Origin of the sequence: Cytobacillus eiseniae, assembly GCF_017874625.1 — a bacterium.
GTDB classification, from domain to species: Bacteria; Bacillota; Bacilli; order Bacillales; family Cytobacillaceae; genus Cytobacillus; species Cytobacillus eiseniae.
Map to the genome: position 1 here is coordinate 115,344 of NZ_JAGIKZ010000005.1, position 57,671 is coordinate 173,014.

The window sequence follows — 57,671 nt, forward strand, 5'->3', positions numbered from 1 at the left end:
ATTGAGCGCCTTCCTCATGTAAATGTTTACATAAGTGGTATGCAACGTTACCTACACCTTGTACTGCAACTACTTTACCTTCTAAAGAATCTGTTCCAAATGCTTCTTTAGCTGCAGCTTTCATCCCTACATACACACCGTAAGCTGTTACTGGAGATGGGTTACCTGATGAACCGAATGCAGGAGAGATACCTGTTACAAATTTAGTTTCTTCGTAAATAAGGTCCATATCAGCAACAGTTGTACCAACATCTTCAGCTGTGATGTAACGACCATTTAAGCCTTGAACAAATCGGCCAAATGCGCGGAACATTTCTTCGTTCTTATCTTTACGAGGGTCGCCGATAATAACTGTTTTACCGCCACCAAGATTAAGTCCAGCAGCAGCATTTTTGTAAGTCATACCTTTAGCAAGACGCAATGCATCTTCAATTGCAGCTTCTTCAGAAGCATATGTCCACATACGAGTACCACCAAGTGCTGGTCCTAATGTTGTATCATGAATTGCAATAATTGCTTTTAAACCTGAAGTTTTATCTTGGCATAATACCACTTGTTCGTAATCATACTTTTCTAGATATTTGAAAATTTCCATTATAAAATTCCTCCCAAAATATGCGTGTAATTTATTTAGATGCAGAGCAAATGGCTAAAGCAAGTGAGTATACTTTACTTTCAGCGGAATCGGCTCTGGATGTTAAAACAATTGGTGCTTTGGCGCCAGCAATTACTGCCCCTACCTTCGCTTTTGCGAAATATACTAATGATTTATATAGGGCATTGCCAACTTCTATCGTAGGAACTAGCAAGATGTCTGCTTGTCCAGCGACTTCACTCTTTATTCCCTTATGCTCAGCTGCAGCTAAGGAAATTGCATTATCTAATGCGAGTGGCCCATCTACAATACAGTCTTTGATTTGACCACGCTTATTCATTGCAGTTAATGCGGCAGCATCTAATGTTGCCTGCATCGCAGGGTTCACAACTTCCACTGCTGCAATTGGCGCAACTAGTGGTGTTTCAACACCAATGCTTTTTGCAATTCCAACAGCATTGTTGATTATTTGAGCCTTTTGAGTTAAATCAGGCGCAATATTCATCGCTGCATCTGTAAGAATTGTAAAACGATCAAATCCTTCTACTTCAAAAACAGCAACATGGGACAATACACTTCCTGTACGTAATCCATATTCTTTATTCAACACAGCTTTCAAAATAGTTGCAGTAGGGACATTCCCTTTCATCAACACATTTGCTTCATTCAGCTTCACTGCTTTTACAGCATGTTCTGCCGCAGCAGCACTTGAAGGTGTGTGAATAATTTGAAGTTTTTCATTTTTAGCTAAATCACCATGATGCTCATCCATAATTTGAAGAATTTTTTCTTTATCCCCAAACAATATGAATTTGGCTAAATTGTGATTGAGTGCTTCAGCAACAGCTTCGATCACTTCATGATCTTCTGCGGCAGCAACTGCTACAGTTTTTTCTTCATATTGGGTGGCTCTCTTTATAAGCGAATCCAATTTCATTGTCTCAACCCCTTTACTCGAGAAGCGCAAGGATCTTATTCAAGGACGTCAAGCATAAGTCGAGCCCTTTCGAAGATTTCATTTCATCCTCTTGAAAGTTCGGCTTTACCTTCATTCCATAGATGCTGGAGTTAGACAACTCCTAGACTCCTAAAGCACTTAACTTTTGCTTCAATTATCATGTTGCTACACTCACTTAGTATTTATGCAAGAACTGTGCCAAATCTAAAAGCTGATGAAAACGCTTTTTCACAAAAATAATTCATGCAATAATTTTCATAGTGTGAAATTTATTGCATGTCACTATTTGCAATCTCGTATTTATCAAGCTTATAGTACAAATTTCTTACAGATAATCCAAGAGTCTTAGCAGTAGCCGTTTTATTCCCTTCCATTTGCTGAAGAGTTTTTCTAATCAAGTTTTCCTCATATTCATCAATTAATACCGCTAACGTCTTCTTCTCACTAATTACTTGGTTATCCATTGGTAAATAGTCTTTAGTTTCCTTTTTGATCAATTCTGGTACATGGTGCTCTTCAAGTTTGATTTCATTGTAATTCATAAAAATAATTGCTCTGCCAAGAATATTTTCTAGTTCCCTTACATTACCCGGCCAATCATATTCCAATAGCTTTCTCAGCGCAGCAGGACTTAGGCTTTCAACATTACGTCCATATTCTTGATTAATTTTTTGGATTAGTCTTTCACTTAAAACTTGGATATCTTCTTTCCTTTTTCGTAATGAAGGGATATGAATAGGCATTCGGTTCAGCCTATAATACAAGTCTTCCCTAAAAGTACCGCTCGCAATTCCTTTTTCTAAATTTACATTTGTCGCCGCAATCACACGTACATTAATTGGAATTGACTTCGTTCCACCAACACGGGTAATTTCTTTTTCTTGTAGTACTCTTAGCAGCTTTGCCTGTGTACTTGCTGATAACTCGCCAATTTCATCAAGAAAAATACTTCCGTTATTCGCTTCTTCAAACAGCCCTCTTTTCCCGCCTCTTTTCGCTCCTGAAAATGCTCCTTCTTCATACCCAAAAAGTTCACTTTCTAATAAAGACTCCGATAACGCTGCACAGTTCACTCGAATAAACTTATTGTATTTACGATCACTTCCATTATGAATGGCATGGGCAAATAGTTCTTTTCCAGTACCTGATTCCCCTCTTAGTAATACCGTTGCTGGTGTTTTTGCTCCTAAGCGCGCCTGTTCAATTGCGATCGTCATTTCTTCAGAACGTCCAATAATATCATCAAACGAATATTTCGCTTCAAGTGTTCGAATTATTTGCCGGGCTCGATGTAATTCTCTATTTAATGATTCAATTTCAGAAACATCATGAATGACACCAACACTTCCCTTAATAATTCCATCCACAATGACAGGTGCCACATTCACAACTACTTCTTTTTTGTTCGGCCCTACTCTCATTGCCACTCCTCTAACAGCCCTTCTTGTTTGGAGCACTTTCATATGTACGCTCTCGCCCTCAGAAATATCAGTCGTTGCTGGTTTTCCAATCACTTCTTCTTCCGAAAGCCCTGTAATTCGGGAATATGCAGGATTTATCAATAGCCCTTTTCCATTTTCATCTACTACTGAGATTGCTTCATCACTTGACTGAATAATGGCCTGAAGCATCGTTTGAATTTCCTTTAAATTCGTTATCTCTTCAGCTAAATCCATCACTTCTGTAATGTCTTTAAAAACGGAAAAGGCGCCAATTAATTGATTGTTTTCATCAATCATCGGAATTCTCGTTGTAATAACCTTTAACCCATTATTCAGTTCCAACTCTTGATTAGCTTCAATTCGTCTTGTTTCCATGACAATTTTCAATCGGCTTTTTGAAATAATGTGTTCAATCGAACGCCCCATTGCATCATTCTTTTTAACGCCCGTCATCTTCTCCGCACTTCGGTTAAATAGAATGATTTCTGCGTTTTGATTAACACCGATCATCCCGTCACCAGTTGTATTAAAAATCAGATCACGTTTATATGTTTCGCTCTCGATACTTGAAATTAATCGATCTTTTTCCTCTATAAGTCCTGCTATTAAAAAAGCCACACTGCCAGGAATTAATACAGAATGCTTCTTTTTCGCCTCTCGAAGCTCAAGAAAAACATCATTCCTACCCGTTACTTCTACAATGATATCAATATCCTGATCAATAAAGGCATGCCAATTCGTATCTGTTGGAATTCCTTCTTGCATCGCCATTTTTAATCCATTCGCATCAGGGTTACTATCCACGACAGCAATCACTCTAAGCATTTCTGTTTCTTTCATTATTCTTAAGATTGCTGAACCACCTTTGCCAGCCCCTACAATCATGACAGTCTGCATGTAATCCCCACCTTTTTACCTTGAAAAATACTTCACGAATATTCTCTCTTTTCTGTAAAACACGCAAGTTTCTTCACATATTCTATTTTATCATGATTTAGTTGCTTGACAAATTTCTATATTCATTTAATATTTTTTTTAGAAGCGTAAAGAAATGAAGGGATCTTCCTATGATAAGAATTATTGCTTTAATCATTTTGGTCATACCAGGTGTATTAGCTGTTTATGGGATTAAATTGATGAGAGATATGGTTTTTGGTATTTTGCAAAGTCCTTTTCCTCTTTTATGGGTGCAATTTATTGCGGGACTTCTTTTTCTATTAATTGGACTAGGCTTTATTGCCGGCTTCGTCCTTTATCGAGATCGTAAAAGAAACAAAGTTCAAACCCGATTTAAAAATTAAAGCAATCTACCTTCACGGTGATTGCTTTTTTTCTTTTTCATATTGGTTTTTCAAGCGCAATGCCTTAACAGGATCATCCGTTATAATTGCTGTACATCCTACTGCAAATAATCTGAACATCTCCTTCTCCTTATTTACTGTATACGGCCTGACTTCAATTCCATAGTCTAAAGAAGCTTTTATTAATTCATTAGGTGCAGCTGTATATTTCGGATGTATACTTCTAGCTCCAATCGATTGAGCATATACCCAAGGCATATACAGGCCTTCTGAAAATAATGGAGCAGTCTCAATCTCTTGATCCAATCGATAGCAATAAACAATACTATAATGATTAAAGGATGAAAGAACAATCCGATTAGTTAATTGATAGGAGTGTATTAATTCGATTACCTTTGCCTCCATTCCCTTATAAGGAAACACACCATTCTTCAGTTCGATATTACAGATCATTTCATTCGTTGTTAACCATTCGAATACTTCAATTAATGATGGAATCGGCTCCTTATGGAGAAACGTCTTGTTCTTATAGCTTGCATCTAGTCTTCTTAATTCCTTATAAGTTAAATCCTTCACATAGCCCTTCCCATTTGTTGTTCGATCCACCTTTTCATCATGGATAACAACAATTTCTCCATCTTTCGTTAACTGAATATCAAGTTCAATCCCGTCAGCACCAGCAAGTTCTGCTTGCTTAAATGCTTTCATCGTATTTTCAGGATAAAGCTGCGAATATCCTCTATGAGCAAAAATAAGTGTCATAAATCATGCCCCCTTTCACTTCCTAAAAATTTTGATCTAAAATAAGCATACTGCTAACATCTATAAATTATATGTTAAAACAAGGCTGTTTTCGCAACCATTGTTGCTATTACACATAATTTTGGGAAAGGCTGATTTCCGCGTACATGTGCTCCATTTCCGCGGGGTAGTCCGCTTGAGCTTCCTCGCTTCTCACGCTCCTTCTTAGGTCTCAGCTGTCCTACGCATCCCGCAGGACATTTGAGTATGCTACTTAGAATTCACACCGCACGAAGGAAATGCGACAGCATTTTCGAGGATCTTGCACCTTCCGCTCCAATCAACCAACCAATTTGATAAACCAGTCATTCTAACAATTGTTTTAAAAATATCTTTTAAAAAGAGTATAAAACAAAAAGAAAAGCGCCTCCTGACAGAGAACGCTCACATTTTGAAAAGTTATTCATTGCTTGCTGCATTACGATGCTTTATGCTCAAGTCGTAATTTATCAGCAACCATTGCGATGAACTCGCTATTTGTTGGCTTAGCCTTTGACATCGAAACCGTATAACCGAATAATGACGAAATTGAATCAATATTCCCGCGGCTCCAAGCTACTTCAATTGCATGCCGAATTGCCCGTTCAACACGGCTTGCTGTTGTATTAAATTTCTTCGCAATATCTGGATATAAAACTTTTGTAATCGAGCCGAGCAATTCAATATCATTATAAACCATTGAGATTGCTTCACGAAGATACATATATCCTTTAATATGAGCTGGTACACCAATTTCATGAATAATACTTGTAATGCTTGCATCTAGATTTTTAGGCTTTGCTTCTGTTTGCTGGCGATAGCTTGAAGAGGACTTTCGCATGATGGGGTTTGATTTGCCGCTTACTTGTCTTATATGTCTAGCCAAATTGTCCATATCAAAAGGTTTCAAAATAAAATAAGATGCCCCTAAATCTACAGCCTTCTTTGTTACATCCTCTTGACCGAATGCTGTTAGCATAATTACATTTGGAAGATTCGTTTTCTTCATATCACGAAGCTTTTCGAGAACTGCAAGTCCATCTAAATGTGGCATAATAATATCCAAAATAAGAACATCGAGATCTTCATGCTCAAGTATCTCTAAACAATCCTGACCATTATGAGCAACACCTACAACTTCCATATCATCCTGAGTTGAAATGTATTCATCTAAAAGTCCAACAAGCTCTCGATTATCATCAACCACACAAACTTTAATTTTATTCACTAATTTTCCTCCTCGAACCATCGTTGGTCTCTTTCCATCTATTTTTATTCTAATTGAGAAATTCGACAATGCAACAGAAATTCCTCTAGTTTTTTTAAATTTTCTCAAAAATAGGAAAAAATCAGTAGTTTTCTTTCGTTTTCTCCCTAATTCGACTGTTTTCATTATCTTTGTCGAATAATCTTTATTATAACATAAGAAAGCCGTATAGCTTGTATTGTTTATTGAATTGACCTTGCTGCACACCTTTTAGTAGGAACAATCAGGCTTCTATTAAGTCTTTAATTAGAAAGACTGTTTTCGTAAATATTGTTGCTATTTAATTTTGGTAAAGGTTGATTTCCGCGCACGCGTGCTCCCTTTCCGCGGGGTAGTCCGCTTGAGCCTCCTCATCGCTCCTGCTTAGGTCACAGCTGTCCCACGCATCCCGTAGGACATTGAGTAGACTTCTTAGAATTCACACCGCACGAAGGAAATGCGAATGCATTTTCGAGGAGTCTCACACCTTCCGCTCCAATCAACCGACTTATTTGATAAACTTATCTTTCTAACATTTAATTCAAAAGCAAGAATCTTTCAGAAAAGAGCCATTAGAAAAGACAGAGGGGGATTTTCCCTCTGTCTCTACACGTATTCTTATCCCATTAGGAAGCTTTTTCTCTTGGGTGCTCGTAAATATTAATCTCAGCCTCACTTAGCATCCATTCAATATGAACTCCATAGCCAGATGTCGGATCATTCACAAAAACGTGAGTGACGGCTCCGATCACTTTATCATTTTGAATAATTGGACTGCCACTCATACCTTGTACAATTCCGCCTGTCTTATTAAGGAGCTTTGGATCTGTTACTTTAATAACCATTCCCTTAGTAGCTGGAAACTTTTGTGGAATGGTGCTCACAATCTCGATATCAAAAAGATTGACCTCATCATCATCAACAACTGTCAATATTTGTGCTGGTCCCTCTTTTACTTGATGAGATAATGCAATAGGCATTGGCTTATCAAGAACACCATTCTTAATATTTTGATTTAACTTTCCGAAAATACCGAATGGACTGTTTTTAACGATATTTCCGATGACTTCTTTATCAGGTGAAAAACGCGCCAATTTTTCTCCGGGATTTCCATTGCTTCCTTTTTCGATGGATGTAACGGTTGATCGAACGATTTGTCCATTATCAACAACAATTGCCTTTTTTGTATCCATATCTGAAATCACATGACCTAATGCACCGTATTTCCTGGATTCTGGATGATAAAATGTCATTGTCCCAATTCCAGCTGCCGAATCTCGAATATACAGTCCTAGCTTATAGGAGCCTTCAGCCTTATCCTTTAGAGGCATTAATTCTGTTTGAATTTTTTCATTTTCTCGGTTAAGCAACATCTTTAAAGGTTTTCCTGTTTTCCCTGCTTCTTGTACAAAAGGGGCAACATCTGTCATGTTTTCAATTTGTTCCCCATTAATTTCAGTGATAATGTCACCAATTTTCACATTAGCTAATTCCCCTGGGGATGCTTTTCCTTCTGATGTGTCAATTTGATGATGACCGACAACAAGTACGCCAATCGTATTTAGTTTAACTCCAATAGATTGTCCACCTGGAATGACTTTAAAGTCTTTTAAAACATTCACATCAACCTTTTTTATCGGAAAACCTGCTAATTCTAAAAACATTTCATTTTCTCCATGGTGATTCCCTTGAAGGGTAATTGCATGATCCTCTTGTTTTAGTGCAATATTTGAATCATCAGAAGACAATTCCGCGCTCACCATTTTTGCCTTCGCAAACGCGATATCCTGCCCTTCAAATAAGGTTAGCGATGTTGGAATATGCAAATATTCCTGAAAAGATTTTGAGAAACCAATTGTAACTAATGAAACAAGGAGAATTCCACCAATTATTTTTCGTAATATATCTACTGTCAAAATCTTCACTCTCCTCGCTTCTAATCCACTTCGTTAAATGGCTACATCTATAATTTTGCCTGCAAGTCGTGCATTTATAACCTAATTAGTGATAAAAAAAGCTATCCTCCTTTGGATAGCTTTTCAATGTATCTTTATTTTCTCTGCTAATTGTAGGAGTTCTCTTGCATGCTCCTTCGTCAATTCAGTAATTTCTACACCTGAAATCATCCGACCAATTTCTTTTATTTTCTCTTCTTCGCCCAATGATTGAACCGTAGTGATCGTTCGAGCATCTTTAATATTTTTCGCGATAAATAAATGAGTATCTGCCATTGCGGCAACCTGTGGCAAGTGAGAAATACATAATACTTGTGAGTTAATCGCTACATTATGAATTTTCTCAGCAATTGCTTGGGCAACTCTCCCACTCACACCTGTATCCACCTCATCAAAGATAATCGACGTGACTCCTTGATGCTTGGAAAAAATACTTTTTAACGCCAACATAATTCTTGATAATTCTCCACCTGAAGCAATCTTCGAAAGGGGTTTTAATGGTTCTCCAGGATTTGTTGATATGTAAAATTCAGCTTTATCTATTCCACTTTTTAAAAATCCGTCAACCACTTTTTCAAATTGGACCTCAAATACAGTTTTCTCCATATATAGCTCTTTTAATTCCTTAAGAATCAATTTAGTTAGCTTTTCGGCAAATTTTTTGCGCAATGCACTTAAATTCTCTGCTTCAATGTATAAATCCTTACGAAGTGAGGCTATTTCTTTTTCTAAATGTTCGATATGTGTTTCCTTATTTTGTAAGGTTTCAATTTCTTCTTCAATTTTGGATGCATATTCGAGGATTTCTTCTATATTTTTCCCGTATTTACGCTTTAGCTGGCTTATTTCATTTAAGCGGTCGTCAATCTCAGCCAATCTAGATGGATCATATTCAAGCACGTCCAGTTCATTGCGAATCGTACGTGATGCATCCTCAAGCTGGTAAAATGCATTTGAAATAGATTCAGCCAGTCCTTTGTAGGCAGAGTCAAGTTCAGCTACATCTTCAATATGCCCCATAACAAGAGCGATCCAATCGATCCCTTTCTGTTCACCTTGTAGTCCCGAGTAACCTGACTGTAATGAATCATAGACACGTTCGAAATTACTTAATTTCTGTCTCTCAACTAATAATGCTTCATCCTCATTAAGCTTTAAATTTGCCTTTTGGATTTCATCAAGCTGAAATTTTATTAAATCAAGACGATGCACCATTTGCTGATCATTTTCACTAAGGCTTTTTAACTGTTTCATTTTTTGTTCGTAGGAATGATATAATTGCAAATATTCCCAATGGCTTGCAGCTATCTGTTCACCGCCAAATTGATCCAGAAGAGTAATATGCATCGTCTCATCCATTAGCTCCTGATGCTCATGCTGACCATGGATATCAATTAGTGTACTGCCAAGTTCTCTTAACGTTGCAATTGTAACAAGCTTTCCGTTTATTCGGCATACACTTTTTCCAGATTTAGAAATATCTCTTCGTAAAATAATCATTCCATCTTCAAGTTCAATACCAAATTCATTTGCTTTTGAATAGCATGGATGATTTGGATCTTCTAAATGAAAAAGCCCTTCTATTTCTGCTTTTTCTGAACCATGGCGGACAAATTCAGCAGATCCTCTTCCGCCTACAAGCAAGTGAATAGCATCAATAATAATAGATTTACCCGCTCCAGTTTCCCCACTTAAAACAGTTAGGCCCTTATCAAATGAAATTGATAGGGCTTCAATAATCGCAAAGTTTCTAATTGATAATTCATTAATCACAAATGCTCACCTCGTATCTAATCCGACTTATCGTCTTATGCCGTAATTTCATAAAATATTGAATAAACCTCTTTTCCATCAAGCGAAATTACGGTATGTACCAGCGTCCCCATTAGTCCTCCAACGGCCTAATCCTCTCTCTTATGTAATTGCAAAATGTTATAGCATTTCTAGAAAACGTTTTGAAATAGCTTCTGTGTCCATTGGTGTTTTACATATAATCAAACAAGTATCATCACCACAAATGGTTCCTAAGATTTCATCCCAGTCTAAATTATCAATCAATGCCCCAATAGCCATCGCATTTCCTGGAAGTGTCTTCATTACAAGCAGATGCCCTGCTGTGTCGACACGAACAAATGCATCCATCAGATTTCTTCTTAGCTTTTGAAGTGGATTGAAGCGTTGATCTGCTGGAAGACTATATTTGTATCTGCCATCAATTAGCGGGACCTTTACAAGATGAAGCTCTTTAATATCTCTTGAAACTGTTGCCTGTGTCACATTATAACCAGCATTTTTTAATTCATCAACAAGATCATCCTGCGTTTCAATGTCATTATTCGCAATAATATCACGTATTTTTATGTGTCTCTGACCTTTATTCATACCTACACCCCAATATTTCGCAATGAATACGAATAGTAAATTAGAATTAAATGTATACGATTAAATCTCACCTATATGTTAGCTGATTTTTCCCATAAAGTACAATATTTCATTCATTTCCGAGGGAATATTCACCTATATTTCGACATGAAGAAAAACTTCGGGAGCACCTCGATTATCACCGAATAAATTGGATGCTTCCCTCTCATTTAGGAAACACGATCAGTATAAGTACAGGCTGCGCTTAACACGAGATTGCATCATTTTCTTGACCGCAAAAGAGGAATAAGCATTCGCTTATTCCTCTTGATTTTTTTGTTTGATTTTCAATTCTGAATGGGCTAGCTTGACCACTTCACTTGGATCCAATTGCACGAAGATATTTCCAGCTTCCTTCTCTCCTAACCAAAATAGATGGAGCAAAAATTCAATATTTCCGTCCCCACCTGTAATTGGCGAATAAGAAATATCTTTCACATCATAACCTAGGCTTAAAGCAAAATCTATAATCACTTTAAGCACTTGCTCATGTACTTTTGGATCCCGCACAATCCCTTTTTTGCCTACTTGCTCTCTTCCTGCTTCAAACTGAGGTTTCACTAGAGCAACAACATCACTATTGGAAACAAGCAATGTTTTTAATACAGGCAATATTAATTTTAAGGAAATAAACGAAACATCAATTGACGCAAAGTTTGGCATGCCTTCAGATAAATCTGCAGGTGTTACATAGCGGAAATTTGTCCGTTCCATAACATTAACTCGCTCATCCTGCCTTAATTTCCATGCAAGCTGATTATAGCCAACATCTAAAGCATAAGACATTTTCGCCCCATTTTGAAGAGCACAATCGGTAAAGCCTCCCGTCGATGCACCAATATCCAATAGGATTTTATCCTTTACATTCAAATCAAACTCTTTTAATGCCTTCTCAAGCTTAAGGCCGCCTCTACTAACATAAGGGAGGACCTTCCCCTTTATTCGAAGCGGAATATCCACGTTTACTTTTTCTCCGGGTTTGTCAAGGCGATTTTCATTACTGAATACAAGTCCGGCCATAATTGTTCGTTTGGCTTTTTCTCTTGTTTCAGCTAGCCCTCTTTCAACTAATAATATATCTAGGCGTTCTTTCTTTATTTTCATATTTAAGCCCTTTTTTGTTTTTTTCTTGCTAGTTTATTGATCCTTATTACAACATCATTCGTTGTCATCCCAATTTCTTCAAGAAGCTCATCAACACTTCCATGCTCAATAAATTGATCAGGAATGCCCATGCGATCAATTTCAAGATGATGAAAGCCTTTTTCTTGAGCAAATTCAAGAACAGAGCTCCCGAAGCCCCCTTGTAAAACAGCTTCTTCAATCGTGAAAATAGGGATATTTTCTTTGAATAGCTCTAAAAGCATTTTCTCGTCTAACGGCTTAATAAATCTTGCATTAATTACTTTGATTGAATAACCTTGCTTCTCTAATACATTTGCAGCTTCCATTGCCATTGGGATCGTCGTGCCAAATGTTAAAATAGCTGCATCATGACCTTTTTTCAACACTTCCCACGTTCCAATCGGGATTGTCTTCAGGTTCTCATCCATAGTAACACCTAATCCATTTCCACGTGGGAATCTCATCGCAATTGGCCCCGCATCATATTGTGTAGCAGTATAGACCATATGCTGTCCTTCATTTTCATCCTTCGGCATCATTAATACTAAATTTGGCATATGCCTTAAAAACGCAATATCAAATACACCTTGATGTGTTTCGCCATCTGAACCAACCAGACCTGCACGATCAATTCCGATAAATACATTTAAATTTTGACGGCAAATATCATGCAACACTTGGTCATACGCTCGTTGTAAGAATGTGGAATAAATCGCTAAAAACGGCTTCATTTTTTGCGTAGCAAGCCCAGCAGCAACTGTCGCTGCATGCTGTTCTGCAATCCCAACATCATACATTCGTTCGGGGAATTCACTTGCAAAACCTTCTAGCTTCGATCCAACTGGCATCGCTGGAGTGATTGCCACAATTCGCTCATCTTTTCTTGCTAATTTTCTTACCGTCTCACTCACAAGCTTGCTCCAAGCAGGTGGAGGGTTAACAGGTTTCACAAAATCTCCTGTTTCCATTTTATATGGACCAGTGCCATGCCATGTACCAACTGTATCATTTTCAGCTGGCTGATAGCCCTTCCCTTTTTTCGTTATAACATGCAGAAGAACAGGTCCTTCTGTTTTCTTTGCATAGCTCAGATTTTCAAATAAATTCTCATAATCATGGCCATCAACTGGGCCTAAATACGTAAACCCTAATTCTTCAAAGAACACACCAGAAACAAAGAGATACTTAAGACTATCCTTTACCCGTTCGGCTGTTGCCGCAAGCTTCCCACCAACTGCAGGAATTTTCTTCAACAAATATTCTAATTCATCTTTTGCCCACTGATATTTCCCTGCTGTCCGGAGTCGTCCTAGCACATTATGCAGAGCACCAACGTTCGGTGCAATAGACATTTCATTATCATTCAGAATGACGATCATATTTTTCTTTTCATGACCAATATGATTCAACGCTTCTAATGCCATCCCACCTGTTAAGGCACCATCCCCAATAACTGGTATAACATAGGAGTTTTCTTTCTTCAGATCTCTTGCAATCGCCATTCCCATTGCTGCAGATAATGATGTAGAGCTATGACCAGTTTCCCACACATCATGCTCACTTTCAGCCATCTTCGGAAATCCGCAAAGCCCCTTATATTGTCTTAATGTATCGAATTGGCTTGCGCGTCCAGTTAAAATCTTGTGAACGTATGATTGATGGCCAACATCCCAAAGAATTTTATCCTTCGGGCTGTCAAAGCATTTATGTAATGCAATCGTTAACTCAACAACACCTAAGTTTGGACCAATATGGCCACCTGTACTTGATAATCTTTCAATCAAGAAGTTGCGTATATCCCCACTTAGCATTTCAAGCTCACTCGTTGAAAGACCTTTCAAAAAGGAAGGGTCCTTAATTGACATAAGATCCATTTAGCGGATCACTCACTTTCATATCTAATTCATCAGTTTTTTTGGATAATATAGTGTTAATTATAGCAGTAAGAAAAAAATCCTCAAGGTTCGGTTGTTTTTGAGCCTTAATGATCCCTTGTTTCAATAAGATTTGTAATCGCTTCAAGCATATGAGTAGATAACCCTGTTTCTTTTAATTGAGCCTTTGCCAGCTCTATATGCTCACTTAATGCAGCTTTTGCTCCATCTAATGTTAAGATAGAAGGATATGTGCCTTTTTTATTGACTGCATCACTGCCTACACGTTTCCCAATTCTTTCTTCTTCCCCTTCTAGATCGAGGATATCGTCTCTAATTTGAAAGGCAAGACCTAAATGATAAGCAAATTTAGACAGACGCTGGATTTTTTCCTCTGTTGCTTCTGCAAGAATGGCTCCAGCTACAACACTGCATTCTAGTAACTTTCCAGTTTTATGAACATGTATATATTCAAGATCACTTAATGTTAAATCTTTATCTTCTCCCGCAATATCCGCAACCTGTCCACCGACCATCCCTTCAGCTCCAGATGCTTGTGATAATGCCTGTATGAGAGCTAATTTAGTTGTAGCATGAGCATCTTCATCACGTATTTCTGCAATTAACTGGAAGCTATATGTCAATAGCGCATCTCCAGCTAATATAGCAAATGCATCACCAAATACTTTATGGTTCGTTGGCTTTCCTCTTCTTAAGTCATCATTATCCATACTTGGCAAATCGTCGTGAATAAGGGAATAGGTATGGATCATTTCAATCGCCGCGGCTGGCAATAACCCCTTTTTTGTATCTAAGCCAAAAGCATCTAACGTAGCAAAGAGCAGTAATGGTCTAATCCGTTTCCCACCAGCCTCTAATGAATAAAGCATTGCTTCCTTCACTACTGAGGGAGCCACTAATTTATTCACACGCTCTCTTAATTCCTCTTCAAGTAATTGTTTATGTGTACTAGCAAATGATGCAAAAATTTTTGGCTGCAAAATTACTCCTCCTCAGCAACGATAAAATTTTCTTTTCGTCCATCTTCAGTCAAAATTTGTGTTAATTGACTTTCAACATTTTTTAATTTATCATGGCAAAGCTTTGATAACTCCATGCCTTCTTTATAAATCGAAATTGCTTCTTCAAGAGGGACGTCCCCTTCTTCAAGTTTTTCTACAATCTCTTCCAATTGTTCCATCGCTGCTTCAAATGTTAGCTTTTGTTCCGAAGACATCTTAATCACTCCCCAATTTCTTTTACAACGCAATTGATCATTCCGTCTGATACTTTTACTTTTATATTGTCATTTTGTTTAATTTGGCTTACTGTTTTAATTAATTTTCCATCATCTGAATAGACAATGCTGTATCCCCTATCCATAATTTTCAAAGGACTTAATGCTTCTAAAGTTAGTAACAAGTGAGAAAAGTCCTTCTCCTTAGAAGAGAGGATTGAAGTAATTACTCGATTCAACCTTTGTTCCATTTTTATTTGCCCAGCTTTTGCAACCATAAGCTGTTCATCTGGATGATTTCTTTTCATCCTCTTTTGTATTGCTTCTAGTTGGTCAGTCTTTCTGTCAATAAGCTTACTTGCCCCACGATGAAGCTGCTCTGTCCATTTATCAGCCTGCTCTAATCTTTGTTCATACAATTTTTGTGGGTATCGAAAGGCATAAGAACGTTGGATACGTGAAAGTCGATTATTTTGTATATTTATTTGTTCTTTTACAGCTCGAACCAATCGGGATTGCCGATTATAGATTCTTTCTGATAAATCTTCAATATGTGGTACTGCCAGCTCAGCTGCTCCCGTAGGCGTTGGCGCTCTTAAGTCAGCAACAAAGTCAGCAATTGTAAAGTCTGTTTCATGTCCGACCGCAGAAATAATCGGGATGTGTGATTGAAAGATTGAATTCGCAACAATTTCCTCATTAAATGCCCAAAGTTCTTCGATTGAGCCACCGCCACGTCCAATAATGAGTACATCTGCTTCACTAGAATCATTGGCCATTTGAATTGCCTTCACAATCGATAATTTAGCTTGATCCCCTTGAACAACTGCAGGATAAATTAGAATATTAGCAACTGGAAAACGCCTTTTTATCGTTGATAAAATATCTCTAATTGCAGCACCGGTTGGTGACGTAATCACACCCACTGTTCGCGGAAATTTTGGAATGGGCTTCTTGTGTTCACTTGAAAACAAGCCATTCTTTTCTAGCTTTTCCTTCAGTTGTTCAAATGCTAAGTATAAATCACCGATCCCATCTGGCTGCATTTCTTTAATATAAATTTGATATTGACCACTTGGTTCATATACAGTAAGGTCACCTCTAATCAATATCTTCATTCCATTTTCAGGAATAAACTTCATTGACTGATTATAACGAGAGAACATAACTGCAAGGATACGCGCCTTTTCATCTTTTAAAGTGAAATACATATGCCCACTTGAATGCTGCTTAAAATTCGATATTTCACCCTTTACCATGACATCCTGTAAATGGGGATCTGCATCAAATTTTCTTTTTATGTATTTTGTAAGTGCATGAACTGTTAAATAGCGCTGTTCATTCATAAACAGTCTCCCCTTTAATAAAGTGAAACTACAATCAGTGGGTGTTCCTTTATTTCACTGAATGTTCGAACCAATCGTGATTTATATGCTGTTACATTTTATTTTGTGTTCAACCTATTTAAACTTCCTTTGGTATATTCTTACAACATAATCATTTGTCAAATAAAACTGCCCTTTCATTATAAAGATTGTCCTTCCTTTCGTCATGTGGAATGATTCAGGAGCAAACAATCTCTCGTAAAATAATGAAAAGGCAGTGGATTCATTTTATTATTTTTGCACTGTTGTTGCTAGATTCTGAATTTTTTTTGCCGCTTTCAATGTATTAAACATTAGCATTATAATTGTCATCGGACCAACCCCACCTGGAACCGGGGTAATATAGCCTGCTACTTCCTTGACATTCTTAAAATCTACATCCCCGCAAAGTTTGCCTTCACTATTTCGATTCATTCCAACATCAATGACAATTGCTCCATCCTTCACATGATCCTTTGTAATAATATTCACTTTACCAACAGCTGCTACAAGGATATCTGCTTGTCTAGTGAAAGCTTTTAAATCATTTGTTTTGGAATGGCAGTATGTAACCGTTGCATTCTTATTAAGGAATAATTGACCTGCTGGCTTACCGACAATATTGCTACGTCCAACAATTACAACATGCTTCCCTGTAATATCTGCACCAATATAGTCAAGCATCTCCATTACTCCATATGGTGTACACGGAAGGAATGAATCCTGTCCAGTCATCATCCGGCCAATATTTACAGGATGGAAGCCATCGACATCTTTTTCTGGTGAAATCGTCTCAATGACCTTAATCTCATTAATATGATCGGGCAATGGCATCTGAACAAGGATTCCATGAATGGCAGGATCAATATTTAACTTGTTTACTTGATTTAATAAATCTTGTTCACTAACCGTATCAGGAAGCTCAATTAAGACAGAGTGCATCCCTAGCTCTTTACAAGTTCTTTCTTTATTCGAAACATATGTTTTTGAAGCTGGGTTATTGCCGACTAAGATAACAGCAAGTCCAGGAATAATGCCTATTTCTTTTAGCTTAGCAACTTCTTCATAAATCAAGGCTTTCTTTTGTCTAGCTATTTCTTTCCCATCAATCAATTTTTCCCCCATATTAACTTCCTCCTAAATAATATTGAAAGGAACCGATTGTCTGAAATTTACAATTGTTGTTTAACCTTTGAAAGTACCCCGTTTATAAATTTACTTGATTGATCATCCCCATACAATTTGGCAATTTCAATTGCCTCATCAATTGCCGCATTCGCAGGGACATCGTCATGACAGAACTGCAGCTCATAAACGGCTAATCTAAGCAGATTTCGATCCACGGTTGCCAATCTATCAATAGTCCAATTTGAAAGATGTTGCTTGATAGAAACATCAATGCTTTCTATATTTTCTAGCACTCCATTTACTAGCATGCTTAAATATGAATCATTTGGAGCACCATCTAACACATGTTCAATCGCTGATTCTGGTTCTACCTGACTTACATCAATTTGAAACAAAGCTTGTAATGCCTTTTCTCTTGCTGTTCTTCTTTTCATCTATTCCATAACTCCTTTTACAGGGAAAATTTCTGGTCTATTCGTTAAAAAACATATATTAAATAATAGCATAAGTATACCGTATTCGTATCTTAAACCATAATAAATCCCCTTGTAAAGACAATTACAAGTCTCAAAGTTAACTTTAGCAGGAAGCAACAACGTGAATCAACAGCATAAATCACAGTTTTGTGACTTTTATAAGACTGTTTTCGCAAACATTGTTGGTTATTAGGATAAAGATGGTAAAGGTTGATTTCCGCGCACGTGTGCTTCCTTTCCGCGGGGTAGTCCGCTTGAGCCTCCTCGGAGCATTCGCTCCAGCGTAAGTCTCAGCTGTCCTACGCATCTAAGCAGGACATTGAATAAACATCCTGAATAGACACCACACAAAGGAAATGCGATAGCATTTTCGAGGAGTCTCGCACCTTCCGCTCCAATCAACCGACTTAGTTCGTTATAAACAAAAGCTCAGCACGCTATACTTACATACTTAAAAAAAGCCAAAGACTATTAACATGTCTTTGGCTTTTAGCTCATTACATCTCTTGCTCATGTTCAATTTCTTGCTTTTGGTTTTCAAATGTAATGCCGACAATATGAATATTGATTTCCTGTGCTTCAAGTGCAGTCATATTCAATAAAGCCTGGCGAATATTATCTTGAATTTTCTGTGCTACAGTTGGAATGGATACACCAAATGTCATTAAGCAGTACACATCCACTTTAATGCCTTCCTCAGTTAAGTCAACCTTTACACCTTTGCCGTGATTTTTCTTTCCTAGACGTTCAACAACACCTGAAGCAAAGTTCCCCCGCATTTGGGCAACTCCCTCAACTTCTGATGCAGCGATACCCGCAATCACTTCAATTACTTCAGGTGCGATTTCAACCTTCCCAAGGCCAGAATTTTCTTTATTCATTTCTAAAATATTATTTTCGCTCATTTTGCACCTCCAAATTTACTCAAGTAATAGCTACCTATTCCTTCATCTCTATTGTATTAAATAACCTCATACATTTCCAAAAATTTTGTATTAAACTGTCCATCTACAAACTTCTCATGACTTAATAGTTTTAAATGGAATGGAATGGTCGTATGGATCCCTTCAATCACAAATTCACTCAATGCCCGTTTCATTCTAGAAATTGCCTCTTCTCTCGTATGACCATGTGTGATTACTTTGGCAATCATGGAATCATAGTATGGAGGAATTGTATAACCTGGGTATGCAGCAGAATCTACACGAACACCATAACCACCTGGTGGGAGATACATTGTAATCTTTCCTGCAGATGGCATAAAGTTTTTCTCTGGATTTTCTGCATTGATCCGGCATTCAATCGACCAGCCGCTAAAGCTTATGTCATCTTGGGAAATATTCAGTTTCTCCCCAGACGCGACTTTAATTTGTTCTTTAATTAAATCGATCCCCGTAACCATTTCTGTAACGGGATGCTCCACTTGTATACGAGTATTCATTTCCATGAAATAGAATTTACGTTCATTGTAGTCATAAATAAATTCGATTGTGCCTGCTCCCGAATAATCAACTGCTTTCGCTGCTTTAACTGCCGCTTTTCCCATTTGTTCTCTAGTTTCACTATCTAATGCAGGAGATGGAGTTTCCTCAAGTAGTTTTTGCAATCGTCTCTGAATGGAACAATCTCTTTCACCGAGATGAACCACATTTCCAAATGTATCAGCAAGCACTTGAATTTCAACATGACGGAAATCCTCGATATATTTTTCAATGTATACACCAGGGTTTCCAAATGCAGTTAATGCTTCCTGTTGGGTAATATTAATTCCTTTAACAAGCTCCGCTTCATTGCGTGCGACACGAATTCCTTTACCGCCGCCTCCAGCAGTTGCTTTAATGATTACGGGGTAGCTGATCTTATTCGCTAGCTCAATTGCTTCTTCCGCATTTTTAATAATACCATTAGAACCAGGTACAATGGGAACATTCGCCTCTTTCATTGTTTCTCTAGCAATATCCTTTGTTCCCATCTTCGTAATTGCTTCTGGTGTCGGTCCAACAAAGATAATATTGCATTCACGACATAGCTCAGCAAAATCTGCATTTTCCGCTAAAAACCCATATCCAGGATGAATGGCGTCACAGCCAGTTAATTTAGCAACACTAATAATATTCGTGAAATTTAAATAACTATCTTTTGATGAGGTTGGGCCAATACAATAAGCTTCATCAGCAATCTGGACGTGAAGTGATTCTTTATCTGCTTCAGAATAAACAGCAACCGATTCAATGTCCATTTCTCGACAAGCACGAATAATGCGAACAGCGATTTCTCCTCTATTTGCAATTAACAGTTTTTTTATCATCCTGTTATCGCTCCCTTATTCAGGTCTCACTAAAAATAATGGCTGCCCGTATTCAACTAATTGTCCGTCACGAACTAATACTTCTACAATTTCCCCATTAATCTCAGCTTCAATTTCATTAAATAGCTTCATTGCTTCAACAATACATACAATTGAATCCTTTGACACTCTTGATCCTACATTCACATAGGCATCTACATCTGGTGAAGATGCTTGATAGAAGGTCCCCACCATCGGTGAAGTAATTTTATGTAGATTTTCTGCTTCTGTAACCGTTTCTTTAGCTACTGGCTCAGCAGCCACTTCTTGTTTAACTGGCGCAGGCTGTACAGATACTGGTGCTTGTACCTCTTGAAGTACATTTTTTGCAGGCTGTACCACTACTGCTTCCGCTGTTTTCTTTTTCATTTTAATCTTAGATCCGTCTTGCTCATATACAAACTCATCAATAGTTGATTGATCAACAAGCTTAATCAATTCACGAATTTCCTGTATTTTTAACATTTTGGCACCCCTTGTTTTCAAGTTACGCTAATTTCAACTGGTATTTCAGTCAAATTAACTTGATGACTAAATTATGACTAGCTACTAATATCATACGATAAAAGCTAATATGAATTCAATATAGGATTATCAACTGACTATAATATTTTCTTTTCCCTTTTAAAAGCCCATTTTCCTAATTTTATAATTTTTTCGATAAGTTATAGAGGAATATTAAATAAAAAGAGCGAATTACTCATTCAAAAGAACTAGTGCTGAGAGGAAGAATAGGAAATGAAAACGATTGAAGAAATTAAAAAAGAGGATTTAAATAGGAAGAATTCCTTAGTAGTGAAGGCGACCCTTTTATGTGTTATCCTTGCTGCACTTGTTGACATAGCAATGAAAAAGGATGTAGCCGTTATTTTATCCATCATCATCGCAGGCGGCATTGGGGTAGCCATTGTCGCAGCCATGCATTATTTTAAGAAAGCGACTACATTGATTCCATATGTAGCTATTATTCTAGTATCAAGCGTTATGTATATCATTATGGAAAATAGTGTTTCTCCAACAGCCTATTTTCTATTATTCTTCATTCTAGGATTGGCCGTCATCTATATGCAACGAAAACTCTTATGGCTCTCGTCTGCCCTTGGATTGATTATTATTACAGTATTTACTTTTATTCATCAAACCCAATTATCATTAGAACTGAAAAATTATGTAACGATCTATTTGCTCTTTATCCTCGTCACCATTTTACTAAACTTTCAGCTTGCTTTAGCAAATAAGCTTTCAGAAAATATCGTTTCTGCACAAAACGAATCTAAATTATTATTGGAACATAATTTGAATATGAAAAACACGGTGACTCAAAGCACGGCTAGCATTTCGTCCCTTATGGAGAATGTCAAACACAGAAGTGAGGAAAATCTTCAGTCCGCACTTGAAATGAAGGACTCTGTTGCCGAAATTTCAGCCGGCATTCAAACACAAACAGATGTAATAATTGACATTACTCATTCAATTGAAAAAACAAACCAGCTTGCAGAGAATACGAGCAAACTAGCAGATAAACTTCATGAAGATGCAAAAATGGCAGAAAAAGTCACAAATGAAGGGGATTTACTCATAACAAAACTGAAAGATGATATCTCACTTTCGTTCACCGAAATGGAGCAAGTGAATAATCATATCATTTCTTTATCAAGTCTAATCGAACAAACAGCCCAATCCGCCGCTGCCATACAAGATATTGCTAATCAGACAAATCTCCTTGCTTTAAATGCATCCATAGAAGCCGCAAGAGCTGGAGATAGTGGAAAAGGGTTTGCTGTTGTTGCTGAAGAAGTCCGGAAACTTGCAGATATTTCAAGAAAAACAGCTTCGCAAATAACAGAGAACTTGCATCTTGTCATCAATGATACCGATAGAACAAAAAACACCATTCATCTGACTGGTGAAAAACTGACAAATAATCTAATGCTTGCAGCTGAGACGAAGGAAGTCTTTCAAAAGATTTTTCAAACATTTACCCAGCTCAAGGAAGATATTACATTATCTGATTCTTGGACAAAACAAATCTATCATTCCTCGAAAAATATCGGAGAATCTATTGATGAATTCAGTTCTGTTATTGAAGAAGCAAGTGCATCATTACAAGAGATCGCATCCACCGTTAGTTTGCAAACAGAGCATCATGAACATTTATTCCAATCAGTTACTAATGCTTCTGATTCGATGGAGAATTTAATGGAATTACAACAGAAATAGCGAGGAAGCCTCCTCGCTATTTCTTATAAAAGTGAAATTCCCCTTCACTTTCCTTATTTCGGTTGGAATTCAACTGTGACTAATTGCAAATCACCAATTTCATTTTTCACTTGGCGAATGATATCATTTGCAGCTGTACGAGAAAGTTCTTCTGCTTTCACTGTAACAAGCACATTTGACTCATCTGCACGAACTAACACATCTTCATAGTTCATTGATCGAATAAGTGATTCTAAAACAGCCTCTTTATCAGCAAGTTCATTCAACTTATCAAATTCTTCCTTCGCTTCATTAATTTCCTCTGCTGGAAGATCTGTGCTGCCCATAACTGTTTGTAATTCTTCCTTCTTCATGCTGCGATCATCTTCTGATTGCATACGTAAAGCTGTAAACTTCTCATCACCTGCTGCATTTGTAATGATCGCCGTATCTTCATCCTCCACATCTGTTTGTGAGGCTTCTTCTTCATTTTGCATTTGTTCCTCCTGTTCTGGAGTAGCTAAGTCATTTCCTCTTTGTTCAGGTGAAGTGATATAATACACAGATAAGACGACAACTAAACTTAACATCGTTAACAACCATACTGTTTGCTTTTTTAATAACATTTATTAATCCCCCTTAGTTTTCGTTTTTTTAGGCATTACTGAAATTCGGTGAGTTGGGACATCAAGCCCTCTTGATACGGCTTCAATAATCCAGCTTTTCACCTGAATATTGTCAGCACCTTTTGCAACAATGGCGACACCTCTAATTTTCGGTTTCTTCGTTTCTAAAATGATCGGCACTTCTTGTTCATTTTTTCTAATAATCACTAATTGCTCTTCCTTGGATTGATCTTCTACCTTCCGCTTTCCACCTTCTCGGTCGGTTTCATCCGTTGTTTGGATTTTACTCGTTGTGTTCTTCTCTAACACTTTTTGCTCAGTCGCATCCACATTCACAAGTACGGTGGCATCCTCTACTCCAACAATATCATCAAGAATCTCTTTTATTTGTGTCTCATAAGCTCGTTCATAATCAGCAATTTCATTATTTCCTTTTGGCTGTTCCTTTCCAAAAGCAGCAACATCCTCTTCATTCTTTGACTCCTCCTGATTATTAAAAACTGGCAAACTAGTATCAGAAGAGCGATCTTGAAAGAGAAGATTGCTAATGAGCATGATCGCGGCACCAAATAATAGAACTAACAACAAATATTGATATTTCCCTGGCTTTTTATCCGACTGTTCATCCTTTGAAAGTAATTTTTTCAAAAATGATAGCGGTCCTTTTTCCTTATCCATTCTTATTCATCTTCCCCCCTTCTACTAGTACTTCAATCATGTTTACATCTACATTCAACTTTTGTGCGAATAGTGAAGCTACTTTCTCTGCTTCATTGCTTACTTGAATTGAAGGAAGAGTTTCTTCAGTATTAATTTCTACTTTTTTGATGACTTCTACAGCTTCAGCTTCTTCATCCTTATTCTTTACATAAATCATTACCTTTTGTAGGTTTTCAGGGAAATCACGCTGATCCTGTTCATCTACCTGAAATTTTATTTTCATAACTTCCAAATCGTACTGTTCCATCAACTCCTCTTCTACATCCTTTTTCAATTGGACAGCCATTTCTTCTAAAATATATGCATGTTGGAATGCTTGTATTTCTTTTTTCTGCATTTCGATGGAATTTTCTAAACTTTCTCCTCCTGATGCTTCAATAGAAGGGATTGTAGCAAGTACTTCTTCAAAATCATTTGTAACTAATTTCAAAATCGGCGTTAAAATAATGGCAATAAGTAGAAGCCCTGTCACCATTTTGATATATTTTTGTAAATTTGAATTGGGAAGGAGCATATCAATGACTGTTGCCAATAGAACAAATAAAATGATATTCGTAATCCATTCTTTAATAAATTCCAACTGGCTACACCTCCTACCTGACCATCAATGTTAAATTGCCAGCAGCGATGACGACAGTAATACTTAAGAAGAACATGAGCGAAACAATCGCTAGTGCCGCAAAAACATAAATCACACTTTTAGAAATAATGTCGAGACATTTAATGATCGGCCCTCCACCTAATGGCTGCAAGATTGCAGCCGCAAACTTATATATAAACGCAATCATTAGTATTTTGATTGCTGGAAAAGCAGCGATAACAATTAAAATGACTACACCAGCAATCCCTACAGTGTTTTTTAATAATACAGATGCATTGATAACTGTATCTGTTGCATCTGTAAACATTCGTCCAATTACAGGAATAAAATTTCCAGTTATGAACTTTGCTGTTCGTATAGCGATTCCATCTGTCACTGCTGCTGAAGCCCCTTGAACGGAAATGACTCCTAGGAATACGGTTAAAAAAGTGCCTAGAAGACCAATGCTCCAATTCTTTAATAAATTGGCGAGCTGAGTTACCTTATAGTTTTCAGACAATGTGCTCACAATGCTTAATAAAACGGATAAGAATAACAATGGGAGTACAACATATTGGATAAATAATCCACTCATATTCATCAAAAACAGGATCACTGGATGAAAGAAAGCAGCTGAAGCAATTCCACCAGATGATGCAATTAATGCTAATAACAGCGGAATGATCGCCATAATAAAGGAAATCATCGTATCGATCGTTTCCTGTGTATAGCTAATCGCGATATGAAAGCTATTTAACGCGATAATAATTAACACCATAAACACAATCGCATAGGCCGCTTTACTGACTGTACTTTTTTCAAAAGAATTTTGAAGTGATTGCAAAAACATACTAAACACGGTCAAGAGAATTAAAGAACCGAGCAGCTTTCCATTGGCAATAAATTCATGGAAAATAAATTTGATAAATCCTGATACCCATTCTTGAAAAGAAAATTTCTTCTCTCCCTTTAAAAATTCATAGAGGCTCCCCTTTTGACTTTCAGGCAAAAAGCCGCCATATTCACTGCTAATTTTCTCCCAAAATCCTTTTAACTCATCAATATTAAGAGAATCTAGCTGGGACTCAACGATCGATTGTGGATTAAACTCTTCTATTTCTTCATTCACGTTAGTTGTTTGTGGTGAGGCTTGTACATCTTGGATTAGTAAGAAAAATAGAAAAAGATGGAGTAAGAATATTTTCGGCAATAATTGCTTCAATTGAAACACCTCACTGGGTTCTACTAGCTTGGAATCATTTGAATAATCGTTTCAATCATAACGGTCAGTATCGGTATCGCCATCGCTAAGATTAAAATCTTTCCTGCTAATTCTATTTTGGATGCAATCGCTCCTTGCCCTGCATCCTTTGTGATTTGTGAAGCAAATTCAGCAATATATGCAATGCCAATTACCTTTAAGATCGTTTCGATATACATCATATTTATTTTTGCATTGACAGCAATTTGTTCAATCATGTGGATAATGGCATTGATTTGATCAACTAAATAAAGGAAAATTGCACAACCTACAAATACGATGAGCAAGAAAGCAAAATTGGGCTTTTGTTCTTTTACGATTAATGCAAGGAAAGTAGCAACGAGAGCAACACCAACTATTTGGAGAATCTCAATAGCAAAGCCCTCCTTTAGCCTTGGAATAAGAAGACTGATTTAATTTTTTGGAACAAATCATCAACGATCGAGGCGACCATAAATAAGATGTAAATAAAACCAAACAATGTCACCCACTGGGCATACTCCTTTTTTCCGACTTGATCAAGAATTGTATGCAAAAATGCAACAACAATCCCCACACCAGCTATTTTGAAAATAATATCAACCTCTAAGCCCATAAACTCTCTCCTCCTAATAAAGAAATGCGTAGGTGCCTTGGTTAGCCCCGACATGCATAAGACAAGACTCTTAAAAAGGTGTTCTTCCCTTTTTAGGAGGATTGGCTTATGACCTCGAGGGGCTAGGCACCGGAGCTGGACAATAAGAAATGCGTAGGTGCCTTGGTCAGCCCCGACATGCATAAGACAAGACTCTTAAAAAGGACTTTTCAGGAGGATTGACTTATGACCTCAAAGGGCTAGAGAACAACAACCGCTAAGTATTTACATTAATAAAATAATTAGTAAAAGCCCCGACAAAAAGCCTAAGCTTTTGACCATTTTTTCGTATTTGGCTTGTTTATCATATGCGTCCATTTCTTCTCTTTCTAGATGTGCAAGTGTCAGCATAATTTGCTTTTGCTGTGACAAGCGGTCATGTCTGCCCAATGTTTCACCAAATTGCTTCATAATTTCAAATTCCCCTTGTTTCAATGCAGTCTGCTTCCAAATTTCCTTTAAACTTTGTTCCCAGGCATCCTTTACCGTTGTTTCTGAAAATGTCAGTTTTTTCGCAAAGGTATCAAAGAAAGCGGATAATGGCTTTGATAGCTGTTCAGAAAGTCTTCTGGCTGCCTCATGCAAAGGGGTATGCCCATACATGATTTCTGCTTCTAATGATTGCAAGGCAGATTTCAATTGTCGAAGCTGCCGAGGGCGATCATTTAGATGTCTTGAAGCTTCATAGCCTGCCCAAGTAGTTGAAATGATAATAAAGGCAGCACCAATGATTTTCATCATTTATATCACTCTCGCTTTATTCATAATCTCTCTACCTGATCCATCCTTAATGCTTTTCACACTGCCTGGTCCCTGTTTCCTGCTTAATTCAATAAATCGCTGGAAGATTCCCATTTCTAGAATTGGTTTAATTGTCGGCCGCTTCCCGATTTCTTCAAACGAATTCCCATGTGTGGTCATGATTAATTTAATCCCCGCATTCACTGCCTCCATAATGGCATCTGCATCTTCTTTTCTACCGATTTCATCCACAATTAACACATCTGGGCTCATCGATCGAATCATCATCATCATGCCTTCTACCTTCGGACAGGCATCTAACACATCGAGTCGTGGTCCAAAAGTCATTTGCGGGATGCCATTCACACTTCCTGCTATTTCTGATCGTTCATCAACGATTCCTACTTTAGAAGCAGGAAATAATCCATAATGATCGCCACTTGAAATAATTCTTGCAATATCACGCAAGAGTGTTGTTTTCCCTGTTTGTGGTGGGCCGATAATCATCGTGTGCAGCCAGCTATTATTAAATAGCTGTGGGACAAGCTTATCCGCAATCCCAATTTTTTCTCTTGCAATCCGGATATTGAAGGAAGAGACATCCCTGATGGCTTTGACACTTCCACCTTCAAGAATGACTTTCCCAGCAAGACCAACACGATGTCCTCCTTCAATGGTGATATAGCCTCTACGCAATTCTTCTTCCATCGTATAAATAGAAAAATGACTAATTTTATTAAGCAAATGGAGAGAATCCTCAGGCTTAACAATATAAGATAAATACTTTGGCTTTCCTTTAATCGTTAATTCCACAGGTCTATTAATCCGTACACGAATTTCTTCTAATTCCAGCAATTGCGGAGGGGGAATATGCTGTAACTGTTCGGCTATATTTTTCGGCAAAAAGGCTAGAATTGTTTCCAATGCACACATCCTCCTATTTATTAAAATGTCTAAACAAGGTTTTCCTTCATCTTGTTTACGGCTAGCAATTAGGGAAATATAAACACCCTTTGCTATGTCTTTGTTTTTCACTTAAAAGAGTAGAGCTTGGACTAGCACTACTTAAAATGTATGCCTGCTTTATCACAATATGACTTGTAAATGTTCGATTATTGATTTTCTATTAAAACAATCGAATGCTTACAAGCGTTTGGACGTACATTGTAGTATAAGAGTTTTCCGAAAGTGAGGGAGTAAATTATGTATCAACAATTTTATGGTGATCAAAGTAGGAACAACAGAAAAAATAGCATTCAAGTCACTGGCAATGGGAAGGTTTCTGTAAGGCCGAATAAGGCTGAAGTGACACTAGGGGTATCTGATGAGGATCAGCAATTAAAAATAGCACAAAGCAATGTTTCAAGTAGTATGATTAAAATTAAAGCTGGATTAAATGAAATGGGCATTTCTGATGAATACATCCAAACTGCTGATTACTCTATTACCCCTACATATGACTATGTAGATGGAAAACAAATTTTTAGAGGGTATACTGTTCAGCATTTGCTTCAAGTAACCATTAATAATATTGAAGAAACTGGTGAGTCGATTGATAAGGCGGTAAGTAATGGAGCAAATCTAATTACAGGCATTCATTTTACATCAAGTAATAATGAGCAATATATGCACCAGGCACTTTCCATGGCAGTTATTAATGCCTACCATAAGGCAGAAACGATTGCACAGACGATAGGGGTCCAATTGCAGAAAGAACCAGTTTTGGTCATTGAAAATAATCAACAGGATAGTAGACCTCTCCCATTCCAAGCAACCACATTTGCCAAAAGCGAAGCAGCAACAACAATCCAACCCGGATCTATAGACATCGCTAGCAATATTACAGCTAAATTCATATTTCATTAAAATAATAGTATGTGAAAATATTTAAAAATTAAGTTCAGAGGTGGAAAATAAAAAGAACAAGCGTTTCAGCAAGCGAATTAGTATATTAAATATGCTTTCTTAGTATTGTTATCACAAAAATTACTGATTCCCTTATTTTAGATTAAGAAAGTCCGTACTGATCGGTTTGGGGATTAGGTTGAGCACTCGAGCTGATAAATAGACGGAAAAATTCCGCTTAATTCGTAATTATGAATAAAAAAAGCTTGAATAAGCGGAGAAACTCCGCCTATTGACTCGAAAAATTCAAAAACGGGGGATTTTGTATGAAATAAGCGGAAAAATTCCGCTTATTTTACTTTTGCTAGTTACTCGATTAAGGACAAGTGATCCTACTTAAAGGAAGTGAGTTTTCCAAGAAAACTTCGACAGTGAACCATTTCATTTGTTTTTTTCTTATGAAAACATGAAACTTATTTATAGGCGCACAGAACAAAAGCGTAAGCGCCTTGATCAGCCTCAGGCATAGCACAAGACGAGCCTATCGGAAAGATGTCCTTTACCGATCTTTAAAGGATTGGCTTGTGACCTCGAGGTCGACAAAAACGCGACGTCCTGTCGCATTGTCGACACTAGTACGTCCTGTACGTCTGGGGTAGGCGCTCCTCCTATAAGAAAAGCACTTATACTCGTGCGAAGCTTATGCTGCCGAAGGATTCCTTGTGGAGTTGGACGCAGACAAACTTGCCGCTAAGTGATTCACACCATTTAAATTTATGATTTCCTAGACAATAAAAAAGGTGATAACCAAATGGTTATCACCTAGACAAATCATATGTATAGCCGCCTTTGCCGCCGATTTATATGGAGTTTCATACCTGCTCCTCCAGGTGGGTATTCGCAATTACCTTCACATACGTCCTCAAGCAATGGAGGCATGATGTTCCAGTAATGGTATTGAATTCCCTTGTTCTAAATAAAGGTTGAAACTTCATATCCAAGCGAACAACGCAGCTTCTATATTTGTATCATACCGAATTACAGCTCATTTCACAAGTGGAAATAACTAGTAATGCTCATAATCGCTATACCGTATGTGAAATTTTCTTTTCAATTTAATTATGCACGTGATACATAGGATGATTCTGAAGTATTAATAATTAATACATCGCCTTGGTTAATGAAGAAAGGAACTTGAACAGTTAAACCAGTTTCAAGTGTTGCAGGCTTCGTACCGCCTGAAGCTGTGTCACCCTTAATTCCTGGCTCTGTTTCTGTTACTTCTAATTCAACCGTGTTTGGAAGCTCCACTCCTAGTGTTTCTCCTTGATACATCATAATATGAACTTCCATATTTTCTTTTAGGAACTTTAATTCATATTCAATTGCAGTAGCTGCCAATTCGATTTGCTCATATGATTCATTATCCATGAATACATGCTGATCCCCATTCGCATAAAGGTATTGCATTCTGCGATTATCAATTTGCGCTTTTGCTACTTTTTCACCAGCACGGAAAGTCTTTTCTTGAATCGCACCATTACGTAGGTTACGCAGTTTTGAACGAACAAATGCCGCTCCTTTACCTGGTTTAACATGTTGGAAATCCATTACACGCCAAATTGAATTATCTACTTCAATCGTTAAACCGGTACGAAAATCATTTACTGAAATCATGTAAATCCTCCTAATTAAGCTTTTCTAAAGTATCACTTCCAGCACCTAGTATTCGTACGATCATACTAATCCACTAAATAACATGGATGAATAGATTGTAAAATAGAACAAGTTGCTTTCGCTACTTAAAGAATGATTAAATCTTTTGTTGAATGTGTCAGCGTTTCATTATGGTCATTCGTGATTAACGTATCATCCTCTATTCGGACTCCACCAAGCCCTGGTATGTATATGCCCGGCTCAACTGTTACAACCATACCTGGCTCAAGAATGATTTCTGATTTAGAAGCCAGTGATGGCCCTTCATGAACCTCAAGACCAATGCCATGCCCTGTTGAGTGGCCAAAATATTCGCCATACCCATGTTCTGTAATATAATCACGAGTTAGAGCATCTGCCTCTTTTCCACTCATCCCTGGCTTAATGCCATCCATTCCACGCATTTGTGCATTCAAAACAATATCATATATTTCCTTCATCTTAGCATCTGGTTCCCCTACAGCTAGTGTACGAGTTATATCAGAAATATAGCCTTTATAATAAGCACCATAATCTAACGTGACCATGTCGCCTTTTTCAATCACTTTTTCACTAGCAACACCATGCGGCAAAGCACCCCGATGGCCTGAAGCAACGATTGTATCAAAGGATGATGATATTGCACCAGCTTTTCTCATAAAGAATTCTAGCTCATTTGAAACTTCCATCTCAGTTAAACCAGGACGGATAAATTCAACCATATGCTTGAACGCTGCATCCGCAATGTCCGCTGCTACCTTTAATATCTTAATCTCTGACTCCGTCTTTATCAAGCGTAATTTTTCAATTTCGCCAGAGATAGGCACTAATTCTGATTGAACTGCCTTTTCATATGTTTTAAATGCAGAGAATGTTAAATAATCTTGTTCAAAGCCAAGTTTTTTAATGCCCAATTTCTTTACCTGTTCAGCAACCTCTGCCGGGATTGATCCTTCATGTTTAACAATTTCATAGCCTTCACATTGAGCAGTCGCTTGCTCAATATAGCGAAAATCAGTAATGAATTGAGCATGCTCTCCACTAATAAGAACAACTCCAGCAGATCCTGTGAAATTCGACATATAACGACGATTATATGTACTAGTGATAAGCATGCCATCAATGCCTAATTTCTCAAAACGCGAACGCAACTTTTGTAATTTCTCCATCTTTTTAATCTCTCCCTTTTTTCATATCTCGTAATGCATGAAAAGCCAATGTATATCCGATTAAACCTAAACCAATAATTTGACCCGCTGCTACTGGAGCAATTACTGAAGTATGCCGAAAGGATTCGCGGGCGTGTACATTTGATATATGCACTTCAATTACAGGAATTTTTATCCCTGCAATTGCATCTCTTATCGCATAGCTGTAATGAGTAAAGGCACCTGGATTGAATATAATTCCATCTATCCCTAATTTATTCGCTTCATGGAGCTTATCGATCAACTCACCCTCATGATTCGATTGAAAGGTAATGACCTCAGACTCATTTAATTTACCTAATGCCACTATTTCTTCTTCCAATTGTGCCAAAGTTGTATTTCCATAGACACTCGGTTCACGTTCCCCTAATACATTTAAATTTGGTCCATTCAATAATAAAAAGGTATTCATGTTCACACTCCAGGTGAAAATTATTGACTAACATGAATATTTTATCATAAATGAATAATTTTCCACTACTATTTGATTTAACGCCTAACAATGCTCATGCATTGTTCACATCCTGTTGCCCCTTCCTCTCCTTCATCGCTTTATATTTCAATTCACTTTCCTCATAGGAAATGGAATATCCGATAAAAACACCATATAAAATATAGAAACATACTGAAGTAATAATCGTGTTTCGCTCTAATTCATTAAAAGGGCTAATACCAGGAAAAATTGGATTTAACACAAAGAAAACTAATAAAAATAATACAATCCCGTACCCAATTCCAACGAAAATACTTGGAAATTTCCGTAAGGCTACATAGTATATTAATGCAACAACGATTGATATGACCCCAATCAAGACAATGCTAACTACCGTACCAAGCCAGCCTACTTTCCAATCGCCAATAGTCCACGGCTCAAGTATGACGGTAGGTCTAATTTCTGTTAAGTTAAATACATATGCGAAATACGCTAGTCCACTCCAAAATATACCGCCAAATAAACCTGTCAAAATAACCATGGTAATAAAGGACATTGGTTTTTCACGCTGATTTTGTTCGAGTTGATTTTCTTCTGTCATTTTTACCACCTCCATTTTCTATTATGTCCTGATGTTTTTATTCCCTTGCATCACATTAGAAATTAGTTTCCTGCTAATCCTGCTAGAGGTTTTCTTCTCTTTTTTGTAGAATAAGATATAGATACATCTTTCATTAATGAAATAAAAATAGTTTCTTTATGTATAATTGTGTTTAAAACATAAAGAAAATGCTCATCATGCTCATAGGGAGGTGGCTTTCTTGAAAAGTCGGGCTTCAACAATTATAATCCTTGGACTTATTCTTCTTGCAATTCTGGGGGTAGTCACTAGCTTAGTCTCAAATCCTGCCGGTTTTTTGCAGAGAATAGCTGTCATTTTATTAGTAGGTGCGGTAATCTATTTTATTTTTCAACGTTTTTATAAATCAAGCCCTAAAAAACGTGAACAACGGGCATTTATTCGTGCTGCAAAAAGATCAAAAAAACGACATCAAGTAAAAGAAACTAGCAAAGGCAATCAGCGTAAAGCGGGCTCTGGACATTCCCTTACTTCAATTAAAAAACCAAAGAAAACATCTACACATTTAACTGTTATCCAAGGTAAAAAGGGCAAAAAGAAAGATCGAGCTTCTCTTTAAATGGCTCGATCTTTTTTATTAGTAACTCCATTGTGAAAAAAATTGATTCGTACACTTTTTTCCAAATTCAACTAATGTCTCCTTCCCTTCTTGTGTTAATTCAAATTCAGTTGTTAACGATCCTTCAACAGGGATAAAAATAATATTTTTTGCATGCTTTCTAGAAATATATCGAGCATCATGTGCATTCTTCATCGTCTCAAACAATGCCTCATACATCTGGATTGCATTTTTAATCTTGTTCTTTGGCCGGTCAATAATATTCTGACTTAATTGAACACCTAGAACTGGACGTGCTTTTTTCACATTATCCTTATCAAATAACCACATTGGAAAATTACTTAATACTCCCCCATCAACAATAATGCTTACATCACGCCTCACATGAAGCTTAACGGGTTCAAAAAAATACGGAAGACTACAGCTCATTCGTACTGCCTTTGCAATAGGGAATGCCCCTGGATCAATCCCATAATTCACTAAGTCATCTGGAAGGACAACGAGACGGCTATTCGTTAAATCAGAGGCAACAATTCTTAATGCTTGTGATGGAAGATCAGAAAATGTTCTAATTCCTCTAATAGCAAGCTTCTCCTCAATCCAATTCTCGAGTTCATCTCCTTTATATAATCCAAGTCGCCAATAAAGCATAATCCACTTTGTCACAGCAAATGGAACAAATGTTTTTCTAGAATCTAGAAACACCTCCAAATCTAGTTCGTCCATTAATTGATAAATTTCTTCACTTGTATATTTTGCAGCAATTAAGGCAGCAATGATTGATCCAGCACTTGTTCCTGCTACTCGTTTGAATCGAAATCCTCTTTTTTCAATCTCACTATAGGCACCAATTAGAGCAAACCCTTTAATTCCTCCTCCAGAAAAAACACCGTCAATATACATGCAAGCCACTCCTGTCAATGTACTCACTTGATACATTTTTAATCACAGAAATGGAAAAATAGTACGGTGGACAAGGAGTTTTTTATTTAAAGTACAAAAAAAGAAGATGAACCAAGCTCCATCTTCTTTCTTTGCATTTATTTTACAATCCACATTTTAGCTGAGCATTACAATTGGTACATGTATTACATCCACCAATTTCTTCCACACTGCCCTTACGGCAAACTGGACAAGTGTTCCCAACCTCTGATCCAATCGTTACGTTTGTAGAACGTAAGTCATTGATTGTATCAACAAGTACGACATGCTGTTTCGTTTTTTCTTTTTTATTATAGCTTGTTTCTTCAAAGCTGTTTTCTTCTGCTTTCAAGGTTAGAACCTGTGAGTCTCTTGAACCATCTACATATACAGTTCCACCTTTTGCACCACCTTGGTATAGTCGCTCGTAAACCTTCTCTACTTGCTCTACACTATACCCTTTCGGTGCATTCACCGTTTTACTAATCGAACTGTCAATCCAGCGCTGAATGATACATTGCACATCCGCATGCGCTTCAGGTGCTAAGTCCATTGCCGCAATAAACCATTCAGGCAAGTTATTCGGATCTGCGTCTGGATTTCTATCTAAATACTCTTGAACAATATCTGCTTTCACTTCAATAAATTTACCTAGACGGCCACTTCTGTAGTAGGAGAAGGAGAAGTAAGGTTCAAGGCCAGTTGAAACCCCAACCATCGTCCCAGTGGATCCAGTGGGAGCAACCGTTAATAGATGAGAGTTACGAATTCCATTTTCTACTATCGATTGTTGAATATCTTCAGGCATTTTTTGCATAAAGCCTGTTTCTGTAAAGGCTTTTCTTAAACGATTCGTTTCTTCTTCCGTTTCCCCAGTTAAAAATGGGAAGCTTCCTTTTTCTTTAGCAAGTTCTACTGATGCACGGTAAGCAGTTGTCGCAATCATTTCAAATACTTTATCAACAAGCTCATTGCCTTTTTCCGATCCGTATTCTGTTTCACAATAGATTAATAAATCATGAAGCCCCATGACACCTAAACCTACACGGCGTTCACCTAGAGCTTGTTTTTTATTCTCTGCAAGGAAATATGGTGTTGCATCAATTACGTTATCCTGCATCCGTACACCAACTTCAACTGTACGCTTTAATTTCTCAAAGTTCACTGTCTTGTTTTCTTTATCTGCCATTTCTGCTAAGTTAACAGCAGCTAAATTGCAGACACTGTATGGTGCGAGAGGTTGTTCGCCGCACGGATTCGTTGCTACAACCTTCTGTCCATAGGCTTTCGCATTTGTCTTGTCATTCGCATTATCAATAAAGAAAATTCCAGGTTCAGCTGAGTACGTCGCACATATATTGATAAGATTCCAAAGCTCTTTCGCTTTGATTTTTCGATATACTCGTACTTTATGACCGAGTTTTTCCCATTCGCGGACATCCCCAACTTTATGCCATTCCTCGTTATAGTTGTGCATTTCATCTTGATCATAGCTCTCAACATCCGGGAATCTCAACTCATATTCAGCATCATCCTCAACCGCATTCATGAATTCTGTCGTTAGACAAACAGAGATATTTGCTCCTGTAAGGAATTCAGAATGATGAACAGAGTAATTTCCTCCAGATGCTAGCTTTTCTTCTGCATCATGAATAATGTTCTCACTAAAGCCTCCATACCCTGGAATCTGCTTATAATTTACAATTCCTTGATACATTGCTATTTCTTGCTCTGTAAAAGGGGTAAACTTTAATTTTTCTTTTGCATATTTTTTGATGGTTTCATCATTTGTAGTCTCAAGTAAGAATCGTAGAATTCTAGGGTTTTGCATTTTAGAAATAATGAATTCAATAATATCAGGATGCCAATCCGACAGCATGATCATTTGTGCGCCCCGCTTATTGTTACTCACTCAATATAATTCAAGTGGGCCAGGTCATTTCTGCCTAGCTCTCATGCTCTCACATGAGTTCAGACTATATCATCAAAGAAGAAAATTTTTCATGCTTCTATGTCTCGCGCCCCATAAGATTTTCTATGGTTTACTCTTTCCTTACTTTCCAAAAGCTCAACCTCCTCTGATTAGTCACTTTTGAAAACCGTAGGAAATTTCAATAGTCGTTGAACGTTCTTCTCCGTTTCCAAAGAAGCTTCGCTGCTGATTGCCCATTGTTGCATCCTTCTAATTTTCAAGCATTCACATTTGCCATTACTGGCTCTGTTGTAGCTTAAAAGGCTTTAGGGTGTTCCAGCAATTCACGAGATTTTACTCCCGCCGATGGGCTATTTAACGGGATCCACCTTGCTCCACAAGATGCGTCAACTTCGCAATATCATCTAGCCATGAAACAGATCCTGATGATTTTCCATTAACGCCTTTCGCTAATGTGTTGCGAGGTCTTAAGGTTGAACCATTTGTTCCAACTCCGCCGCCACGACTCATGATTTCCATGACTTGCTTGCGGTGTTCAGAAATACCTTCACGGGAATCTTGAACAAAAGGCATTACATAACAATTAAAAAATGTTACTTCTGTACCTGCGCCTGCACCGTATAACACACGACCTGCAGGGATAAAGTTTAAGCTCGAAAGCTCCTGGTAGAATTTCTCAAACCAAAATTGTCTTTTCTCTTCTGTTTTCTCAACGGATGCAAGGCCTGTTGCATTACGCTTAGCAATTTGCTCATAAAAAAGCTCCAGTGGTTTTTCAATTACATCCAGTGATCGCTTGATGATGCCAGTTTTTGCTTCTTCTGGGTCATCAAGAACCCCTCGGTAATCTTCTTCCACTAGAACAGACGCTGCTTTCTTTTCCCAATCAATATCTAGAATATAGCCCAGCCCTCTGGCAGGGAATTTTGGATCTTCTTTGATGGTAAGAACGACGAAATCTCCATTAGTCAATGTGATCTTCTCCGTGTCTTTGAACGTATACCTGTCCAACATGACTAATCGGGAAACCCCTTTGTGGGTCATTTTCATTTCTGAGGAAATGGGGTGTACTTGAGGGAATAGACGGATGTCCTCATTCAAGCGCTCAATGTTCAAACTCATTTTTTGTCCTAATGCAACAGACATTTTCACAACTCCTTCAATAAGAATATTCAATTATCATGCTATTCTCGTAACTCTAGTTGAATGAAACAATAACCTAAAGTTACCATACCAGTCTAACAAAATCAATATATAGTGCTGTGAATATTTTCAACACCACTACATATTGTGTTTAATTCATGTGATATTAAATTTGTCAAAATTAAAAATTACTATAATCAAGAGAAAATGAAAGAGATTAATAGATTTATATTAGAATATGATAAATTTCAATATTATTTGCGACTTGCATAGATTTAATTGGAATTTAAAGTAAAAGAAAAAAAGCACAGCGTTGTGTGCTCTTTTCTCTAGTTATTCATCCTTAGTTTTTGGAATATATTTAAATATTTCTTCTGATTCAAAGCTATCAACTAAACGATTCAACCAATCATAATAGCTAAGGGCAGCTTTCATTTTTTCAATATCAACTATGGCTGCAGAACGAATCTCGTCATCAACTTCATCCATACTTATTAATTTCTCAAGCTCTCCAATTGATTTTGTCATAACGACTATATTCATGGAAATTCCAGAACGCCATTTTATGGAGAAGAAATCAATAAAGGTTTGATACCAATCTTCCTCTGCTTGATATAAATCCTTTCTGCTTCCTTTTTTCCACACCTTTTCAACCATTTTTAAATCCATTAAGTTGCGAACCGAAGTGCTCATACTTGTCTTGCTCATCCCAAGCTCTTCCTTCATTTCGTCGAGAGTCATCGGATGATTATGAAAATATAACATTCCATACAACCGTCCGATCGAATCAGTGATTCCATACAAATTCATATTCTTTGCAATCGTTTCGATGACCCGCTCCCGCACTCGCTCAAGCTGTTCTTGTCCATCCATTAAAAATTCACATCCATAAATGTAAAATTATCTTTATCCCTTAGACTACCCGAAAAAATAAAATAATCATTTATTAGACTACCACTTTATTTCAGAAAGTAAAGTTGGACCCGTCATAGCATTTGGAAGGAAAGGAAAGGAATTGTAAGGATAACGTATATACAATACGTTCAGTTTTTTCTGTACGTACTGTTTGAACGAATATGACTGATTACAAGCTTTGCCCAAATTTTTGAAAAGAAATACAATTATATAGTCCTAGTTGATCGGGTATTTAGTTTTTATCTTCCCTTCAAAAGGTGTTAACAATCCAAGAAAATAGAAGTTTTAATCGAATGAGGTGAAAAGTTTGGGCGAACAACAAGTGAAATTAAAGGTTAAAAACGTATCAAAGGTATTTGGAAAAAACCCAAAGAAAGCATTACAGCTTTTAAATGAAGGGTATTCTAAAACAGACATTCTAAAAAAGACTGGCTCTACTGTTGGGGTCAATCAAGCAACATTTGATGTTTATTCTGGTGAAATCTTCGTTATTATGGGGCTTTCAGGAAGTGGAAAATCAACATTAGTCCGTACATTGAATAGACTCATTGATCCTACTTTTGGTGAAATATGGATCGATGGAAAAGATATAACAAAGATGAAAAAAGAAGAATTAAGGGAAGTTCGCAGAAAAAAAATTAGTATGGTTTTTCAGAACTTCGCTTTATTACCCCACCGAACCATTCTAGAAAATACGGAGTATGGATTGGAAATTCAAGGAATGGAAAAAGAAGGTCGAAAGCAGTTAGCACTTAACGCCTTGAAGCTAGTAGGACTTGAAGGGTATGAAAACCAATACCCAAAACAACTGAGTGGCGGAATGCAGCAGCGTGTTGGATTAGCGAGAGCACTCGCGAATGATACTGATATTTTATTAATGGATGAGGCATTTAGCGCACTGGATCCATTAATTCGTAAAGATATGCAGGATGAATTAGTAGAGCTTCAATCGACGATGGAAAAAACAATTGTATTTATTACACATGATTTAGATGAAGCTTTGCGCATCGGCGATAAGATTGCCTTAATGAAAGACGGAGAAATTGTCCAAATCGGCACACCAGAGGAAATATTAATGAATCCTTCAAATCAATATGTTGAGAGATTCGTAGAGGATGTTGATTTATCCAAGGTTTTAACAGCAAGCCATGTTATGAAGCGCGCTGAAACGGTTCAAATTGATAAAGGACCAAGAGTTGCCTTACAAATGATGAAGAAGCTTGGAATTTCAAGTATTTATGTTGTTGATAAAAAGCAAATTCTTCTTGGGGCTATTACAGCTGACGATGCAAAGAACGCTGTTGAAGATGGGCAAGACTTAAAAACAATTATCAATTCAAATGTTCAAACAGTGACTGGAGATACGTTGCTAACTGATCTTTTTGATAAAGTATCTGTCGCAACCATTCCAGTTGCAGTTGTCGATGAAAATAACCGTCTCCATGGCATTCTTGTTAGAGGGGCTGTGATCGGTGCACTCGCTGGAAATAATGATGTGATTAATGATTGGGAAAAAGCAAAAGAAGAAGTCGCTGCAGATCAGTCGAATAAAGGGGGAAATGAATAATGGAAGGCTTATTACCAAAACTCCCGCTTGCAAGTTGGATTGATACATTTGTAGATTGGCTAACCGTAACATTTGCATTCATTTTTGATGTAATAACTGTCAGTTTAGAAGGAATTGTCGAAGGATTATTTGCTGTATTGGAATTTATCCCTTCCTATATTCTTATTTTATTAATAGTTTTATTAGCATGGAAGATTTCATCCAAGGGAATTGCTCTTTTTGCATTAATCGGTTTGTTCCTAATTGATAACTTAGGTTATTGGGAGGGAATGCTTGAGACTGTTTCATTAGTTCTAACGGCTGTCTTCATTACTATCGTTATTGGAATCCCATTAGGCATTTGGGCATCTCAGAAAGCAGCAGTAAAACAAGTGATTACACCTATATTAGACTTTATGCAAACAATGCCTGCATTTGTCTATTTAATTCCAGCAATATTCTTCTTTAGTATTGGTGTTGTACCAGGAGTTGTTGCATCTGTTATTTTTGCTGTCCCACCTACAATAAGGTTGACCATTTTAGGAATCCAGCAAGTACCTGCTGATATTATCGAGGCAACAGAGGCATTTGGTTCAACAACAAGCCAACGTCTACTTAAAGTTCAATTGCCGCTTGCTATGCCAACAATAATGGCAGGGATTAATCAGAGTATTATGCTCGCATTATCCATGGTTGTCATTGCATCCATGGTCGGTTCACCCGGTCTAGGTGCAGATGTATATCGTGCTGTCACACAGATCCAGATAGGTAAAGGTTTTGAGGCTGGTCTTGCAATTGTGGTTATTGCCATTATTTTAGACCGGATTACCCAAAATATAGGAATTAAAAAACAAGGGGGAAAATAAAAATGAAGAAAAAATGGTTATCTATTTTAATGGTACCCGCATTGACATTAGGATTAGCTGCCTGCGGGTCAGGCGAAACAAGCAATGATAAGGATAGCGGAAATTCCGCGGCTTCAATTGGTGAAAGTGTAGATTACAAAATTATTGGGATAGATCCTGGTGCAGGAATTATGAAAGCAACAGCAAATGTATTAGAGGACTACGAACTTGATGAATGGACATTAGTAGAAGGTTCTGGTGCAGCAATGACTGCATCATTAAAGAAAGCATATGACAAAGAAGAACCTGTTATTGTCACTGGCTGGAGCCCACACTGGAAATTCTCCAAAATGGACTTGAAATATTTAGAAGATCCTAAAGGAACTTATGGGGATGCAGAAAATATTCATTCAATTGCACGTAACGGGCTTAGCACAGACCATCCTTCTGCATACAAAGTACTTGATCAGTTCAATTGGCCAGAAGAAGACATGAACGATGTAATGGTTCAAATTACAGATGGAGAAGATCCAGAGAAAGCTGCACGAAGCTGGGTTGATGAAAATACAGATAAGGTCGCTGCTTGGACAGAGGGCGCTGAAGAAGTAGACGGTGATAAAATCACAATCGGGTATGTTGCATGGGATACTGAAATTGCAAGCACAAATGTCATTGCACAAGTATTAACAGATCTTGGTTACGATGTTACCCTACGACAAGTTGAAGCTGGGCCAATGTGGGCAGGCGTTGCTGAAGGAAGCCTTGATGCACATATTGCTGGCTGGTTGCCATTAACACACGCGGATTACTACTCAAAGTTTGAAGGCCAATTTGAAGATTTAGGTGCGAATTTAGAAGGCACAAAAATTGGATTAGTTGTTCCTTCATATATGGATATTGATTCAATCGAGGATTTAAAAGAATAGTAGTAGTGGAGACATTGTCAATAATGACGATGTCTCTTTCTTTCGTTTGTAGCGATTATCAGGGCTCACCGCTTTCTCATATCCATCCCTTCTCTTCTGCTTTACTAATCGCCTCTATCCTATTTTTCACATTGAGCTTCCCTATGATTTCTGACATATAGTTTCGAATCGTTCCTGTCGATAAAAATAAGGCGGAAGAAATCTCTTTTGCAGTTTTTCCATCAGCAACAAGTCTTAACACTTCACGTTCACGTTCAGTTAATGGGTTATCTTCCTTCATACTGCCGAAAATCAATTCAGGTGCAAATTCACGTTTTCCTTTCATTACATTTCGGATCGATTGTGCCAGTTCATCACTAGACCCGTCTTTTAATAAATATCCGTGAACCTCAGCTTTCAATGCACGTTCAAAATATCCTGGGCGAGCAAATGTTGTCAAAATAATGATTTTACAGGTGGAAAGGTGAGTTTTTAATTCTTCTGCTACTTCTAACCCACTTTTAATAGGCATCTCAATATCCATCAAACATACGTCCGGGTGAAGCATTTGAATGAAATGTAATGCTTCCTCTCCATTTTTGGCTTGTGCAATTACTTCAATATCCTCTTCAAAATCAAGAAGAGACCCTAGTGCCCCTCTGAGCATCCCTTGATCCTCAGCTATGACAATTCTTATCAAGAAACAACACCAGCCTCTCTCTCTTTCACAATTACTGGGACTGTAATGACTAGCTTTGCCCCTTTGTCAGTCATTAATTGTAAATGACCGTCTATCAGTTCTAATCTTTCAGCAATTCCTTTTAGTCCATTACCCGATTGCTCTTTTTTATCAAGCCCTTTTCCATCATCAGCAATACTAATCATTATTTCTCCTGATTTTTCAACGATGGCAATATAACAATTTTCCGCTTGACTATGCTTTACAACATTTGTTACCGCTTCACGAAGACACATACTAAGAATGTTTTGAGTTAATCCTGGGATCTTGTCTAGCTTTAAATCATACTGATAATGGAAAGCAATACTAGCAGCCTCAAGTATGGCAGAGCTTGAAAGCAATTCCTCTGAAATTGTAATCGCGCGCAAATCTGAAACAAGCTCTCTTACTTGTGATAATGCTGTACGGGACGTTCTTTCGATTTCCTCCACCTCAGACTTTGCCCGATCTACATCCCTCAAGAGCAGCTTTCCAGCAAGTTGACTTTTTAAGGTAATTAAAGAAAGGGTATGGCCGAGTGTATCATGAAGATCTCGAGCAATACGCAATCGTTCCTCTCGCTTAACAAGCTCTTCGATTCTTGCATTTGCTTCATCAAGTTGTCTTTCTAGCTCCATCCGACTATTCATGGAACGTATGCCGAATGGTGAAAATAACATAAGAAGAATAAATGGGAGAAAATAAAGAAGCGAACCTGGATTTAGATAGTTAAAATGAATGATTAACGGTGTGAAAAGAGAGAGAGCAAAAAGGACTAAAGCCCAAAGGAATTGTTTCTTCTCCTCATAATAACCGATGAAATGCGCTGGAAAAAAACCTAAAAATAAGATATTAATATTAATAAAGACAGATAGAAATAAGACAATTCCTATCTGAAGGATGAGCCATTTAGTAAATGCCTTTGTCATAAAATAAAGCTGCCTGTATGTGATCAAGAATACAGCTAGCAAAATATACCCAACATAAACCTTCCATCCTGATTGTAAGAAAATATAATAACCAGGCATAAACAGATAGATAAGAAACATATAGGGAAATAGGCCAAATCTTGATGGGAATATTTCTATTTTTGCTTTTGCCATCAATTACACCGTCGCTTCCTGCTTTTTCCTAATATAGCTAGATAATAGCATGAAAACAACAAGATATCCGAATAAAATGATAAAATTCATCCACTCTGGGCTATTTCCACGAATAATTTCCCAGGCGCCATTGCCAAAATTATAAGAGGGCAACCATGCCGCAATCTTTTGTATAAATGTTGGAAACGTTTCGATTGGCATCCACATGCCACCAGAAATCGCCAATAGCATGTAAATCACATTCGATACACCTGAAGCTGTATCTACCTTCTTCATTGTTCCAACGAGCGTCCCTAATGCAAGAAATGGAAGAGAACCGATTAATATCCATAGACCACTTAACATCCATTCAGATGCAGAAAGAGAAACGCCATTAACGATCGCCCCAGCAGAAAAGATAATCATAATCGAAAATATATGAATAACTGTTTGCCCAATCATCTTTGCTGCAAAATAAGCGTGATCAGATAAAGGCGTAATCCTCATAAACATTGACCATCCTTGCGTTCTTTCTTCGACGAGCCTAATTCCTAACGTCATAATGGCTGAACCCATCACACTAAAGGTTGTCATTGACATTAAATAATGCGCTTGCCACATTTCTTTATCTTGAATATCTGAATTGAAGATTTTCGTAAACACCATATAAAAAGCAATTGGCATAAAGAGAGACCAAAAAACAAAATATGGATTTCGCAAGATTCGGATCATTTCAACCTTGCACTGCATGATAAAAGCATTCATTTAAATTGCCTCCCTATTGTTCGTTAATTGCTCAAATGCTTCATCCAATCGACCTTGTTCAATTTGTATACTACTAATCTTATATTTTTTCTCAAATACTTCTGCAAGGATTTTATCTGTATTATCTGTAACAATATATATTCGTCCATCCTTTTGATATACATTTGAAGCATTAGGGAGTAATGCTAATTCAGCTATCGTAAGTTCCTCCTCTGAAACAAACGAAACAGATTGTTTTGACAGCTTCATTTTAATTTCTTTAGGTGCCCCTTCCTCGACAATTGTTCCACGATGAAATAAAAGGATTCGATCAGCAACATCATCTGCTTCCTGTAAATAATGGGTCGTAAAAATGATTGTTTTTCCTTGTTCCTTTAAGTGACTAATTGTTTGCCAAAATTGCTTTCTAGCAGTAATATCCATGCCCACAGTCGGTTCATCTAAAAAGACCAACTCTGGATCACCAGCTAATGCTAATGCAAATCCGAGTCGACGTTTTTGTCCACCAGACAGTTTTTCTGCCCGTTTTTTTAAATCAGCATCACTTAAACCGGTACATACGATAAGCTCTTCTACAGACATTGGATTTGGATAGTAACTCCTAAATAATTGGATAATCTCAATCACCTTTAGTGCATCAATCACACTAACTTCCTGAAGCATCGCTCCAATTCTTTCACGCACCCTTTTCTCTTTAGGATCCATGTTAAATAATTTTATTTCCCCGCTTGTCGGTTTAAGGAGACCTAACATCATCATAATTGTTGTTGTTTTTCCAGCACCATTCGGACCTAGAATGGCAACCACTTCTCCCTTATTGATTGAAAAAGAAACATCATCTACTGCTTTCTTATTTTTAAATGCTTTTGTCACATCCTCAAGTAACACAATTGCATTCAATTCATCCACCTCCCGTTTTACTAATCTAATCATATGATTTTCAATGAAAGAGGATTAGTGGATTTTGTCATAACATTTAGATGACATTTGTCATTTAAAAGGAGAAAGAAAAAAAGCGGCGTTGGCCGCTTTTATCTTCTGAAATTCCAATCATCCTGTTCATACCGCTCGATGGCAATTTTATTTACATACGCAAGTTCTTCCGTTGTAAGCTCATATCGTTCAAGTTCAATATTCAACCCCTCAGCAAAGCCTTTCTTAAATGCTACCTTCGCCTGTTCAATCGAAATTTCATCTCTGCTTATCTCATTAATAGCTACTGCTTTATTTTTAAAAGCTTTCTGCATTCGCTCTTTCACTCTATCATTTGGATATTTAAATAAGCTAAATAATTTATCCTCATCTAAATCTAAAAGAATAGAACCGTGTTGGAGAATAACTCCCTTCTGTCTTGTTTGTGCACTGCCAGCTACTTTACGTCCTTCAACAACAAGCTCATACCAGCTTGGCGCATCAAAGCACACAGCAGATCTTGGGTTTTTCAATGAATCACGCTCTTCAGCTGTTTTGGGAACAGCAAAGTAAGCCTCCATTCCTAGATGATGAAAGCCCTTTAGAATCCCTTCAGAAATCACTCGGTACGCCTCTGTTACAGTCTTAGGCATTTTCGGATGCTCTTCAGAAACAATAACACTATATGTAAGCTCGTGCTCATGAAGAACCCCTCTGCCGCCTGTTGGTCTGCGCACAAAACCAAGTCCATGTTCTTTCACAGCAGCCATTTCAATCTCTTTATCTACTTTCTGAAAATAACCGATTGATAGAGTAGCTGGATCCCAGCCGTAAAAACGGATAACTGGCGGAAATTTCCCCTCACTATTCCAATCTAGAAGGGCTTCATCCAAAGCCATATTAAAGGAAGGGGATCCAGCACCAGAATCAATATAACGCCAAACTTCTTTTGTCATTTTAAAATACCTCATTTACAAATTATTAACATGAATATAATTTTCAGTCTAACAAAAGCGATTGGGAAAATAAAGGGGACCTAAATTCCTAGAAGAAATAGAAAAATTTTAATCGAATACCTTTACTCCAATCATTAAAGACCATTATAATATAAGTGGTTTAGCTAAGATTGAAAGGAGAAAGACACATTGAATACCCTTTATTTCCTTCTTATTATTATTGGGGCAATTATTGTCTATTCAGTTATTACATGGTTATATCAGAAGAGGATCGTCAAAACATTGACTGAAGAACAATTCCGGGAAGGATACCGCAAAGCTCAGTTAATTGATGTTCGTGAACAAAATGAATTTGATGCAGGTCATATTCTCGGTGCGCGAAATATTCCGATATCACAGATGAAGACACGATTGAAAGAGCTTCGCCCGGACAAGCCCGTCTATTTATATTGTCAAAGTGGGCTAAGAAGTGGCAGAGCTGCACAGCTTCTTCACCGTAAAGGCTATAAAGAGCTTTCCCATCTTCAAGGCGGTTTTAAAAAATGGGGCGGAAAAATAAAAACGAAAAATTAATTTTTAATCCTCTTGCATTCTCATGCAGGGGATTTTTCATTTACTAGATTTTTTTAAAAATAAAAAACTGGCCCATTAAAGAGCCAGTTTTATTTAACAACTTATTGTTTTTTGTAGCGAAGAACAGGCTTACGAGCTGCCAGCGTTTCATCAAGACGACCAATTACCGTACTATGCGGTGCTTCTTGGACAATTTCTGGGTTTTCCTCTGCCTCTTTCGCAATTTGAATCATTGCATCACAAAATGCATCTAATGTTTCTTTCGACTCTGTTTCCGTCGGTTCAATCATAATACATTCTTCCACATTGATTGGGAAGTAGATTGTTGGCGGATGATAGCCAAAATCAAGCAGACGTTTGGCAATATCAAGTGTACGAACACCAAGCTTTTTCTGACGCTTTCCACTTAATACAAATTCATGCTTACAATGTCTATCAAATGGCAAATCATAGCTATCCTGCAATCTTCTCATCATATAATTTGCATTCAATACTGCATATTCTGTAACTGCCTTAAGGCCATCAGGACCCATGGAGCGAATATACGTATATGCTCGAACATTAATGCCAAAGTTTCCATAATAAGGCTTTACACGTCCGATTGATTGTGGTCGATCATAATCTAATACGTACTGATCATCACGCTTCACTAAAATTGGCTTTGGTAGGTAAGGGATTAAATCAGCCTTTACACCTACAGGGCCAGAACCAGGGCCACCTCCGCCATGTGGTCCAGTAAATGTTTTATGAAGATTTAAGTGAACAAGGTCAAACCCCATATCTCCTGGACGAGCTTTTGACATGACTGCATTTAAATTCGCCCCATCATAATAAAGCTTTCCTCCAGCAGCATGAACAATCTCGGCCATTTCAAGGATATTCTCTTCAAATAGACCTAAAGTGTTAGGATTCGTCAGCATAAGCGCAGCTGTGTCTTCACCAACCACACGTTTCAAATCCTCTAAATCAACTAGGCCGTTTTCATCTGATTTAACAGTGATGGTTTCAAAACCAGCAACTGTTGCTGAGGCAGGGTTCGTGCCATGTGCTGAGTCAGGGATTAGGACTTTTGTACGTTTATGATCGCCATTTGCCTCGTGGAAAGCACGAACCATCATCAAGGCTGTCCATTCTCCATGTGCACCAGCAGCAGGCTGAAGGGTTACTTGGTCCATCCCCGTAATTTCAATTAAATGCTCCTGTAAATCATACATTAGCTCCAATGCCCCTTGGACAGAGCTTTCATCCTGCAATGGGTGCAGATGAGCAAATCCAGGAATTCTGGCAACATTTTCATTGATTTTCGGATTATATTTCATCGTACATGATCCAAGTGGGTAGAAGCCTGAGTCAACCCCGTGATTGCGGTTAGAAAGGGCTGTATAATGACGCATAATATCAAGCTCAGATACTTCTGGAAGCTCAGCTTCTTCTTCCCTTACATATCCTGCAGGAATCAGTTCATTTATATCCAATTCCGGAATATCCATTTCCGGGAGGCTATAACCGATGCGGCCAGGTTTTGTTAATTCAAAAATGAGTGCTTGATCATCCTTATGCATGGTAATCCCCCATTTCGTTTACAAATGTATCAATTTCTTCCTTCGTTCTTAATTCAGTTACAGCAACGAGCATATGATTCTTCAAATCTGAATAATCTCGGCCTAAATCATAGCCGCCAATCATATTTTTTTCGAGAAGCTTCATATTCACTTCTTTAACTGGCGTATTTAATTTAATAACAAATTCATTGAAGGATGGACCTTCGAACGCAATTTCAAAACCTTTTGCTTTAAATAATTGTTTCGCATAATGCGCTTTTTGAATATTGGAAAGAGCCATTTCTTTTACGCCTTTTTTACCAAGTGCAGTCATTGCAACAGATGCTGCAAGAGCATTTAACGCTTGGTTTGAACAAATATTAGATGTTGCCTTGTCACGACGGATATGCTGTTCACGTGCTTGAAGTGTTAACACAAACCCACGGCGACCTTCCTCATCGACTGTTTGTCCAACAAGACGACCAGGAACTTTTCTCATCAATTTATTTGTTACAGCAAAATAACCACAGTGCGGGCCGCCAAATCCAGTTGGAATTCCAAATACTTGTGCATCACCTGCAACAATATCTGCACCGAATTTCCCTGGAGGTGTTAAAGCACCAAGTGCAAGTGGATTACTTGAAACGACAAACATCGCTTTCTCTGCATGAATGATTTCTTCTAATTCTTTCAGCGGTTCAATTCTTCCGAAAAAGTTTGGATATTGAATGATAACAGCTGCGATTTCATCATCTATCATCTCTTTTAATGCATCCACATCTGTCACACCATCTTTATGCGGCACTTCAATTACATCAATGTATTGACCTTTAGCATATGTTTTCACGACTTCCTTGGATTCAGGGTGTACAGCGCTAGAAATAAGTACTTTCTTACGTTTCGTTTGGCCAGCACTTAGCATCGCTGCTTCTGCTAGAGCCGTTCCACCATCGTACATAGATGAGTTTGCAACATCCATTCCTGTTAATTCACAAATCATTGACTGGAATTCAAAAATGGCTTGAAGTTCCCCTTGTGAAATTTCAGGCTGATATGGAGTGTACGCTGTATAAAATTCTGAACGTGACAAGACGTGATCAACGATAATCGGCATATAATGATCATATACACCTGCACCTAAAAAAGATGTATGGCTTCTAAGATCTGCATTTTTTTGAGCCATAAGTGTAAGCTCTTTCATAAGTGCGGTCTCTGTTTTTGCAGGTTTAATCTGATATTCACCATTAAACCTTACACTTTCAGGAATATCACTAAATAATTCATCAATTGAGTTGACACCGATTGTATCGAGCATTTCTTTCTTATCGGTCTCTGTCATCGGTAAATAGCGATGTTTCATTTTTATGTCTCCTCTCTATTTTTTGTCTCTTTTATAAAAGGGTGTAGCCGCTACGATTGCTTTTAAGCGCTTTCCTCGTATTTCAACTTCCACTTCCGTGCCTATTTCAGTGTGTTCTGTTTTTAGCAAAGCAAGGCCAATATTTTTCTTTAATGTAGGTGATTGTGTTCCTGTTGTCACTTCACCAATTAGCTCTTCTCCAAAATATACTGGATAGCCGTGACGAGGGATTCCACGATCAATCATTTCAATCCCTGCTAGCTTTCTAGTTAAGCCATTTTCCTTTTGCGCAGTCAGCGTATCTTTTCCGATAAAATCATCTTCTTTTTTCACCTTCACTGCAAACCCAATTCCAGCCTCAAGCGGGGAAATTTCTGGAGATAATTCCTGACCGTAAAGAACAAGATTTGCTTCAAAACGCAGCGTATCACGTGCACCTAGGCCGCATGGCAGTACTCCTTCTTCTTTCCCAGCTTCTAATATGTCCTTCCAGATGGAAATAACATCCTTTGTATTACAGTACACTTCAAATCCATCTTCACCTGTATAGCCTGTTCGTGAAACAAGTGCTTTTTTTCCATTAAGATCGACATTTTCTTGAAATTTAAAAAAACCAATATCTGATAAATTTGTATCAGCAGCAAGCTTTTGCAGTACAGTTTCTGCTAATGGTCCTTGAATAGCAACTTGAGCTGTTTCTTCTGATAGATCTTTCAACTCAACGTCCCCTTCAAGATGATCAGCAAGCCATTTATAATCTTTTTCAATATTTGATGCGTTTACAACAAGTAAATAATGATTGTCTGCTAATTTATAAACGAGTAAATCGTCAACAGTTCCGCCATTTTCATAGCACATCGCTGTATACTGAGCTGCTGAAATTTTTAATTTTGAGAGATCGTTTGTCATCATTTTCTGAAGATATGGAAGGCTATCTGCCCCTTTTACTTCAATTTCCCCCATATGAGAGACATCAAATAAGCCAGCTTTCGTTCTTACGACTTCATGCTCTTCCTTGATGCTTGAAAACTGAACAGGCAAATCCCAGCCCCCAAAGTCAATTGTCTTCGCACCATAATCTTTGTAGACTTCAAATAATGGTGTTCGTTTTAACTGTGACATTCACTCGTCCTCCTTATCATCCTTTTGAAAAGTTTGAAATGCGCACAAAAAAGGACAGAGTATCCCCTCGTTTAATGAGAAGATCTCTGTCCTTGCACCTGAAAGTTTACCGAATTTCGGCTTTCCCCTTTGGTGGCCCCATAATAAAAAGTGAAAAGCATTTCACTTCCCATTCATATACATGGCAAGTCATCCCTCGGTATCTTCACTACTTCTAAAGGAAATAACTCATATGTTTCTATGAAAAGAAGCAATAAAAGCTAGTCATGTAGGAGCACTCTCCAGAGCTACGTCCAACAAGAGTTCTTTTGCCTGAGAGATTCACAATAAAGATTGCTTGCTCCTTCGGCGCTACAAAATGTAGTCTCTCCCCTTGCTATCATCCGTATTTATAAATTTTTCCAAGTTGGCCATACTAAACGCATATGCCAACAAAAAATGAAAAAATATTTTAATTGTCTTAATTAAAGTGGCAAATTTCAAAAATTTCAAAGCTAATTTCATCCTACCATTAGAAGTAAATTTGAGCAATGGGGAAAAAATTTTTATCGATTTAAAGGAGCGGTAGTAGATGTCTGTGCAAATAAATTTTGATTCCACATGGCAAAATGAATTTTTACATCGAATTGAAGAGGATGGGCCATGGGGAAGCTGGGAGCTTTATAAATTAGCCCTAGAAGTTGAAAATCATACAATCATCCCTGAATTTGAAGGGCTAAAAGCACCAAAGCACCTATCAAGCCTTACTCCTTTGCCGCATCAATTAGAGGTTGCTAAGCAAGTGGTTGAAAATATGAATGGAAAAGCCATCCTCGCCGATGAAGTTGGATTAGGGAAAACAATTGAAGCTGGACTTATCTTAAAGGAATATATGATCAGAGGTCTCGTAAAAAAGGTGCTTATCCTTGTGCCAGCATCACTTGTCACCCAATGGGCTATTGAACTAAACACAAAATTTTATATCCCAGCCATTACGCAAAGAAAAAGCTACGTTTGGGAGCAATGTGATGTCGTTGTCTCCTCGATAGATACTGCCAAGCGCAATCCGCATAAGGATATTATTTATCAACAAGATTATGATTTAGTTATCATTGATGAAGCACATAAGCTGAAAAATAATAAAACAAAAAACTATGAATTCGTCCAAAACTTAAAAAAGAAGTTTTGCTTACTGCTTACAGCAACACCGATACAAAATCGCATTAGTGAGATTTTCAATCTTGTTTCTTTATTGAAACCTGGTCATTTAGGAAATGAAACAGACTTTTATCAAAAGTATCAAAAGGATTCTCGTTCTATTGAAGATGATGAATACTTAAAAGAACTTGTCAATAAAGTAATGATCCGTAATCGAAGAGCAGATACTGGAATTGAATGGACAAAAAGAAAGGTTGAAACATTGCCAATCGAGTTTTCCAAAGAAGAAAGAGAGCTCTATGAAGCAGTTTCAACTCTTCGCAAAGAAAACAATTGGATGAACTCAAGCAAATTTTCCGTTATGACTTTGCAACGTGAGGCTTGCAGCAGCAGGGAGGCTGTTTTTTTCACATTAAGGAATATGCTCCAAAAGAAAGAAGATCCTTCAGAAGCATTTAAGGAACAAATCCAATCTTTAATTTCCAAAGTAGAGGCTGTTCAAACAAATGCAAAAGCTGATAAAGCCCTTGAGCTAATACAGGAGATTAACGATAAAGTAATCATATTTACCGAATATCGGGCAACCCAAATGTATTTACAATGGTTTCTCAAGCAGCATGGAATTACTTCAGTTCCATTTAGAGGCGGATTCAAAAGAGGGAAAAAGGATTGGATGAGGGAGCTATTTCAAAAAAACGCCCAAGTCCTTATTGCGACCGAGGCTGGCGGAGAAGGAATAAATCTTCAATTTTGCAATCATATTATCAATTTTGACTTGCCATGGAATCCGATGAGACTCGAACAAAGAATTGGGCGCATCCATCGTCTCGGCCAGGAAAAGGATGTCGTTATTTATAATTTCGCTATTAAAGATACTGTTGAAGAGCATGTTTTGAAACTTCTATATGAAAAAATCCATCTATTTGAAAAAGTAATTGGGGATTTAGATGATATTCTTACAAAACTTGATTTTGGAAATATCGATGATCATTTAATCGATATCTTTGGAAAATCTGCTTCAGAGGGTGAAATGAAAATTAAAATGGATAATTTAACCTCAATGATTCAATTTGCTGAAGAAATGAGAGAAGGTGAAGCACATGCAACAGCAGGAAATTCAGCATTTTCTTGAGAGATACTTTCAGGCGAATAATTGCAGCATTACTGATAAAGGCCCTGGCTATCTTACTGTTCAATTATCGATTGAGCTGGATAAGGTACTAATGAATCGTCCCTTTTACTGGCATTATTTAGAAAAAACAGGGGGCATCCCTAATCCAATGCAGTTAACTTTGATTACAGATCCGAATATTGCACCAAAAACAATTAAAGGAGAAACGATCCATTTTGGCTCACCGCGATTACATCAAATTTTCGAATCAACGAAAAATTTAGCTGGTTATATTCGATTATATGAAAAGAATCATCACTCAGATAGGCAGCAAACCCCTCTACGGCCATGGCTTGGCATTAATTTGCGCATTTCCTATCAATGCGATCGGAAGAGAGATGTGTTTCGATCCATTGGATTACAATTAATTAATGGGCAAATGGTTGATCATTTTCATGAAAAGCTAATGACAGTGTCACTTACACCAAAAATCCCGGATTATTCATTTACTTTATCTCCTTTAGTTATGCCGAAAAGTGGGATTATACGCATTCAGCATTTCATTCAGCAAGAAATTGCAACAGAAGATCACCAATGGGCGGAGGAGGCAACTGCCCGCTGGCAAAAAGATTTGAACTTACTTGAACATTTTTATCAGGATGTCGAGGAGAAAGAAGAAAGTTATGAAATTGAAAAACAAGCTTTAAAGGAACAGTACGAACCAAAAGTGAACATTTCAATTATTAATGGTGGGTTATTCTATTTAACAGATCAAGCAATTTCATTCCCTGCATAAATCGATTTAAACAAATAAAGAGAAGCAAACCTTATAAGGTTCGTTTCTCTTTGTTTTTTCTTTTTACAATTGCATGAAGTGCATATGGAATCACACCAAACCATTTGAATAAAAAGGGTTCCTTGATGTCTTTTTTATTTAAACGCTGTTTTCGTCTTTCATCTTTGGGCTGGTCAATGTATTTCACAACGGTTTGAGTAATATATTTCACATAGTCATTTGATTTCATGGACACACCTACATTTAGTCATTTACTATATGTTTTTATCACAATCATTTTGTCCATTTTCAGATGAATCTAAACATGTGTGAATTTCCTGCACAATCATACGAATACTCTTACCGGTTGTATCAATTATCATGTCTGCTGACTCACGGTAAATCGGCAGTCTTTCATTATATAAATTTGCTATATTCGCTCGTTTGTCCCCAGATAATAATGGACGGGTTTTATCTTCTATCAGTCTTCTGTAAATTTCCTCTTCTGAAGCATATAGGAAGATTACGAATCCCTTAACTTTTAGAAATTGCCTATTTTCATTACGACAGATGATTCCTCCACCCGTTGTAATGATTGTATTTTCTGTTGGCATTTCTTGTAATACTGCTGATTCAATTTCTCGAAAGTATGATTCACCGTAACGTTCAAAAATTGATTGAATGGTACAACATTCTTTTTTTTCAATTTCTGCATCTAAGTCAAAAATAGGGATTTCTAAATATTCCCCTAACGCTTTGCCGACGGTTGTCTTTCCAGCACCCATAAAACCCGTTAAATAGATTGATTTCATATATATTAGCCTCACAAAAAGGAATTCATTCATTCCATTGTATCATTTTCCCCAGCTCTTTGTCATAATAACCATTGGCTGACACCTTATTCATCTGATTCATCTTCAAAATAAACATCACACGATAAAGGCTATCCGTTATTTTCACCGTTTCATATTGAATTTCTCCATCTAAATAGGAAATATCCCCTGAAAAATGATCATTATTACTTTCTTCTGCAAATAAGTCCTCCACTAACCTTATCGCACTTAAAAAATAATATTCTTGTTTCAAGAAAGCTTCCGTATCACTAATAATCCTTTTTTCTGAAATATATAAATCAAGTTGAAACGATAGAAAAAGAGCAGCAAGTAATAAAATACAAAAAGTCATCGGATAGGTAAACCCTTTTTCATTACGGAGCATAATTTTCCTCCATCTCAAGAAACGAATAAAAAACAGCTGTATATTTTTGTTGTTGTAAATCAACGACCGTCAAATTCATCCCATCCTTTAATCGTTCAAATAGGATAGAATTCACTTGCTGAAAAACAATTTCATGACCCGTATCATTAACCCTTCTTCTTATATTCGTTCCATGTTTATCAAATTGAACGTTTTGTCCATTTACCCGAATAACTAGTCGGTTATTTTCGACATCCATTTCTTCAGCAGAATGAATCTCCTTCTTTAATTGCGCGACAAAAACATGCCATTCCAGCTCTTTATATCTTAGATCAAATTGATCATTTGGGAGAAGAGAAGTAAGACTGATCGAAAACAAGGAAGCAATAATAAGGAAAAGGGAAAATGCCAACAACATTTCTACCATAGTAAAACCCTTATTATCGATATACTTCGCATTTTTTATAAGACCGACGAAGAAAATCTTCATACCTTACACAAACCTCCATTAAAGGATTTTCGTCTGTTATTTCTAAAGTCACCTCATAGATGGTTTCGTCCTTTTCCCGTGGGCCAATCATTGGATTCGTTTTTTTCTTCTTCGCATCCATCAATATTTCATATAACACTTGTGTTGCATTAAATTCTTCCTTTAATTGGACAGATTGATTCATACTAAAAATGATCAAAGGAAAAAGTATGCTGGCAATAATGAGCCATGCTGCCAAAGATAGCAATAACTCGGCTAAAAAGAAGCCCTCATTCCTTCGATACATAAAATCTCCCCTTTCCAAGTAAAAAGGTCATTCGGTACCATTGATTATCAATGACAATATTAAAAGTTCCAAACCGATTAATGTTTCCATCAGGCTTGAAATAAAAGAACAGCTTCATCGTTCCTTCTTTAATTGTGACCGTTTTTGGAATTTCCCTTACTAATAAGTAGCCTGAATCATAGCTCCCTCGCAAATAATAATAATTTTCCTCTGGAAGAATATGAACACTTACTGTAGCTTGCTGTGACATTGCATGTTGCTGGGCAAATAATAAGTCTGCTTTTAATTGAGTGACAAATTGTTGTTTTTCAAGTGAGGAGAACGGAGATTTTAATAGAATAGCAGATACAGAGGTGATGACAAGAAAGACCGTTAGAACGAATAAAGTTTCTAATAAAGTGAAGCCATTCTTTGATTTAGTCCTCATCAGATGAAGAACCATTATTAATTGTTGATACTTTTCCTTCAGTAATGATGATATCTTCTCCATTTGGACATGTTGTCTCATTTTCATTTAAATACATGGCCTTAACTAATGTTTCAACATCTTTAGGTGTTTCCTTATTCTCAATTTCATACGCTTGAACTTGGGCTTGAACCATCTTCACAAAAGCCTCACAGCCTTTTTTATTTATTGTTCCATTATGCTTCGTTATATTAGGTATCGTAATGATTAAAAGCACGGAAATTACAAGCAAGACAATCATCATTTCTAGCAAAGTAAATGCTTTTTCACTTTTTAATATTTTCATAATCAAAATCCCTCCATTAAATGAAACATTGGCAGCAGCACTGCTAAATACATGGAAATTATTAAAAAACCAATCAGCATATATAAACAAGGCTGAACCGTTTTCATTAATCTTTCAATTTTTGTCTCCAATAAGCTCAAACAATATTTACTAAAAAAGAACAGCTCTTGATCTAATTTTCCATTCTTTTGTCCATGTTGAATAATATGTGTAACCTCCCGCTCAAAAAATCGATATTTAAGCAGGATTTCTTCAAGTCCTTCACCTTTTCGTAAATCTTTTATCATTTCTTTTCCGAGATCTTTATAAAGTGGTTGTTTTTCATTCTTCTCAAATAGATGGAGTGCTTCGTGTATTGATAAGCCACTTGCTAATAAATAACTTAATTGTACAGAAAAATAGTGGGTATAAAATAAGCGAAAGAACACACCAAGAACTGGCATAGAAGCAAGCATTGTTTTCTGTTTAATCTGTGGAAGCTTTTGAAATATGAAGAAATAGTAGGCTGCGAAAAGGAGACAAATAAAAAGAAATCCTAATGAAATAAATGGGAGAAGCTCTCCAAATGAGGAAACTACTTTCGTGAAGAAATTTGCTTGAAGCTGCATGGATTGGAAGAGTGAAGAAAATCTTGGCAAAATACTTGTCTCCACAAAAACAAATAAGACAGCTGTAATGAGAATTAAAAATATTGGATAGGCGAGTAGTTTTTTTACTTTTTCAAAATCCAGATCTCGCTTCAGCATCATTTCACTGCTGCTCTGAAACGCATCAGCAAGTCCACCATGTTGTTCTGCAAAAAAAACATAACCGACCAAATGTTGATTGAATTTTAATTTTGCCAAAACCTGATGAAAAGGATACCCTTCCTTTAAATCAGCTAAACATTGACTAAGCTCATCCCTTTTTCTTTTAGAAAGCTGAAATAGGAGTGATTCTACTGCTTCTGACAATGGATAGCCTCTATCAAGAAGCTCTCCCGTTCGTTTGAGGAAATGACATTGCTCCTGTAAACTCCATTTATATGCTGTCATTATCTAGCACCCACCGCTCATATTCCTTTTCTTTAATAAATCCAAGAGCAATTCCTTTTTTAATAATATCCTTCAATGTACGGTACTTAATGACGGCGTCCTCGCCCCTTGCCTGTTTCATTGTGGCATATAAGGCCTTGCCTGCTAGTAGTTCAAACACACTAGCTCTTTTCAATCTTCCATAGCAATGACAGTAAGGAGAGCATTCATTCTGACAAAATGGACAGGTTAATTCAACAAGCCTCTGGGCAGTAACCGCAAC

Annotated in this window: 59 protein-coding genes, 1 other RNA gene, 2 pseudogenes and 1 riboswitch (2 of these 63 cut by a window edge); of the genes and pseudogenes, 10 read left to right on the forward strand and 52 right to left on the reverse strand. The window is 37.3% G+C overall.

The window, feature by feature from the left end:
* From bcd to J2Z40_RS06715, 3 genes are all read right to left on the reverse strand, one after another.
* Nucleotides 1-595: the 5' portion of a branched-chain amino acid dehydrogenase gene (gene bcd / locus J2Z40_RS06705; RefSeq protein ID WP_066395783.1), read on the reverse strand. Its footprint begins 500 nt before the window's first position; the window shows 595 of its 1,095 coding nt (coding positions 1-595); it begins with the start codon at nucleotides 593-595; its stop codon lies off the left edge, out of view.
* A gap of 31 nt (nucleotides 596-626) precedes the next feature.
* Nucleotides 627-1,532, reverse strand: a complete 906-nt coding sequence (gene yqiS, locus J2Z40_RS06710; RefSeq protein ID WP_066395786.1) for a phosphate butyryltransferase — start codon at nucleotides 1,530-1,532, stop codon at nucleotides 627-629.
* 290 nt (nucleotides 1,533-1,822) lie between these two features.
* Nucleotides 1,823-3,892, reverse strand: coding sequence for a sigma-54 interaction domain-containing protein (locus J2Z40_RS06715; protein WP_066395789.1), 2,070 nt, complete (start codon nucleotides 3,890-3,892; stop codon nucleotides 1,823-1,825).
* Between the two features lie 170 nt (nucleotides 3,893-4,062).
* Here J2Z40_RS06715 and J2Z40_RS06720 point away from each other — a divergent pair, with 170 nt between their 5' ends.
* Entirely contained in the window at nucleotides 4,063-4,296 is a 234-nt protein-coding gene (locus tag J2Z40_RS06720) for a DUF2627 domain-containing protein (RefSeq protein ID WP_066395795.1), read from the forward strand.
* Between the two features lie 12 nt (nucleotides 4,297-4,308).
* On the opposite strand, the gene J2Z40_RS06725 is transcribed toward J2Z40_RS06720, so the two are convergent.
* From J2Z40_RS06725 to accB, 15 genes are all read right to left on the reverse strand, one after another.
* A complete protein-coding gene (locus J2Z40_RS06725; RefSeq protein WP_066395797.1) occupies nucleotides 4,309-5,058 on the reverse strand; it encodes a glycerophosphodiester phosphodiesterase in 750 nt (249 codons plus the stop codon).
* A 457-nt stretch (nucleotides 5,059-5,515) separates the two neighbouring features.
* The gene (gene spo0A / locus J2Z40_RS06730; protein WP_066395799.1) at nucleotides 5,516-6,304 is read right to left on the reverse strand and encodes a sporulation transcription factor Spo0A; all 789 of its coding nucleotides are present in this window, start codon (nucleotides 6,302-6,304) and stop codon (nucleotides 5,516-5,518) included.
* A 644-nt stretch (nucleotides 6,305-6,948) separates the two neighbouring features.
* Complete coding sequence (spoIVB, locus tag J2Z40_RS06735) at nucleotides 6,949-8,238, reverse strand: SpoIVB peptidase (protein WP_066395801.1); 1,290 nt, start codon at nucleotides 8,236-8,238, stop codon at nucleotides 6,949-6,951.
* A 123-nt stretch (nucleotides 8,239-8,361) separates the two neighbouring features.
* Nucleotides 8,362-10,050: a DNA repair protein RecN gene (recN, locus tag J2Z40_RS06740; protein WP_066395804.1), complete on the reverse strand. Its 1,689-nt coding sequence runs from the start codon at nucleotides 10,048-10,050 to the stop codon at nucleotides 8,362-8,364.
* A gap of 159 nt (nucleotides 10,051-10,209) precedes the next feature.
* A complete protein-coding gene (gene ahrC / locus J2Z40_RS06745; protein WP_066395807.1) occupies nucleotides 10,210-10,659 on the reverse strand; it encodes a transcriptional regulator AhrC/ArgR in 450 nt (149 codons plus the stop codon).
* A gap of 297 nt (nucleotides 10,660-10,956) precedes the next feature.
* Nucleotides 10,957-11,802: a TlyA family RNA methyltransferase gene (locus tag J2Z40_RS06750; protein ID WP_066395809.1), complete on the reverse strand. Its 846-nt coding sequence runs from the start codon at nucleotides 11,800-11,802 to the stop codon at nucleotides 10,957-10,959.
* Nucleotides 11,803-11,804: 2 nt separating this feature from the next.
* Nucleotides 11,805-13,697, reverse strand: a complete 1,893-nt coding sequence (gene dxs / locus J2Z40_RS06755; RefSeq protein WP_066395815.1) for a 1-deoxy-D-xylulose-5-phosphate synthase — start codon at nucleotides 13,695-13,697, stop codon at nucleotides 11,805-11,807.
* Nucleotides 13,698-13,804: 107 nt separating this feature from the next.
* Nucleotides 13,805-14,698, reverse strand: a complete 894-nt coding sequence (locus tag J2Z40_RS06760; RefSeq protein WP_157087832.1) for a polyprenyl synthetase family protein — start codon at nucleotides 14,696-14,698, stop codon at nucleotides 13,805-13,807.
* Between the two features lie 2 nt (nucleotides 14,699-14,700).
* Nucleotides 14,701-14,934: an exodeoxyribonuclease VII small subunit gene (locus J2Z40_RS06765; protein ID WP_066395817.1), complete on the reverse strand. Its 234-nt coding sequence runs from the start codon at nucleotides 14,932-14,934 to the stop codon at nucleotides 14,701-14,703.
* Nucleotides 14,935-14,939: 5 nt separating this feature from the next.
* A complete protein-coding gene (gene xseA / locus J2Z40_RS06770) occupies nucleotides 14,940-16,280 on the reverse strand; it encodes an exodeoxyribonuclease VII large subunit (RefSeq protein ID WP_066395818.1) in 1,341 nt (446 codons plus the stop codon).
* 270 nt (nucleotides 16,281-16,550) lie between these two features.
* On the reverse strand, nucleotides 16,551-17,423 hold the full coding sequence (gene folD, locus J2Z40_RS06775; RefSeq protein WP_066395820.1) for a bifunctional methylenetetrahydrofolate dehydrogenase/methenyltetrahydrofolate cyclohydrolase FolD: 873 nt from the start codon (nucleotides 17,421-17,423) through the stop codon (nucleotides 16,551-16,553).
* Nucleotides 17,424-17,470: 47 nt separating this feature from the next.
* Nucleotides 17,471-17,860: a transcription antitermination factor NusB gene (nusB, locus tag J2Z40_RS06780; protein ID WP_066395823.1), complete on the reverse strand. Its 390-nt coding sequence runs from the start codon at nucleotides 17,858-17,860 to the stop codon at nucleotides 17,471-17,473.
* 539 nt (nucleotides 17,861-18,399) lie between these two features.
* Nucleotides 18,400-18,807, reverse strand: coding sequence for an Asp23/Gls24 family envelope stress response protein (locus tag J2Z40_RS06785; RefSeq protein WP_066395824.1), 408 nt, complete (start codon nucleotides 18,805-18,807; stop codon nucleotides 18,400-18,402).
* Between the two features lie 56 nt (nucleotides 18,808-18,863).
* Nucleotides 18,864-20,210, reverse strand: a complete 1,347-nt coding sequence (gene accC, locus J2Z40_RS06790) for an acetyl-CoA carboxylase biotin carboxylase subunit (RefSeq protein ID WP_066395826.1) — start codon at nucleotides 20,208-20,210, stop codon at nucleotides 18,864-18,866.
* Nucleotides 20,211-20,225: 15 nt separating this feature from the next.
* A complete protein-coding gene (gene accB / locus J2Z40_RS06795) occupies nucleotides 20,226-20,714 on the reverse strand; it encodes an acetyl-CoA carboxylase biotin carboxyl carrier protein (RefSeq protein ID WP_066395830.1) in 489 nt (162 codons plus the stop codon).
* A gap of 273 nt (nucleotides 20,715-20,987) precedes the next feature.
* On the opposite strand from accB, the gene J2Z40_RS06800 reads away from it, so the two are divergent.
* On the forward strand, nucleotides 20,988-22,469 hold the full coding sequence (locus J2Z40_RS06800; RefSeq protein WP_066395833.1) for a methyl-accepting chemotaxis protein: 1,482 nt from the start codon (nucleotides 20,988-20,990) through the stop codon (nucleotides 22,467-22,469).
* A gap of 53 nt (nucleotides 22,470-22,522) precedes the next feature.
* On the opposite strand, the gene J2Z40_RS06805 is transcribed toward J2Z40_RS06800, so the two are convergent.
* The 8 genes from J2Z40_RS06805 to spoIIIAA all read right to left on the reverse strand — a co-directional run bounded on the left by J2Z40_RS06805 (nucleotide 22,523) and on the right by spoIIIAA (nucleotide 27,934).
* Nucleotides 22,523-23,074, reverse strand: coding sequence for a SpoIIIAH-like family protein (locus J2Z40_RS06805; protein WP_066395834.1), 552 nt, complete (start codon nucleotides 23,072-23,074; stop codon nucleotides 22,523-22,525).
* Between the two features lie 3 nt (nucleotides 23,075-23,077).
* Nucleotides 23,078-23,752, reverse strand: coding sequence for a stage III sporulation protein AG (gene spoIIIAG, locus J2Z40_RS06810; RefSeq protein ID WP_066395836.1), 675 nt, complete (start codon nucleotides 23,750-23,752; stop codon nucleotides 23,078-23,080).
* A complete protein-coding gene (gene spoIIIAF / locus J2Z40_RS06815) occupies nucleotides 23,745-24,374 on the reverse strand; it encodes a stage III sporulation protein AF (RefSeq protein WP_066395838.1) in 630 nt (209 codons plus the stop codon). Before spoIIIAF ends, spoIIIAG begins: the two co-directional genes overlap by 8 nt.
* 13 nt (nucleotides 24,375-24,387) lie before the next feature.
* Complete coding sequence (gene spoIIIAE / locus J2Z40_RS06820) at nucleotides 24,388-25,596, reverse strand: stage III sporulation protein AE (protein ID WP_066395841.1); 1,209 nt, start codon at nucleotides 25,594-25,596, stop codon at nucleotides 24,388-24,390.
* Between the two features lie 23 nt (nucleotides 25,597-25,619).
* Nucleotides 25,620-26,009, reverse strand: a complete 390-nt coding sequence (gene spoIIIAD / locus J2Z40_RS06825; RefSeq protein WP_157087833.1) for a stage III sporulation protein AD — start codon at nucleotides 26,007-26,009, stop codon at nucleotides 25,620-25,622.
* Between the two features lie 14 nt (nucleotides 26,010-26,023).
* The gene (spoIIIAC, locus tag J2Z40_RS06830; RefSeq protein WP_009794945.1) at nucleotides 26,024-26,230 is read right to left on the reverse strand and encodes a stage III sporulation protein AC; all 207 of its coding nucleotides are present in this window, start codon (nucleotides 26,228-26,230) and stop codon (nucleotides 26,024-26,026) included.
* A 264-nt stretch (nucleotides 26,231-26,494) separates the two neighbouring features.
* Nucleotides 26,495-27,010: a stage III sporulation protein SpoIIIAB gene (gene spoIIIAB / locus J2Z40_RS06835; protein ID WP_066395847.1), complete on the reverse strand. Its 516-nt coding sequence runs from the start codon at nucleotides 27,008-27,010 to the stop codon at nucleotides 26,495-26,497.
* Nucleotides 27,011-27,934, reverse strand: coding sequence for a stage III sporulation protein AA (gene spoIIIAA, locus J2Z40_RS06840; protein WP_066395850.1), 924 nt, complete (start codon nucleotides 27,932-27,934; stop codon nucleotides 27,011-27,013).
* Between the two features lie 279 nt (nucleotides 27,935-28,213).
* Here spoIIIAA and J2Z40_RS06845 point away from each other — a divergent pair, with 279 nt between their 5' ends.
* The gene (locus tag J2Z40_RS06845; RefSeq protein ID WP_066395853.1) at nucleotides 28,214-28,876 is read left to right on the forward strand and encodes an SIMPL domain-containing protein; all 663 of its coding nucleotides are present in this window, start codon (nucleotides 28,214-28,216) and stop codon (nucleotides 28,874-28,876) included.
* An 815-nt stretch (nucleotides 28,877-29,691) separates the two neighbouring features.
* Here the strand turns inward: J2Z40_RS06845 and ssrS are convergent.
* From ssrS to J2Z40_RS06870, 5 genes are all read right to left on the reverse strand, one after another.
* Nucleotides 29,692-29,875: non-coding RNA, 6S RNA (ssrS, locus tag J2Z40_RS06850), on the reverse strand.
* A 99-nt stretch (nucleotides 29,876-29,974) separates the two neighbouring features.
* Nucleotides 29,975-30,532 carry an elongation factor P gene (efp, locus tag J2Z40_RS06855; protein WP_066395855.1) on the reverse strand — a complete coding sequence of 186 codons (558 nt, stop codon included), beginning with the start codon at nucleotides 30,530-30,532 and terminating at the stop codon, nucleotides 29,975-29,977.
* A 125-nt stretch (nucleotides 30,533-30,657) separates the two neighbouring features.
* Nucleotides 30,658-31,719, reverse strand: coding sequence for a M24 family metallopeptidase (locus J2Z40_RS06860; RefSeq protein ID WP_066395857.1), 1,062 nt, complete (start codon nucleotides 31,717-31,719; stop codon nucleotides 30,658-30,660).
* 4 nt (nucleotides 31,720-31,723) lie between these two features.
* Nucleotides 31,724-32,170: a type II 3-dehydroquinate dehydratase gene (gene aroQ, locus J2Z40_RS06865; protein WP_066395859.1), complete on the reverse strand. Its 447-nt coding sequence runs from the start codon at nucleotides 32,168-32,170 to the stop codon at nucleotides 31,724-31,726.
* A 94-nt stretch (nucleotides 32,171-32,264) separates the two neighbouring features.
* On the reverse strand, nucleotides 32,265-32,792 hold the full coding sequence (locus tag J2Z40_RS06870) for a YqhR family membrane protein (RefSeq protein WP_066395862.1): 528 nt from the start codon (nucleotides 32,790-32,792) through the stop codon (nucleotides 32,265-32,267).
* Nucleotides 32,793-33,003: 211 nt separating this feature from the next.
* On the opposite strand from J2Z40_RS06870, the gene J2Z40_RS06875 reads away from it, so the two are divergent.
* Nucleotides 33,004-33,390 (forward strand): SA1362 family protein, encoded by a 387-nt coding sequence (locus tag J2Z40_RS06875; protein WP_342590321.1) that lies wholly within the window; start codon nucleotides 33,004-33,006, stop codon nucleotides 33,388-33,390.
* Nucleotides 33,391-33,408: 18 nt separating this feature from the next.
* Here J2Z40_RS06875 and J2Z40_RS06880 read toward each other — a convergent pair whose 3' ends face one another.
* From J2Z40_RS06880 to J2Z40_RS06895, 4 genes and pseudogenes are all read right to left on the reverse strand, one after another.
* Complete coding sequence (locus J2Z40_RS06880; RefSeq protein ID WP_066395866.1) at nucleotides 33,409-34,293, reverse strand: patatin-like phospholipase family protein; 885 nt, start codon at nucleotides 34,291-34,293, stop codon at nucleotides 33,409-33,411.
* A 142-nt stretch (nucleotides 34,294-34,435) separates the two neighbouring features.
* Nucleotides 34,436-36,208, reverse strand: a pseudogene (locus J2Z40_RS06885) (vitamin B12-dependent ribonucleotide reductase); the annotation flags it as partial.
* A 393-nt stretch (nucleotides 36,209-36,601) separates the two neighbouring features.
* Nucleotides 36,602-37,390, reverse strand: a pseudogene (locus tag J2Z40_RS06890) (ribonucleotide reductase N-terminal alpha domain-containing protein); the annotation flags it as partial.
* A gap of 330 nt (nucleotides 37,391-37,720) precedes the next feature.
* On the reverse strand, nucleotides 37,721-38,260 hold the full coding sequence (locus J2Z40_RS06895; RefSeq protein ID WP_066395867.1) for a GbsR/MarR family transcriptional regulator: 540 nt from the start codon (nucleotides 38,258-38,260) through the stop codon (nucleotides 37,721-37,723).
* Nucleotides 38,261-38,600: 340 nt separating this feature from the next.
* Between J2Z40_RS06895 and J2Z40_RS06900 the strand changes: the two genes are divergently transcribed.
* From J2Z40_RS06900 to J2Z40_RS06910, 3 genes are read left to right on the forward strand one after another with little or no spacing between them, the layout of a single operon-like run.
* On the forward strand, nucleotides 38,601-39,869 hold the full coding sequence (locus tag J2Z40_RS06900; protein WP_066395869.1) for a betaine/proline/choline family ABC transporter ATP-binding protein: 1,269 nt from the start codon (nucleotides 38,601-38,603) through the stop codon (nucleotides 39,867-39,869).
* Nucleotides 39,869-40,714, forward strand: coding sequence for an ABC transporter permease (locus tag J2Z40_RS06905; protein WP_066395871.1), 846 nt, complete (start codon nucleotides 39,869-39,871; stop codon nucleotides 40,712-40,714). The genes J2Z40_RS06900 and J2Z40_RS06905 overlap by 1 nt, the downstream gene beginning before the upstream one ends.
* A 2-nt stretch (nucleotides 40,715-40,716) precedes the next feature.
* Complete coding sequence (locus J2Z40_RS06910; RefSeq protein WP_066395873.1) at nucleotides 40,717-41,619, forward strand: glycine betaine ABC transporter substrate-binding protein; 903 nt, start codon at nucleotides 40,717-40,719, stop codon at nucleotides 41,617-41,619.
* 76 nt (nucleotides 41,620-41,695) lie between these two features.
* Here J2Z40_RS06910 and J2Z40_RS06915 read toward each other — a convergent pair whose 3' ends face one another.
* The 5 genes from J2Z40_RS06915 to J2Z40_RS06935 all read right to left on the reverse strand — a co-directional run bounded on the left by J2Z40_RS06915 (nucleotide 41,696) and on the right by J2Z40_RS06935 (nucleotide 46,031).
* The gene (locus J2Z40_RS06915; protein WP_066395876.1) at nucleotides 41,696-42,298 is read right to left on the reverse strand and encodes a response regulator transcription factor; all 603 of its coding nucleotides are present in this window, start codon (nucleotides 42,296-42,298) and stop codon (nucleotides 41,696-41,698) included.
* Nucleotides 42,295-43,419: a sensor histidine kinase gene (locus J2Z40_RS06920; RefSeq protein ID WP_083954013.1), complete on the reverse strand. Its 1,125-nt coding sequence runs from the start codon at nucleotides 43,417-43,419 to the stop codon at nucleotides 42,295-42,297. Before J2Z40_RS06920 ends, J2Z40_RS06915 begins: the two co-directional genes overlap by 4 nt.
* A 3-nt stretch (nucleotides 43,420-43,422) precedes the next feature.
* Nucleotides 43,423-44,163, reverse strand: a complete 741-nt coding sequence (locus tag J2Z40_RS06925) for an ABC transporter permease (protein ID WP_066395882.1) — start codon at nucleotides 44,161-44,163, stop codon at nucleotides 43,423-43,425.
* Nucleotides 44,164-45,063: an ABC transporter ATP-binding protein gene (locus J2Z40_RS06930; protein ID WP_066395885.1), complete on the reverse strand. Its 900-nt coding sequence runs from the start codon at nucleotides 45,061-45,063 to the stop codon at nucleotides 44,164-44,166.
* A gap of 131 nt (nucleotides 45,064-45,194) precedes the next feature.
* On the reverse strand, nucleotides 45,195-46,031 hold the full coding sequence (locus J2Z40_RS06935) for a lipoate--protein ligase family protein (protein ID WP_066395888.1): 837 nt from the start codon (nucleotides 46,029-46,031) through the stop codon (nucleotides 45,195-45,197).
* A gap of 189 nt (nucleotides 46,032-46,220) precedes the next feature.
* Between J2Z40_RS06935 and J2Z40_RS06940 the strand changes: the two genes are divergently transcribed.
* Nucleotides 46,221-46,604, forward strand: a complete 384-nt coding sequence (locus tag J2Z40_RS06940; RefSeq protein ID WP_066395889.1) for a rhodanese-like domain-containing protein — start codon at nucleotides 46,221-46,223, stop codon at nucleotides 46,602-46,604.
* A 101-nt stretch (nucleotides 46,605-46,705) separates the two neighbouring features.
* Here J2Z40_RS06940 and gcvPB read toward each other — a convergent pair whose 3' ends face one another.
* From gcvPB to gcvT, 3 genes are read right to left on the reverse strand one after another with little or no spacing between them, the layout of a single operon-like run.
* Complete coding sequence (gcvPB, locus tag J2Z40_RS06945; protein WP_066395891.1) at nucleotides 46,706-48,166, reverse strand: aminomethyl-transferring glycine dehydrogenase subunit GcvPB; 1,461 nt, start codon at nucleotides 48,164-48,166, stop codon at nucleotides 46,706-46,708.
* Nucleotides 48,159-49,505, reverse strand: a complete 1,347-nt coding sequence (gene gcvPA, locus J2Z40_RS06950) for an aminomethyl-transferring glycine dehydrogenase subunit GcvPA (protein ID WP_066395894.1) — start codon at nucleotides 49,503-49,505, stop codon at nucleotides 48,159-48,161. Before gcvPA ends, gcvPB begins: the two co-directional genes overlap by 8 nt.
* A gap of 15 nt (nucleotides 49,506-49,520) precedes the next feature.
* Nucleotides 49,521-50,627 (reverse strand): glycine cleavage system aminomethyltransferase GcvT, encoded by a 1,107-nt coding sequence (gene gcvT / locus J2Z40_RS06955; protein WP_066395896.1) that lies wholly within the window; start codon nucleotides 50,625-50,627, stop codon nucleotides 49,521-49,523.
* Nucleotides 50,628-50,917: 290 nt separating this feature from the next.
* A riboswitch (glycine riboswitch) is annotated at nucleotides 50,918-51,010 on the reverse strand.
* Between the two features lie 188 nt (nucleotides 51,011-51,198).
* Between gcvT and J2Z40_RS06960 the strand changes: the two genes are divergently transcribed.
* The gene (locus tag J2Z40_RS06960) at nucleotides 51,199-52,896 is read left to right on the forward strand and encodes a DEAD/DEAH box helicase (protein ID WP_066395897.1); all 1,698 of its coding nucleotides are present in this window, start codon (nucleotides 51,199-51,201) and stop codon (nucleotides 52,894-52,896) included.
* A complete protein-coding gene (locus J2Z40_RS06965) occupies nucleotides 52,865-53,671 on the forward strand; it encodes a YqhG family protein (RefSeq protein ID WP_066395898.1) in 807 nt (268 codons plus the stop codon). The genes J2Z40_RS06960 and J2Z40_RS06965 overlap by 32 nt, the downstream gene beginning before the upstream one ends.
* A gap of 31 nt (nucleotides 53,672-53,702) precedes the next feature.
* Here the strand turns inward: J2Z40_RS06965 and J2Z40_RS06970 are convergent, their stop codons facing one another.
* The 9 genes in view from J2Z40_RS06970 to comGA are tightly spaced (at most 25 nt apart) and all read right to left on the reverse strand, a layout consistent with a single transcriptional unit that may run on beyond the window.
* Complete coding sequence (locus tag J2Z40_RS06970) at nucleotides 53,703-53,900, reverse strand: YqzE family protein (protein WP_066395899.1); 198 nt, start codon at nucleotides 53,898-53,900, stop codon at nucleotides 53,703-53,705.
* Between the two features lie 25 nt (nucleotides 53,901-53,925).
* Nucleotides 53,926-54,462: a shikimate kinase gene (locus tag J2Z40_RS06975; RefSeq protein ID WP_066395901.1), complete on the reverse strand. Its 537-nt coding sequence runs from the start codon at nucleotides 54,460-54,462 to the stop codon at nucleotides 53,926-53,928.
* Between the two features lie 25 nt (nucleotides 54,463-54,487).
* The gene (comGG, locus tag J2Z40_RS06980) at nucleotides 54,488-54,868 is read right to left on the reverse strand and encodes a competence type IV pilus minor pilin ComGG (protein ID WP_066395903.1); all 381 of its coding nucleotides are present in this window, start codon (nucleotides 54,866-54,868) and stop codon (nucleotides 54,488-54,490) included.
* Nucleotides 54,858-55,337: a competence type IV pilus minor pilin ComGF gene (gene comGF / locus J2Z40_RS06985; RefSeq protein ID WP_066395909.1), complete on the reverse strand. Its 480-nt coding sequence runs from the start codon at nucleotides 55,335-55,337 to the stop codon at nucleotides 54,858-54,860. Before comGF ends, comGG begins: the two co-directional genes overlap by 11 nt.
* A complete protein-coding gene (locus J2Z40_RS06990) occupies nucleotides 55,288-55,623 on the reverse strand; it encodes a hypothetical protein (RefSeq protein WP_066395911.1) in 336 nt (111 codons plus the stop codon). The genes comGF and J2Z40_RS06990 overlap by 50 nt, the downstream gene beginning before the upstream one ends.
* Nucleotides 55,607-56,113, reverse strand: coding sequence for a competence type IV pilus minor pilin ComGD (gene comGD / locus J2Z40_RS06995; RefSeq protein WP_245350003.1), 507 nt, complete (start codon nucleotides 56,111-56,113; stop codon nucleotides 55,607-55,609). The genes J2Z40_RS06990 and comGD overlap by 17 nt, the downstream gene beginning before the upstream one ends.
* Nucleotides 56,040-56,375: a competence type IV pilus major pilin ComGC gene (comGC, locus tag J2Z40_RS07000; protein ID WP_066395915.1), complete on the reverse strand. Its 336-nt coding sequence runs from the start codon at nucleotides 56,373-56,375 to the stop codon at nucleotides 56,040-56,042. The genes comGD and comGC overlap by 74 nt, the downstream gene beginning before the upstream one ends.
* Before the next feature lie 2 nt (nucleotides 56,376-56,377).
* Nucleotides 56,378-57,409 (reverse strand): competence type IV pilus assembly protein ComGB, encoded by a 1,032-nt coding sequence (gene comGB, locus J2Z40_RS07005; protein ID WP_066395917.1) that lies wholly within the window; start codon nucleotides 57,407-57,409, stop codon nucleotides 56,378-56,380.
* Nucleotides 57,396-57,671 carry the 3' end of a competence type IV pilus ATPase ComGA gene (gene comGA / locus J2Z40_RS07010; RefSeq protein ID WP_066395925.1) on the reverse strand. 795 nt of this gene lie beyond the right edge of the window, so the window shows 276 of its 1,071 coding nt (coding positions 796-1,071); the start codon falls outside the window, past its right edge — the gene reads right to left on this strand; the stop codon is at nucleotides 57,396-57,398. Before comGA ends, comGB begins: the two co-directional genes overlap by 14 nt.

Bases quoted from the DNA above. Each gene is read 5' to 3' on its own strand.
- yqiS (WP_066395786.1), bottom strand. From the start codon at position 1,532: ATGAAATTGGATTCGCTTATAAAGAGAGCCACCCAATATGAAGAAAAA.
- J2Z40_RS06715 (WP_066395789.1), bottom strand. From the start codon at position 3,892: ATGCAGACTGTCATGATTGTAGGGGCTGGCAAAGGTGGTTCAGCAATC.
- J2Z40_RS06720 (WP_066395795.1), top strand. From the start codon at position 4,063: ATGATAAGAATTATTGCTTTAATCATTTTGGTCATACCAGGTGTATTA.
- J2Z40_RS06725 (WP_066395797.1), bottom strand. From the start codon at position 5,058: ATGACACTTATTTTTGCTCATAGAGGATATTCGCAGCTTTATCCTGAA.
- ahrC (WP_066395807.1), bottom strand. From the start codon at position 10,659: ATGAATAAAGGTCAGAGACACATAAAAATACGTGATATTATTGCGAAT.
- J2Z40_RS06750 (WP_066395809.1), bottom strand. From the start codon at position 11,802: ATGAAAATAAAGAAAGAACGCCTAGATATATTATTAGTTGAAAGAGGG.
- dxs (WP_066395815.1), bottom strand. From the start codon at position 13,697: ATGGATCTTATGTCAATTAAGGACCCTTCCTTTTTGAAAGGTCTTTCA.
- J2Z40_RS06765 (WP_066395817.1), bottom strand. From the start codon at position 14,934: ATGTCTTCGGAACAAAAGCTAACATTTGAAGCAGCGATGGAACAATTG.
- xseA (WP_066395818.1), bottom strand. From the start codon at position 16,280: ATGAATGAACAGCGCTATTTAACAGTTCATGCACTTACAAAATACATA.
- folD (WP_066395820.1), bottom strand. From the start codon at position 17,423: ATGGGGGAAAAATTGATTGATGGGAAAGAAATAGCTAGACAAAAGAAA.
- nusB (WP_066395823.1), bottom strand. From the start codon at position 17,860: ATGAAAAGAAGAACAGCAAGAGAAAAGGCATTACAAGCTTTGTTTCAA.
- J2Z40_RS06785 (WP_066395824.1), bottom strand. From the start codon at position 18,807: ATGAGCGAAAATAATATTTTAGAAATGAATAAAGAAAATTCTGGCCTT.
- accC (WP_066395826.1), bottom strand. From the start codon at position 20,210: ATGATAAAAAAACTGTTAATTGCAAATAGAGGAGAAATCGCTGTTCGC.
- accB (WP_066395830.1), bottom strand. From the start codon at position 20,714: ATGTTAAAAATACAGGAAATTCGTGAATTGATTAAGCTTGTTGATCAA.
- J2Z40_RS06800 (WP_066395833.1), top strand. From the start codon at position 20,988: ATGAAAACGATTGAAGAAATTAAAAAAGAGGATTTAAATAGGAAGAAT.
- J2Z40_RS06805 (WP_066395834.1), bottom strand. From the start codon at position 23,074: ATGTTATTAAAAAAGCAAACAGTATGGTTGTTAACGATGTTAAGTTTA.
- spoIIIAG (WP_066395836.1), bottom strand. From the start codon at position 23,752: ATGGATAAGGAAAAAGGACCGCTATCATTTTTGAAAAAATTACTTTCA.
- spoIIIAC (WP_009794945.1), bottom strand. From the start codon at position 26,230: ATGGGCTTAGAGGTTGATATTATTTTCAAAATAGCTGGTGTGGGGATT.
- spoIIIAB (WP_066395847.1), bottom strand. From the start codon at position 27,010: ATGATGAAAATCATTGGTGCTGCCTTTATTATCATTTCAACTACTTGG.
- J2Z40_RS06845 (WP_066395853.1), top strand. From the start codon at position 28,214: ATGTATCAACAATTTTATGGTGATCAAAGTAGGAACAACAGAAAAAAT.
- efp (WP_066395855.1), bottom strand. From the start codon at position 30,532: ATGATTTCAGTAAATGATTTTCGTACCGGTTTAACGATTGAAGTAGAT.
- J2Z40_RS06860 (WP_066395857.1), bottom strand. From the start codon at position 31,719: ATGGAGAAATTACAAAAGTTGCGTTCGCGTTTTGAGAAATTAGGCATT.
- aroQ (WP_066395859.1), bottom strand. From the start codon at position 32,170: ATGAATACCTTTTTATTATTGAATGGACCAAATTTAAATGTATTAGGG.
- J2Z40_RS06870 (WP_066395862.1), bottom strand. From the start codon at position 32,792: ATGACAGAAGAAAATCAACTCGAACAAAATCAGCGTGAAAAACCAATG.
- J2Z40_RS06880 (WP_066395866.1), bottom strand. From the start codon at position 34,293: ATGTATATTGACGGTGTTTTTTCTGGAGGAGGAATTAAAGGGTTTGCT.
- J2Z40_RS06895 (WP_066395867.1), bottom strand. From the start codon at position 38,260: ATGGATGGACAAGAACAGCTTGAGCGAGTGCGGGAGCGGGTCATCGAA.
- J2Z40_RS06905 (WP_066395871.1), top strand. From the start codon at position 39,869: ATGGAAGGCTTATTACCAAAACTCCCGCTTGCAAGTTGGATTGATACA.
- J2Z40_RS06910 (WP_066395873.1), top strand. From the start codon at position 40,717: ATGAAGAAAAAATGGTTATCTATTTTAATGGTACCCGCATTGACATTA.
- J2Z40_RS06920 (WP_083954013.1), bottom strand. From the start codon at position 43,419: ATGGCAAAAGCAAAAATAGAAATATTCCCATCAAGATTTGGCCTATTT.
- J2Z40_RS06925 (WP_066395882.1), bottom strand. From the start codon at position 44,163: ATGAATGCTTTTATCATGCAGTGCAAGGTTGAAATGATCCGAATCTTG.
- J2Z40_RS06935 (WP_066395888.1), bottom strand. From the start codon at position 46,031: ATGACAAAAGAAGTTTGGCGTTATATTGATTCTGGTGCTGGATCCCCT.
- gcvPB (WP_066395891.1), bottom strand. From the start codon at position 48,166: ATGCATAAGGATGATCAAGCACTCATTTTTGAATTAACAAAACCTGGC.
- gcvPA (WP_066395894.1), bottom strand. From the start codon at position 49,505: ATGAAACATCGCTATTTACCGATGACAGAGACCGATAAGAAAGAAATG.
- gcvT (WP_066395896.1), bottom strand. From the start codon at position 50,627: ATGTCACAGTTAAAACGAACACCATTATTTGAAGTCTACAAAGATTAT.
- J2Z40_RS06960 (WP_066395897.1), top strand. From the start codon at position 51,199: ATGTCTGTGCAAATAAATTTTGATTCCACATGGCAAAATGAATTTTTA.
- J2Z40_RS06965 (WP_066395898.1), top strand. From the start codon at position 52,865: ATGCAACAGCAGGAAATTCAGCATTTTCTTGAGAGATACTTTCAGGCG.
- J2Z40_RS06970 (WP_066395899.1), bottom strand. From the start codon at position 53,900: ATGAAATCAAATGACTATGTGAAATATATTACTCAAACCGTTGTGAAA.
- J2Z40_RS06975 (WP_066395901.1), bottom strand. From the start codon at position 54,462: ATGAAATCAATCTATTTAACGGGTTTTATGGGTGCTGGAAAGACAACC.
- comGG (WP_066395903.1), bottom strand. From the start codon at position 54,868: ATGCTCCGTAATGAAAAAGGGTTTACCTATCCGATGACTTTTTGTATT.
- comGF (WP_066395909.1), bottom strand. From the start codon at position 55,337: ATGAAGATTTTCTTCGTCGGTCTTATAAAAAATGCGAAGTATATCGAT.
- J2Z40_RS06990 (WP_066395911.1), bottom strand. From the start codon at position 55,623: ATGTATCGAAGGAATGAGGGCTTCTTTTTAGCCGAGTTATTGCTATCT.
- comGD (WP_245350003.1), bottom strand. From the start codon at position 56,113: ATGGAGAAGATATCATCATTACTGAAGGAAAAGTATCAACAATTAATA.
- comGC (WP_066395915.1), bottom strand. From the start codon at position 56,375: ATGAAAATATTAAAAAGTGAAAAAGCATTTACTTTGCTAGAAATGATG.
- comGB (WP_066395917.1), bottom strand. From the start codon at position 57,409: ATGACAGCATATAAATGGAGTTTACAGGAGCAATGTCATTTCCTCAAA.